This is a genomic window from Bacillus sp. PS196 (assembly GCF_037963555.1).
Taxonomy (GTDB): Bacteria; Bacillota; Bacilli; order Bacillales; family Bacillaceae; genus Bacillus; species Bacillus subtilis.
Genome location: NZ_CP150159.1, coordinates 302,449 through 360,119, shown reverse-complemented (window position 1 = coordinate 360,119; position 57,671 = coordinate 302,449). Strand labels below are relative to the sequence as shown.

The following is a 57,671-nucleotide window of genomic DNA, read 5'->3' as shown; positions in this document are numbered from 1 at the left end:
GCCCGTTCAGGAGCTTTGTTTTGCGTGACTGAGAACGAAGACAGCACTGCCGGCATGATCAAAGGACTGATCCAGTATTATCGGGAAACGGCTCATTACTTAGAAGGTGTTCATCAGTGGATAGACCGTCTCGGGATCGTTCATATCAGAGAAGTGCTATTCGAAGAAGACCTAAGGGCACAGCTGCTGGAAAGCCTCCAAACAGATCTGTCACTGATTCAAAACCCGACTGTAGAGACGGGTGCATATAAGAAAGGATGAGGCATTTTGACTGAACGACTGCTTAGATATTTCCGTGATAAACAGCAAGACGTCCAATCAGAAAAAACATATGACACTCAATGCCCGTTTTGCAGTATGCAGTGCAAAATGCAGCTCGTGGAACAAACCATCGTCACGCGTAAAAAGTACACTGCGATCGCGATTGATAATCCTACAACACAAGGTCGGCTATGCATGAAGGGCATGAACGCCCACCAGCATGCCCTGAACTCCTCCCGCATCACCCGGCCGCTGCTGAAGAAAAACGGCGAGTTTATGCCTGTTTCCTGGGAAGAAGCACTGAATTACATTAAAGACCAAGTGACAATGATCCAAGCAGAACACGGCCATGACGCCATGGCGGTATACGGAAGCGCCTCGATTACAAATGAAGAGGCGTATTTGTTAGGGAAATTCGCACGGGTGGGCTTACAGACAAAATACATCGACTATAACGGGAGGCTTTGTATGTCCGCCGCAGCAACCGCAGCCAACCAAACATTCGGCGCAGACAGAGGCTTAACGAATCCCTTATCAGACATTCCCCACACCCGTGTGATCATTCTGGCCGGCACCAATATCGCGGAATGCCAGCCCACGATTATGCCGTATTTTGAAAAAGCGAAAGAAAACGGAGCTTACATCATTGCCATTGATCCGCGTGAAACAGCGACAACGAAAATCGCCGATCTTCATTTGAAAATCAAACCCGGCACAGACGCCGCTCTTGCCAACGGTCTCGTCAAAATCATCATCGACGAACAGCTTATAAACGAGGATTTCATTCAATCACGAACAAATGGATTCGAAGAGCTGAAGCAGCATACTGACTCGTTGGACCTGAACGACATCGCCGAACAGACGAGTGTCCCGCTGGCGGATATAAGAAAAGCTGCTGTAAAGTTTGCCAAGGAAACGTCCGGCATGCTGTTTACAGCCCGCGGGATTGAACAGCAAACCGATGGAACAGCGGCTGTGAAAGGCTTCTTAAACATGGTGCTGATCACAGGAAAAATCGGCAAACCTTACTCGGGCTACGGGGCGATCACCGGACAAGGCAACGGGCAAGGCGCCAGAGAGCATGGCCAAAAAGCCGATCAGCTTCCAGGCTACCGTTCTATCGAAAACGAAGAACACCGGGCGCATATTGCGAAAGTGTGGGGAATCCATCAGGATGAACTCCCGCGAAAAGGTGTCTCAGCCTATGAAATGATGGAAAAAATCAATGACGGCGACATCAAAGGATTGTTCCTCATGTGCTCCAACCCTGCTGTTTCCAGTCCAAATGCAAATCTCGTGAAAAAGGCTTTAAGAAAACTGACATTCTTTGTCGCAATCGATTTGTTTATTTCTGAAACTGCGACATACGCAGATGTGATTTTGCCCGCCTCCTCTTACTTAGAAGATGAGGGCACCATGACAAATGTCGAAGGCCGCGTGACATTAAGAGAAGCAAGCCGGCCATGTCCCGGCGAAGCAAAGCATGATTGGCAGATCATTTGTGATCTCGCATCCGCTCTCGGCAAGGGCCGCTACTTTTCTTATACGTCAGCGGAGGATATTTTTAATGAATTGAGAGAAGCGAGCCGAGGCGGGATTGCCGATTATTCAGGCATCTCATACGACAGGCTCAGACGTGAAGGCGGCATTCATTGGCCGTGTCCGGAATCTGATCATCCCGGAACTGGGCGCTTGTTTACAGAATCATTTGCTCATCCGGATCAAAAAGCGGCATTAAGTGTGATTCCAAACGAACCATCTGTTCCAAAAGAGAAGCCAACAGCCGATTATCCGCTTTATTTAACGACAGGCAGAGTCATGTCTCACTACTTAACAGGCGTCCAAACAAGAAAAAGCGCCGCCCTTGCCGCGAGACATTTTGAATCGTTTATGGAAATCCATCCGCAAACAGCAGCGACCTACAATATCGAGGACCGTGTACTGGTAAAAATAGAATCGCCGCGGGGAAGCATCACCGTCCGCAGCAAATTATCAGAACAAATCAGAAAAGATACTGTTTTTGTTCCCATCCATTGGGCAGACGCTCAAAATGTGAATGATTTAATCGGAGAAGCCTTAGATCCAGTCTGTAAAATGCCCGGTTTTAAGGTATGCGCCGTCCGAATCAGACCTATTTAAATTTTTCATAAAATTTTTAGAACTTTTCGTATATTTTGTTACATTTTATAACATGTATCTTAAATATTCCTTTTTGCTGTGCTACGCTGGAAAAAACATTGATAAGGAGCGGATCATCTGATGGGAAAAAAACAGCTAGTTCTTGTTGGTAATGGAATGGCCGGGGTAAGGGCCATTGAAGAGATACTGAGTATTGCTAAAGACGAGTTTCAGATCACAATTTTCGGTGCCGAACCGCATCCCAATTACAACCGAATCCTTTTGTCAAAAGTGCTTCAAGGCGATACAGATATTAAAGATATTACGTTAAACGATTGGGACTGGTACGAAGAAAACAACATTCAATTGTATACAAATGAAACAGTCATCAAAGTGGACACGGAAAACAAAACAGTCATCACAGATGCAGACAGAATCCAGCCTTACGATGAATTGATCCTGGCGACAGGCTCGGTCCCTTTTATCCTTCCGATTCCGGGCGCAGACAAAAAAGGCGTCACAGCTTTCCGGGACATAAAAGATACAGACACAATGCTCGCCGCGTCAAAACAATATAAAAAAGCTGCCGTCATCGGCGGAGGACTTCTTGGTTTGGAAGCAGCTCGCGGACTGCTGAATCTTGGCATGGATGTGTCCGTCATCCACCTTGCCCCATTCCTGATGGAGCGCCAGCTTGATGCAACGGCAGGACGCCTGCTGCAAAACGAGTTAGAAAAACAAGGTATGACCTTTTTACTTGAAAAGCAAACAGAAGAAATTGTCGGTGACGACCGTGTCGAAGGCCTCCGATTCAAGGATGGCACAAGCATTGAAGCTGATTTAGTCGTCATGGCTGTCGGCATCCGCCCAAATACAACGCTCGGGGCCGAGAGCGGCATTCCGGTTAACCGCGGCATCATCGTCAACGATTATATGCAGACTGAAATCCCGCACATTTACGCGGTCGGCGAATGTGCCGAGCACCGAGGAATCGCCTACGGGCTTGTGGCGCCGCTGTATGAACAGGCAAAAGTGCTGGCAAAGCATATGTGCGGCATCGAAACAAAACCGTATGAGGGCTCCGTTCTCTCCACACAGTTAAAGGTATCAGGCGTCGAGGTCTTCTCTGCCGGTGACTTTAACGAATCAGAGGAGAAAAAAGCGATTAAAGTCTTCGATGAGCAGGACGGCATCTATAAAAAAATCGTCCTGAGAGGCAATCAAATTGTCGGTGCTGTTTTATTCGGCGACAGCAGCGAAGGCAATCGCCTGTTTTCTATGATTCAAAAAGAAGCCGATATCTCTGAAACCTCTAAAATATCAATCTTACAGCCCCTCAGCCAGGAAGCAGGCACAAGCATAACCGCAGCGATGAGCGACGATGAAATCATCTGCGGCTGTAACGGCGTGTCAAAAGGTGCGATTATTCAAGCCATACAGGAAAAGGGCTGCTCGTCAACGGACGAAATCAAAGCATGCACCGGCGCATCCCGCTCATGCGGAGGCTGTAAGCCGCTCGTAGAAGAAATCCTCCAGCATACGCTCGGATCAGACTTTGATGCGTCAGCGCAAAAAGAAGCCATTTGCGGCTGCACCACATTGTCGAGAGATGAAGTCGTAGAAGAAATCAAAGCCAAAGGGCTGTCACATACAAGAGAAGTCATGAATGTGCTCGGCTGGAAAACGCCAGAAGGCTGTTCTAAATGCCGGCCCGCTCTGAACTACTACTTAGGCATGATCAATCCAACCAAATACGAGGATGACCGGACATCCCGCTTTGTTAATGAACGAATGCACGCCAATATTCAAAAAGACGGAACATACTCAGTCGTTCCTCGGATGTACGGCGGCGTGACCAACTCCACAGATTTGCGCAAGATCGCCGATGTCGTTGACAAATATGAGATCCCGCTCGTGAAAATGACAGGCGGCCAGCGAATTGATCTTATCGGCGTGAAAAAAGAAGACCTTCCGAAGGTATGGGAAGATCTTGATATGCCATCGGGCTACGCGTACGGAAAAACGCTCCGCACAGTGAAAACATGTGTAGGCGAGCAATTCTGCCGCTTCGGCACACAAGACTCCATGGCACTGGGCATTGCGCTTGAGAAAAAATTCGAAGGGCTGAACACGCCTCACAAAGTCAAAATGGCCGTGTCTGCCTGCCCGCGAAACTGTGCGGAATCCGGCATTAAGGACCTTGGCGTTGTCGGCATCGACGGAGGCTGGGAGCTTTATGTCGGCGGAAACGGCGGAACCCATTTGCGTGCCGGCGATTTGCTGATGAAGGTGAAAACAAATGAAGAAGTCTTAGAATACGCAGGCGCTTACCTGCAATATTACAGGGAAACCGCAAACTATCTGGAGCGTACGTCCGCATGGCTTGAGCGCGTCGGTTTATCCCATGTCCAATCCGTGTTAAACGATCCGGAAAAGCGGCAGGAGCTGAACGGCCGAATGAATGAAACACTCTCTGTCCACAAGGATCCGTGGAAAGACTTTTTAGAGGATAAACAAACCTCTAAAGAATTATTTGAAAATGTCGTGACCACATCATAATGACAAAAACAATCATTGAGGAGGAATGGACATGGTAAACAAAGACGTAACAAAAGTATGTATCGGAAAAATTGAAGAATTGCCTGAACAATTAGGCAAAACAGTGTATATTGAAGATAAGGAGCTCGCGGTTTTCAAGCTTTCAGACGGAAGCATCCGCGCCATCGAAAACCGCTGTCCGCATAAGGGCGGCGTCCTGGCAGAAGGCATCGTCAGCGGTGAATATGTTTTCTGCCCGATGCATGACTGGAAAATTTCCTTAGAAGACGGAATCGTCCAAGAACCTGACCACGGATGTGTCAAAACATATGAAACGCTGATCGAAGGAGAACATGTTTATCTCGTATATTGATCAAAAGACCGGATCACTTTTCTAGTGGTCCTTCATTTTTTACAGTGACGGAAGGATGACATGATCATGAAGAACGGAATCGTATATTTCGTGGGAGCCGGACCCGGCGACCCAGGCCTGCTCACCATCAAAGGAAAACAGGCGCTCGAGGAAGCAGATGTGATTTTATATGACCGGCTCGCCAACCCGAAGCTGCTCGAATTTGCATCACCGGACTGCCAGTTTATTTATTGCGGAAAACTGCCAAACCGCCATTTTATGAAACAAAAAGAAATTAACGCCCTGCTGGTTGAAAAAGCATTAAATGGGTTAACCGTCGTTCGCTTGAAGGGCGGAGATCCGAGCGTATTCGGCAGAGTCGGCGAGGAAGCAGATGCTCTTCATGAGCACGGCATTCGCTATGAAATGGTGCCGGGAATCACCTCTGGAATTGCAGCGCCGCTATATGCGGGCATCCCCGTCACGCATCGGGATTTTGCATCGTCTTTTGCCATGATTACAGCGCATGATAAATCATTAAAAGGCACGCCGAACCTTGACTGGGAAGGGCTTGCCCGAAGCGTTCAAACCCTTGTTTTTTACATGGGTGTCAAGAACTTGTCTTATATTTGCCAGCAGCTTATTTCATACGGGAAATCGCCTTCTGTCCCTGTCATTGTCATCCAATGGGGAACGTGGGGCCGCCAGCGGAGTGTGAAAGGAACACTTGAGAACATTCAGCAAAAAGTGCAGGAACACCAGATTACAAACCCTGCGATTATCGTCATCGGAGACATCGTCAACTTTCAAACACACAGCTGGTTTGAAAGCAAACCGCTCATCGGACGGCATTTGATGGTTGTGACTCATGGCGAAGATGAAGACCCGCTTGCAGACAAGCTGCGCGATTCCGGCGCCGATGTCATCGAGTGGCCGAAATGGCGGACCGAAAACATGCCTGTCAATGAAGACATTCTTCGAAAAATTGGCACCTTTGAAGACGTTTTTTTCACATCGCGCCGGGCAGTTTGTGAATTTTTCAGAGCACTGGCTTCTCAGAAAATCGACATCCGCCAGCTGACAGCCAAACTGAGTGCAGCATCTGAGCAAGCAAAGACAGAGCTTGAGAAACGGGGCTTTCTTGTCACCGCCATTCAGCCTAATTCAGAAAAAACTCTGGTTGTTGGGAGCCGCCATGCAGTGGAATTCATGCAAAAGCATGAATCCTGTTCGTTTTATATCACTCATGAAAACGTCATAGATGACCGGTTCACCCACATGATTCAGCGTACCATCAGTGAATCCCCGCTGCACATGGTCATTTGCCCGAACAAGCTGTCCGTTCAGCAATTGATCAATGGTGGCGAACAAATTGGCATTTCGACGGATCCATCAGCAAGCCGGCCTCCTATCGTCTGTATAGGTGATGACTCAGCTGCCGAAGCTTATGGATTCACAGCCGTACAAGAACAGGATGAATTATTTGCTTTCATCCAAAATCAACAAGCGGAAAAAAAACTCCTTCACAGCTGATGGCAAACAGCCCTTTCCCCCAAGGGCTGTTTTATTTATGTACCAATTTTTTATGATGGGTTGAATACATCGCCATATTCTCAGCCTTAGGATCCAAATAAGCCTTAGCGCTGTTGACTGCTGTCGGGCCTTCGGTAAAGCCGCCGGCAATTAATCTCAGCTTGCTTTCATAAAAAGCCGCGTCGCCCGCCACAAACACGCCCGGAAGATTCGTTCGCATATGTCTGTCAGCTTTCACCCTGCCTTCTTCAATCTCCAGCCCCCACTCCATCATCGGCCCGAGATCAATTTTGAACCCATGATTAATGATCAGCTCATCAATTTCTATGTCTTCCCTCTGGCTAGACTCAGTATGACAAACGGTCACGCTTTTGATGCCCTCTTCATCTCCGTTCAACTGCTCCAGCCGATAAGGCGTAAGCACCCGCACCGATGATTGCTTCATTTTCGTCACGCTGCTTTCCATTCCGCCGAATTCCTCGCGGCGATGAACGACAGTCACAGACGCCGCAATCGGTTCCAGCTCATTGGCCCAATCGACGGCAGTATCTCCGCCGCCTGATATCACCACGCGCTTATCTTTAAACGCATCGAGCTTCTCCACTCCGTAATGAAGATTTTTGCCCGCATATCGGGCCGCATCCTCGCTGTCAAACTCATTGACCTCAAGTGTACCCATGCCGCAAGCCAAAATCACAGTTCTTGTATAGTGCTTTTCCCCTTCAGAACCCGTCAGTACAATGGTGCCGTCATTCAGGCGTTCAAACCCGGTCACACGCTGATTCAATACGATATCAGGATCAAACGTTGCCGCCTGCTCCTTCAGCTGCTCGATCAGCTGCTTTCCCGCAATCCCCGGTATGCCGCCGATATCGCGAATGATTTTCTCAGGAAAGAATAAAGACACCTTCCCTCCGAGCTTCGGCAAAAATTCGATTACCTTTGTTTTCAGCTCCCGCATCCCGCAGTAAAAAGCAGTAAACAGCCCAATCGGCCCCCCGCCTATAATCGTAACGTCATATACCTCTTGATTCTCAGCCATCCGTCCTGCCTCCCGTTCACATCTATATCAAAATTTTAATTGAGAATGAATATCAATACAAAGTATATCATATTCAAGGGCCTTTGTTTATTCATTTCTTCACCTTGTGATCAATTGCTGAAAACCCTATAATAGGCAAAAAACAAATGGGAGTAACAGATGAAAAGACGAGTCGAAACGATCACCTTCGAAGGACATACACTAGAATATTCAGTGGCTGGAAAGGGTGCCCCCATCCTTGTCATGCATGGCGGGCATTCAAATTGTTACGAGGAATTCGGATACACAGCGTTGATTGAACAAGGGTATTCCATCATTACGCCTTCAAGGCCCGGCTATGGACGAACGTCAAAAGAAATTGGAAAAAGTCTTGCCAACGCCTGCCGTTTCTATGTGAAATTATTAGATCATTTACAAATCGACAGTGTCCATGTGATCGCCATCTCAGCAGGAGGGCCGAGCGGCATATGCTTTGCCTCACATTATCCAGAAAGAGTAAATACATTGACTCTGCAATCCGCGGTCACCAAAGAGTGGCTCACCCCAAAAGACACTGAATATAAATTGGGGAGAATTCTCTTCCGCCCGCCGGTGGAAAAGTGGATATGGAAGCTGATTTCTTCTTTGAATAACGCTTTCCCGCGTTTGATGTTTCGATCTATGAGCCCCCAATTCAGCACGCTTCCGTTTCAGCGAATCAAGTCCTTGATGAATGAAAAAGACATAGAAGCATTTCGGAAAATGAACAGCCGGCAGCGCTCGGGTGAAGGATTTCTGATTGACTTGTCACAAACCGCCGCTGTCTCTTTAAAAGACCTGCAAGCCATCATATGTCCCGTGCTGATTATGCAAAGTGTTTATGATGGATTGGTTGACTTGTCACATGCACATCATGCAAAAGAGCACATTCGTGGCGCTGTTCTCTGTTTGCTTCACTCATGGGGACACCTGATTTGGCTCGGAAAAGAAGCTGCAGAAACAGACAGTATCCTATTCGGCTTTTTGGAATCCTAACCAAAGTGAAACGATCCTTTCCCTTCCTCCGTCAAACAAGCAGTGCCTTTTTTTCTGGTATCATAAGAAAGGCAGCTTAACATGAGCGGAGGTTTTATTGTGACAGCACAATCATCTTTTCTTCAGCTGAATTCTATTTTTATCAGCATTTTAATAGAAGCCATTCCGTTTATTCTGATTGGCGTCATACTTTCCGGAATCATTCAAATGTTTGTTTCTGAAGAAATGATTGCAAGAATCATGCCGAAAAACCGTTTTCTCGCCGTTTTATTCGGTGCGCTGGCCGGCGTTTTATTTCCCGCATGCGAATGCGGCATCATCCCGATTACGAGGCGGCTTCTGTTAAAGGGAGTTCCTCTGCATGCGGGCGTTGCTTTCATGCTGACCGCGCCTATCATTAATCCTATCGTTTTATTTTCTACTTATATTGCGTTCGGGAATAGATGGAGCGTTGTCTTTTACAGAGGCGGACTGGCTCTCGCCGTTTCGCTGATCATCGGGGTCATCTTATCCTATCAATTTAAGGATAACCAGCTTTTAAAGCCTGATGAACCCGGGCACCACCATCATCATCACGGCACCTTGCTCCAAAAACTGGGCGGGACCTTGCGGCATGCCATTGATGAATTTTTCTCCGTGGGGAAATATTTAATCATCGGCGCCTTTATCGCAGCCGCTATGCAGACGTATGTCAAAACATCCACTCTGCTTGCGATCGGGCAGAATGATGTATCCTCTTCCCTCGTGATGATGGGCCTGGCGTTTGTCCTGTCGCTTTGTTCAGAAGTTGATGCGTTCATCGCGTCTTCCTTCAGCAGCACATTTTCATTAGGATCGTTAATCGCCTTTCTCGTCTTTGGCGCAATGGTGGATATTAAGAATCTATTGATGATGCTTGCGGCCTTCAAAAAACGATTTGTTTTCCTGCTGATTACATACATTGTCGTGATTGTTTTAGCGGGATCACTACTGGTAAAGGGGTGATTGGATGTTTCGTTTATTGGTGCTGATGGGATTTACGTTTTTCTTTTATCATCTGCATGCCTCAGGAAATCTAACAAAATATATCAATATGAAATATGCCTATCTATCCTTTATTGCGATCTTCCTGCTGGCCATTCTGACCGCCGTCCAAGCATATCTATTTATCAAGTCGCCTGAAAAAAGCGGACATCACCATGACCATGATTGCGGGTGCGGCCATGATCACGAGCATGACCATGAACAAAACAAGCCATTTTATCAGCGTTATTTGATTTATGTTGTTTTTCTTTTTCCTTTGGTGTCAGGCATCTTCTTCCCGATTGCAACGCTTGACTCATCCATAGTCAAAAGGTTCTCGTTTAAGGCGATGGAGAGCGGAGATCACTACTCCCAAACACAGTATTTGCGGCCTGATGCCAGCCTTTATTACGCGCAAGACAGCTATGACAAACAAATGAAACAGCTGTTTAATAAGTATTCCAGCAAAAAAGAGATTTCTCTGACCGATGACGATTTCCTAAAAGGAATGGAAACCATCTATAACTATCCGGGTGAATTTCTCGGACGGACGATAGAATTTCATGGGTTTGCTTACAAAGGAAACGCAATTAACAAAAATCAGTTTTTCGTATTAAGGTTTGGCATCATTCACTGTATCGCTGATTCCGGCGTGTACGGGATGCTTGTGGAATTTCCGAAGGACATGGACATCAAGGATGATGAATGGATTCACATTAAGGGCACTCTGGCCTCAGAGTATTACCAGCCATTCAAGTCAACTCTCCCTGTCGTCAAAGTAACTGACTGGAATACCATTAAAAAACCTGATGATCCGTATGTTTACAGAGGATTTTAAGTGAAGACGAAACCAGTACAAGTACTGGTTTCTTTTTTATTTCTTTTTCATCAGCATCAAATCGAGATAGAGCTGGCACCGTGTTCTGAAATCGCTTAAATCGATCGATGTCATCTCAGTAATCTGTTTGATGCGGTAATTCAATGTATTTTGGTGAATAAACAGCTGTTCTGCCGCTGGTTTTGTTTTGCAGTTGTTGAGGAGATAGATTTCCAAGGTTTTGAGCAGCTCAGTGCTGCTTTCTTCGTCTTTTGCTTTTAATAAAGCTAAATCTTTATTCTCGTATTCTAAAAATTCATTTTTCTGTTCGATGCTTTCTAAATAGCGGTAAATGCCGAGTTTGGCATATTCATATGGAATGTTTTCCTGATTGCCGGTGATTTCTGCGGCTTTGATGACTTCAAGTGCTTCTGTGTAGCTCTTGCCAAGTTTTAATAGGTGATTATATTCGTTTCCGATACCGATATAAATAGGGGTAGGTATTTTTTGAAAGTGAAAATGTGTTAACAGCTTGTTAATAAACTCAGAAGCTGCTGAGGAGACGGAGCTTTTTTGGGAAAAACTCGCTACGACGATGACAATATTTGATTCGATCGTTAAGACATGACTGACCTTATCCCGTAAATTCAAGTACGACCTGATATTTTCCTTTAAATCCTCTACCGCTTCCCCATCCCCATTTGCGGCGTGCAGGATAACAACTGAAAACATGGAAGGCAGCACGGTGTTGATCCTTTCAGCTTCCCGTCTGAGTTCCTTCTCAGAGGTAAATTGCTGATAGATCGCCCGTTTGATGAGATCCTCTGCTTTTTCTTCCTTTTCCTGTTTCAATTTATTCGTTTTATAAATGATTTTCCCGACATGGAAGGAGGTCTCGTACAAAAAGTCGAGCTCTTCATCCGTCAGATTTTGGTCCAGCTCCTGAATCCAGATGTAGCCCATGACTTCCCCTTTGTGCTTTGCACTCACGACCACCCTCTGGTTTAACCCAATGCTTTCAATTTTATTGACGCGAAACGGCTCAGGCTCTGTTTTTAATTTTTCAATAATACCGTCCTTCAGAAACCTCTCAAAAATCTGGACCGGACACTTTTTCGAAAAAATAGTCTGCTGGTTGGCAGAATCAAAATGGTTAATATAGTAAGAATTATAGGCTAATAAAAAGAAATCCGCGCTTTCCAGTATCACTGGCTTTTGCAGTTCATAGCTAATAAAATCAATCAGCTTATCAACATCTGAAAATGAAAAAACTCTCTCTAAAAGCTCTTCCATACCTTTTTCTCCTATACTTTTTTACTTTAATCATATCCATACGGGGTCTTTTTGTATAGAAAAAAATACGTTTGTTTCCAAAAGAAAAAAATGGCCGTTTAAAAGGAGAAAAGAGGAAAAAGGGACAGCCCCTTCCTCCTCCTTTCGATCTTTATTGTGACATTGTATCTTGGTAGTCGTTGAACTGGTCTGTGACAGCTTGTGACGGAGCCTGCGTCAATATGCTGACAAAAAAGACGGATAATAGACTCGCAGCAAAACCAGGTATCATTTCATACAGAAAGTCCGAAAGACCGGCATTCGCCCAAATGATTACAGTCGCTGCTCCCACAATCATGCCGGCGAGTGCCCCCCATTTGGTCATTCGTTTCCAAAACAGACTGAGCAGTACAACCGGCCCGAATGATGCACCGAAGCCCGCCCACGCGTAGCTGACCAATCCAAGGATGGTGTTATTTTTCTCCCAAGCCAGAACCAACGCGACAATTGAAACAGCCAGAACAGCCAGACGGCCTAAAAACACCAGTTCTTTATCTGAAGCTGAGCGTCTGAACATCGACTTATACAAATCTTCTACCAGAGAGCTTGATGTCACAAGCAGCTGGGAAGAAATTGTACTCATAATCGCGGCCAAAATCGCTGAAATCAGAAAACCCGTGATAATCGGATGGAACAAGATATTCCCTAACTGAATAAAAATCGTCTCAGGGTCCTTCAGTGTCATGCCCCGCTGATGGTAATAAGCGATTCCGCCCAAACCGGTCAGCACTGCGCCTACTGCAGACAAAATCATCCAGCCCATCCCGATTCTGCGCGCTCTTTTGATCTCTTTGACAGACGTGATCGCCATAAAACGCACAATAATATGCGGCTGGCCAAAGTATCCCAGCCCCCAGGCAAACAAAGAAATAATGCCAAGGACGCTCGTTCCTTTGAAAATATTAAACATATCAGGATCTACAGAGCGGATTTCAGCAACTGTATCACCTGCTCCTCCCGTGTGGAAAAACGTAACGATCGGCACAAGAATGAGTGCGGCAAACATAATGATCCCCTGAACAAAATCTGTCCAGCTGACTGCCAAAAAGCCGCCAAACAGGGTATATGCCACAACAACACCCGTCACAATCCACAGGCCGGTGTGATAATCCATCCCCAAGATGCTGTTGAATAAGACGCCGCCGGACACCATTCCGGACGATACATAAAACGTGAAAAAGACTAAAATGACAATTCCTGAAAACAGTCTGAGAAGCTTTGTTTGATCTCCGAAGCGATTTTCCAGGAATCCGGGAATTGTAATGGAATTCCCCGCTTTTTCAGTATAGGTTCTCAGCCGCGGTGCGACGTAAAGCCAGTTCGCCCACGCTCCAAGGCAAAGTCCGATGACGATCCAAGCGCCGCTCAGACCAGTAGAAAACATGGCGCCCGGAAGCCCCATTAGCAGCCAGCCGCTCATATCGGCAGCGCCGGCACTGAGAGCAGTTACTGCCGGACCCAAAGAGCGTCCTCCCAGCATGTAATCCGTCAGATTCGACGTACGCTTGTAAGCAAAGTAGCCGATTAGCAGCATTCCCGCCATATAAATACAAATCGAAATAATCAGCTGTGTGTTTTCTATGGCACTTCCTCCTCTTTTTTATAGTATATGGATGAAATGGACACCCCCGCAGGGAGGATGCCCATTTAGTCCCGCTTAGAACATTTCACTGATTGTTTTTGCTTGCATATGCAGAGCCAAGTAATCCGGTCCGCCTGCTTTTGAATCCGTTCCCGACATTTTGAAGCCGCCAAACGGATGGTAGCCGACGATAGCACCTGTACAGTTGCGGTTGAAGTATAGGTTTCCGACATGGAATTCCTGTTTCGCACGCTCGATGTGCTTGCGGTTGTTTGTGATAACCGCGCCTGTCAAACCATATTCAGTATTGTTTGCTACTTCTAAAGCTTCATCAAAGTCTGACACTTTACAAAATGCAACGACAGGTCCGAAAATTTCTTCCTGCATGAGTCTTGCTTTCGGATCAAGGTCAGCGAAGATCGTCGGTTTGATGAAGTATCCTTTCGAATCATCACCGGTACCGCCGCTTACTAAACGCCCTTCCTGTTTTCCGATCTCAATATAGCTCATAATTTTATCATAAGAACCTTGGTCAATGACAGGTCCCATATAAACATCTGCACTGTCAGGTTTAGCTGTTACTTTTGATTCCGTAATTTCAATAACACGCTCTAATACTTGATCATACACTTTTTCATGAACTACTGCACGTGAACCTGCAGAGCATTTTTGTCCCGCAAAGCCGAATGCTGAAGTAAAGATCGATTGAGCCGCTAATTCAATGTCCGCATCCTCATCAACAACAACCGTATCTTTCCCGCCCATTTCAGCGATGACACGCTTTAAATGCTGCTGGCCCGGCTGTACTTTCGCAGCGCGTTCGAAAATTCTCGTACCAACTTCTCTTGATCCCGTAAATGTGATAAGGCTTGTTTTCGGATGGTCAACAAGATAGTCGCCTACTTCCGCTCCGCTTCCCGGAACAAAGTTGACTACGCCTTTTGGCAATCCGGACTCTTCAAGCACCTCAACAAATTTTGCTGCAATAACAGGTGTAGCACTCGCAGGTTTCAGAACCACTGTGTTTCCAGTAACGATCGGCGCCACTGTTGTGCCTGCCATGATCGCAAACAAGAAGTTCCAAGGCGGGATAACGACTGTCACTCCAGTCGGCGTGTATACATATTGGTTTTTCTCGCCTTCACGGCTGTTGACCGGTTTGCCTTTTGCCAGTTCGATCATTTGGCGTGCATAATACTCCATGAAGTCAATCGCTTCAGCCGTATCGGCATCCGCCTCGTTCCAAGGCTTTCCTGCTTCTTTCACAAGCAAAGCTGAGAATTCATGTTTTCTTCTGCGGACTTTGGCAGCAGCGCGGAACAGGACAGCCGCTCTCTCTTCAGGAGACGTATATCTCCACTCTTCAAATGCTTTTGCAGCCGCTTGAATCGCTTGCTCAGCGTGCTCTTGAGACGCTTTTGACACTCGGCCGACGACTTCTTCTTTATCAGCCGGGTTGATTGAAACGATTTTCGCTTCCGTTTCCACTCTCTCGCCGTTAATGACAAGCGGATAGTCTTTTCCTAAATATTCGCTTACTGTCGCAAGCGCTTTTTTAAACGCTTCCACGTTGTTTTGATCTTGGAAATTTGTGAATGGCTCGTGTTTGTAAGGTGTTGTCATGATAATCTCTCCTTTTTTACTTCTTTGTCATTCCTTTGAAAGCAAATGCAATGTTTGACGGACGTTCTGCAAGGCGTCTCATAAAATAGCCGTACCAATCCTCGCCGTATGGCAGGTAGACTCTCATGTTATAACCTTCTTTTACGAGGCTGAGCTGGGTTTGCGACCGCATGCCGTACAGCATCTGAAATTCAAACTTGTCATTGGCAATGCCATGTTCCTTGGCAAGCTGCTTTGTAAAGTCGATCATTTTGTCGTCATGTGTGGCAATCGCTGTATAGTGACCGTTTAAGAGCTGCTTTCGGATGATTTTTTTGTAATTTTCATCGACATCGCTTTTCTCAGGGAAAGCTACTTTTTCTGATTCTTTATAAGCTCCTTTTACAAGGCGAAGGAACGGGTTTAAAGAATCCAAATCGTCAATGTCTTTTTCCGTCCGGTACAGATAGGCTTGCAGCACTGTGCTCACATGCTCGTATTTCTTTCTGAAATCTTTGAAAATATCAAGCGTTTTCTGGCATCTGACTTCGTCCTCCATGTCAATGGTGACCATGATTTTATGTTTCTCGGCCGTCTGAAGGATTTTTGTCATATTTTCATACACCAAATCCATATCTATATCCAAACCTAAAGACGTCATTTTTAAAGAAACGTGTGAGTTCAGCTCCTGATCCGCGATGGTCGCAATGGTTTGAATGCACTCTTCCGTACGCTCCCGTGCGACCTCGGCGCTGTTCACAAACTCGCCTAAATGATCGACAGTAACTGACAAGCCTTGGCTGTTAAGCTGTCGAATGGTCGGGATTGAACTGTTAAAGTCATTCCCGCCGATAATTTTACCCGCTGCTACCCGGCTTCCCCAGTTTCTTGCCATTTTATTGAGAAAGCCGCTTTTGGATAAAAATAAGAAAAAATCTCTTGTGATCACTTCCAACCTCAACACCCCGCAATCTAAGAAGTATTTGTATGAGTTTATTGTAAATGGACAAAACCGACGTTCACAATATTCTCAAAATACAAAGATTCTGATTATTTTTGTGGGTTTGCCACAATCAGATAGTTAGAAAGTCGGGGGGGATTCTGTCGAATAAAGGAGAAAAGGAAGCGACAAAAAACATCAGCTTCCTCCATCCTTCCACACTTCTTCAACCGTATTCAAAAGCAAACGGTTCAATTCAGGTGTCATATCTTTTTTCTCTGCCTTCAGTTCTTTTGCCTCTTCCATGATTCTTTCGATTTCCGTTTCAATGAATTGGTGAATAACATTGATTCTTGCTTCGAGGTCAAGCTCTTCCCCTCTTCTTTTCCGTTCAAGCAAAGTTTCCATTTCAGCCTTCAGCTCGGGTTCAGCAACAAGTTCATTCATCAAAACAGTAAAGTCCATTGGCGGTATGGTTCCGTGCTTTTCAATCCATTGGCAGGCCAAAATAGGCCGAAGAACGTAGAAGTACTTTTTAATTTTGACCTCTTGTCCTTGTAGATAATCCTTGACGTTCCTTCTCGCCATATTGATATAGTGATACACGCTTGCTTCAGGCTTAAATGCCTCCGTGCGCAGTTTTCTTAACTGCTCTGCGGTCGTAAATGCTTCGTAATACACAATGTCTGAGGACAGCCATTCGAGGAGCGGAGGGTTTGACTTTTTGAAAAGCCGAAGCGTTTTTCTCAGCTCCCAGCCGCTGATATCCAACAAATCGTGAATCGGTTCCTCAATGACATCACGCTCCTGCTCAATTGAAAAATACCACTCCTTTTTCGGCACATAAATAAAGCGGACGTCGTAATCACTATCCTGCGACGGAAATCCCCATGCGCGGCTTCCTGACTCGACGGCATACACGATTTTGACTCCATATGACTGCTCGATCCGTTTTAATTCATCAATGATTCTTTGTTTCATATCTATTCGTCTCCAGTCTGTTCTCATTCCGGCAGTTTGCAGAAAAAAACCGCCTGATGATATGCGGCGGCTTTTCACATTTATCAGCCTTTAAGATGCTGCTTAAAGAAAGCAAGTTTTTCCGTTTGAAAAGCAGGGATATACTCATGTCCGAAGTAGCGGTACACCTTCAGCTCTTTCTCTGTTTCCAAATGATTGTAGGCGGCAAACACGGTGGACGGCGGCGTGACCTTGTCAATCAGGCCGATTGACATCAGGACAGGCACCTTCACTCGGTCAGCGAGATTCATAATATCGAAATATGAAAGTGTCTTCATCGCCTGCACTTCTGTTTCCGGGCTGCCATTTCTTCTGAAGAAGGAATTGATTTCAAGGTACGGCTGTTCAAGCGCCACATCAATGGCCCGTTCGAAGTTGCTTAAATAAGGATAATCGGCAACCGCGGCTTTTGGAATGTCTGACAGCGCTGCTGCGGCAATGGTTAAACCTCCGCCTTGGCTTCCTCCTGTCACACCGATCCTTGTTTCGTCAACCTCGTCGAAGCTGCTGATGACCTCAAGCGCGCGGACGGCGTCCAAATAAACACCGCGGTAATAGTATGTATCTTTATCAAGAATTCCTTTCGTCATCCAGCCCAAAGCGTGACCGTGCGGTGAAATACTCGTATCCTCGCTGCTCTGCTGGCCGCGGACAAGCATGCCGAATGTGGCGTAGCCATGGAGTGCCCAGTTTACCATTTCATGAATCTCACCATCATAGCTTGCATTGTAGCCATGATATTTCACGATCGCCGGATGCGGGCCTTGCTTGTCAGGCACCGCGTACCATCCGGTAATGCGGGCGTTTCCGAAGCTTTTATATGTGAGACGGTACACTTTTACTCCGTCAGCAGGATAGTCAACCGGCTGTAGATCAGGTTCTGCTTGGACTTTTGCAAGTTCCTCCAAAGACAATTTCCAAAACTCAGAAAAATCTTTCGGTGCTGTTTTTTCAGGCTTATATGTTTGCAATTGGTCGAGCGGCAGATCGAATAGTTGCATTTCCGATTATTCCCCTTTGTTTTATAAGATTTAGTTTGTATTCCTATACTACCACGTTTCGTCTTTGTTTTCTAAATATTTTCATCTTTGTTTCCCAGACAGCCTTCATCAAACGTTTGTTTAAGACTTTCCCGGCTTAGTTCCATAAAGGCCTGGGCGGTCAGACTGACATAGCGGTTCTTTAAAAAGACGAAGACGAGGGTTCGTGATGGCGCGGATTGAATCGATAAATAGATCACACCCGGATCTTTATCCCTTCTGACCATATTCGGTGCCATTGTCACACCTAATCCGTTAGCCACAAGAGATTGGGCGGTTTCAATATGGCTCGTCTTAAAGGCAGCATTCGGCTTAAAGCCGCTTTCCGCACAGAGATCGAGAACTGTCCTGCGAAAGCCGAAGCCTTCTTTTAACAGAATAAAGGGCACGTTCCTTACCATGTCAATCGGCACACACGGCTGGCGTCCCTCATCTTCTTCCAGCGCTTTCTCAATCAGCGCGACCATTTCCGGCGGCATCCACCTTTGTTTTTCCTTCGGCATCGCGAGAACAACCGGTTCCGTGAGCAAGGGTGTAATGGAGAGCCGTTCATCCTCGATGGGCAAGGATAAAACAGAAAGGTCAACTTCTCCCTTTGCCGTCATCTCCTCTAATGAAACCGGATCTTTTTCAACAAGCTGAACCTCCACATGAGGATAGCGCGCCAAAAACTGCTTCAGCAGCGGGGGAAAGAGATATCTCCCTGTTACAGCAGGAATCCCGATGGATAATTTATGACCGATTCCCTGTGATCGCTCCTGCATTTCCCGAAGCAAATCATCTCTGGAACGAATAATGTCCTCGGCTTTTTCAATGAAACGCCTGCCGTGAGGTGTCAGTGTAACAGAGCCATGGGATCTGTGAAAAAGGGTAAGCCCCAGCTCAGCCTCAAGCTTTTTGATTTGCTGGCTGAGAGACGGCTGTGCGATATGAAGATGTTCCGCCGCCTTTGTAAAGCTTTGGCGCCGGGCAATTTCCGCTGCATATTCCATCACTTTAATATCCATTTCAGCCTCCATAGGTTGAACCTATCATTTTCATCATTTTTATATCTTGGACGAATCATAACAAAAATTGCTAACATAATCCATATCATCATTTACGAAAAGAAGGAGCTGGTTCAAATGACAAATGAAACACCGTTTTCTAAAAACGCCGAGATGTATCGGGATGAAAAGGTATTTGCCGAGGGGGAAGATTTGGGGTTGATGATCAAAACAGCGGAATGCCGGGCAGAGCATCGGGTGCTGGATATCGGAGCGGGCGCCGGCCATACGGCGCTGGCATTTTCTCCTTATGTACAGGAGTGCATCGGTGTTGATGCAACGAAAGAGATGGTTGAGGTTGCGTCCTCCTTCGCGCAAGAAAAAGGAGTTGAAAACGTACGCTTTCAGCAAGGAACGGCAGAGTCACTCCCCTTCCCCGACGATTCATTTGACATCATCACCTGCCGATACGCAGCCCACCATTTTTCAGATGTCCGCAAAGCTGTCAGCGAGGTTGCACGCGTACTAAAACAGGACGGACGTTTTCTCTTAGTTGATCATTACGCGCCTGAAGATCCCATTCTTGATGAGTTTGTCAATCATTTGAACCGGCTTCGAGACCCTTCCCATGTTCGAGAAAGCTCATTATCAGAATGGCAGTCGATGTTCAGCGCCAATCAACTGGCCTATCAAGACATCCAAAAGTGGAATTTGCCGATTCAATACGATAGCTGGATCAAACGAGGCGGAACTCCCGCTGACCGGGAAAAACAAATCATTACCCACTTGAATCACGCATCAGACGAAGCACGCGACACGTTCTGTATTACATTGAACCAAAACGGACAGCCCATCTCCTTTTGTTTAAAAGCGATTTTGATACAAGGGATAAAACGATAAAAAAGCCGTGCGCTGCGCACGGCTTTTTACATCGGCTGATAAAGATCCCAGCCAATTTTTAATGTCTCAACAATGTAATCGGCAACCTCTTCCGGGGAAAGGTTGTCTGTTGCCACTTTTGAATTGTGCTTGTCATAAATGACTTTTCTTTCGTTAAACAGCTGTTCCATTTCATCCATTGAACGGTTATGCAGTACAGGGCGGCTTTCGATCAATAAATCCGCGCGCTGCTTCCAGTTCTCCCATGACAGGTCCAGATGAAGCACGAGACAGTTTTCCAGACAGCAATTCCTGATTTCTTCTTGTTTAAAAGATCCCCCGCCCAGAGATACGATTTTGAATCGTTTATGATGGCAGATGTCTAAAATATATTCCTTCTCCGTTTTCCGGAAAAAGTCTTCTCCCTTTTTCTCAAATATCTCAGGAATTGTCATATTGAAATCCTTTTCGATCTCTTGGTCAATATCAATAAAATCTCTATATAATTTTTTAGCGACCAATTGGCCGATTGTTGTTTTTCCTACACCCATGAATCCGATCAGGACGATATTTCTTTCTCTTACTGGGATGGCTCGTTTAGCGTTCATCTTCGGCGAAATCCTCCTAAGGAATGAAATTTTATATTCATTATATGCTTATTTAGCGAATATTTATATAGATACCGGCTTTACCGGTCAAGCTTATAGTGCGCTTTGTTGTTTAGCCATTTTTGCCTGAATGACATTCATTGTACAACATTTCTGCAGGTATTTTAATACTTCGACGCAAAAAAGCATTAAAACCTTCTGCCTTTATTGTTTTTCCAGCTGACTCTTCGATGGAAGGGTCTTTTTCTGTATGATAAATAGGAAGGGAGAAATGGCGATGATCATTTGGATAAACGGGGCATTCGGTTCGGGAAAAACACAAACAGCCTTCGAACTGCACAGAAGGCTGAACCCATCTTACGTGTATGATCCCGAGAAAATGGGTTTTGCGCTGCGCTCCATGGTGCCGCAGGAGATCGCAAAGGACGATTTTCAAAGCTATCCTTTATGGCGGGCGTTCAATTACAGTTTGCTAGCTTCTCTGACAGATACATACCGCGGCATCATTATTGTGCCTATGACGATTGTACATCCTGAATACTTCAATGAGATCATCGGCAGGCTCAGACAGGAAGGCAGGATCGTTCACCACTTTACACTAATGGCTTCAAAGGAAACCTTGTTAAAAAGGCTGCGCACCAGAGCAGAAGGAAAAAACTCATGGGCCGCCAAACAAATCAACCGCTGTGTTGAAGGATTATCATCACCCATTTTTGAGGACCACATTCAAACAGACAACCTGTCGATTCAGGATGTGGCAGAGAACATTGCCGCGAGAGTTGAACTCCCATTAGATCCTGATACGAGAGGCAGCCTCCGAAGGTTCACCGACAGATTAATGGTCAAGCTGAATCATATCCGCATCAAATAAAGCTCCTGTACACGACAAAAGCCCGCTCCGAGAGCGGGCTTTCTTCAACTTATTTCCACCAGTCATCAAACATAGACGCCGGAACCTGGCGTTTATGTTCAGTCATGCTGTAGCGTTTTTCCAGCGCTTCTGATACTTTCGCTGATACTTCTTTTCCTTCGAGATAATCGTCAATCTCGTCGTAGGAAATGCCAAGCTCTGTTTCATCCGACTGCTGCGGTTTTTCGTCCAGCAGATCGGCAGTCGGCTCTTTTAAGTATAAGCGTTCCGGTGCACCCAGCTCTTTCAGCAGGGTTCTTCCCTGGCGCTTCGTCAAGCCTGTCAGCGGCAGGAGGTCTGCTCCGCCGTCACCGTACTTCGTAAAGAAACCAGTCACTGCTTCAGCAGCATGGTCTGTTCCTAACACAAGCAGGCCTTCCTGGCCGCCGATCGCGTATTGCGCGATCATTCTTGTTCTTGCTTTTACGTTTCCTTTATTAAAGTCCGTCAGCTGATCGCCTGTTTCCTGCTGATACTGTTCAGAAAAAGCGCTGACTGTCGATTTAATATCAAACTTCCATGATTTATCCGGCTTAATAAACTTCAAAGCAAGCTGGGCATCGTCTTCATCCTGCTGTGTGCCATGCGGAAGACGGACAGCGATAAATTGAGCGTCTCCGCCCTCCTCGCGAATGCTCTCCACCGCAAGCTGAGCGAGTCTTCCCGCAAGTGTTGAATCCTGGCCGCCGCTGATTCCCAATACAAAGCCTTTAGCACCGGTTTTCTTTACATATTGTTTTAAAAAATTGACTCGGTCCTCAATTTCTTGCTTTGGATCAATTGAGGGCTTCACATGTAACTCACGCATAATCTTTTCCTGCATGCTCATCCCAATCATTCCTCCTGTACATTTTCCCTTGTTACTGATCATTTCCCCAAATCAATGAAAATGAATCATGACTGTTATGTATCCCTATTAAATATAGCACAGGTCTTCATTCACAGTGAACAAGAGAGATCAGCTGACTTCAACCCGTATGGATGTCACACTGTCGCCATTGCATTTCCCTTTTTCAATCGGGCAGGAAGAAAACGCGACAATTAAATCCATCTCCGCCCTGAGCCTTACATAATCTCCGGCATTCGAAAGCGGCGTTTCCACAGACAGATTCCCTTTCTCATCAAGGACAGTATTCATAAAAATCGCAAATGGGTAATGCATGTGGGGCTTCGGTACGCCAAACTGCTCAAGCGCACGGTTCATATTGTCATAGCACGTATCCTGAAACTCATCCTTTTGCTTCCCATATAAGAGCCTGTTCATATCAGGACGGCAGGCGGGCAACAGCAGATCATGCTTGCCGACCGTATCTTCAATCAGGGTTAACATCGGCTTATACAGGTTGGAGTAGAGATGGTCGTTGACCTTCACATGAATGGAGTGATTGGCGTCTATCGTCGCTCCCTGATCAAGGTGTTCATAAAAATCCTTGGCATGGTATGCGACAAAATCAGCCACCTGCTGCCCTTCTACATCAACCACCTTTAAAATCTGCCCCTTTTTCAGCTTCAGCCCAAGCCCTTTTTTCGGCTCCACAATATATTGCTGTGTCATTGGTTTGCTCCTTTTTTCATTAGTATGAGCGTCTGCTTCCTTCTCCATGTAAAAAGAGGCAAAAATCCGATGTATATAAGCTTTGGACAGATCACAATCTAACCTTAGATAAAAGGGGTTGAATAAATAATGAGCCAAACAAAAAAAGACCAGCCAAAAGGGAATCTGGCTTGGTGGCAGCTGTCACTGATCGGAGTCGGCTGCACGATTGGAACAGGCTTCTTTCTCGGTTCCAGCATCGCAATTGTAAAAAGCGGTTTTTCCGTTCTCCTTTCATTTCTGATCGCAGGGATCGGTACGTATTTTGTCTTTGAACAGCTCGCCAAGCTATCGGCGAAGCAGCCGGAAAAGGGCTCGTTTTGTGCGTATGCCCGAAAAGCATTCGGCAAATGGGCAGGCTTCAGCAACGGCTGGGTGTACTGGACATCAGAAATGCTGATTACCGGAAGCCAGCTGACAGCCATTTCGCTCTTTACGAAGCATTGGTTTCCTCAAGTGCCGCTATGGGTGTTTGCCTCAATCTACGCAGTACTTGGGCTCCTTATTATTTTCACCGGCCTGTCCGTCTTTGAAAAAACAGAAAACGTGCTGGCAGTGATTAAAACAGCTGCTATTTTTATGTTTATTGTCATTGCCATCCTGGCTTTATGCGGTATCCTGTCCGGCGGAAATCATGGCATACATGTTCCAAATAAGACGATTGAGTTTTTCCCATACGGCGCCATGGGGCTGTGGACAGGTTTAATCTACGCGTTTTACGCTTTTGGCGGAATTGAGGTCATGGGGCTGATGGTGGTTCACTTAAAAAAACCTGAGGAAGCGTCTAAATCAGGGAAACTGATGCTGGCAACGCTGGCGATTATTTATATTATTTCAATCGGGCTGGCTCTGCTTTTGGTTCCGTTACACGCGTTTACTGAACAGGACAGTCCGTTCATTACATCATTAAAAGGATATAACCTTGAGATCATCCTTGATATATTTAACGGGATTTTCATCATCGCCGGGTTCTCGACCCTTGTCGCTTCGCTTTTTGCCGTTACGACATTGCTTTGTACAATGGCTGATGACGGCGACGCGCCGAAATGCTTTACTCTAAAGGAAGGCAAAAAAATATGCTGGCCGGCACTTGGGCTGACGTTTGCGGGGCTTGTTCTCTCCATTATTCTGTCGTTAGTGCTGCCTAAAAACATTTATGAGCATATGACAACAGCTGCGGGGCTTATGCTTTTATACACTTGGCTGTTTATCCTGTTCTCCAGCAAAAAGCTGACTGATCCCGAGGGCATGGGAAAAACGCAAATTTATTTAGCGATGGTTCTGATTGCTGCGGCTGTGTCCGGTACATTGTTTGAAAAATCAAGCCGGCCCGGTTTTTTCGTCAGCATAGGTTTTCTCGTGATCATCGCCATCGTGACCATGATCTATCAAAAAAAGCAGGGTCATAAAGATCGCCCTGCCAGTCCTTGATTTATTTCATTTTGTTGAACATGTTCTTTAAATAAGAAAACGGGCACTTCGATACCTGTTTTTCGTCATCACGGAGGAAATACTGCTTCCATTCACGATTATCCTTTCCTCCGTACCAGCCTAATTGCGGGTGAATCGGAGCCTGATCATAGGCCTCTAAACGAGATCGGATCAGCCTGCTCATGTTACGGCCAAATGCAGTTGATCCATTTAGGTCATCAAACACCCACCTTGGCTGAAACGTGACCATAAAAAAAGGAAAGCTCCGGCTTCTTCTTGCCTCGTGCCCCGGTGTAGCGCACAGAATGAAATACGGCTCGCCGTCAAAACAAAACTCCCATTTATAATGCTCGGGATCGGCCGGAATGTCTTCCGGCCATTCTTTTTCGTCTTGATGACTCAGTCTATTTAAAAAGCGCCAAAACAGCTCTTCATACGCTTCAATCGAATAATGCTCCGCCAAATCTTCCGGTGTATCAAACAACACAACGAGGGATGCATATTTTCCCGTGTCCCGCGATATCTTGCCGTACTCCGCAAGCAACGGAGCCAGTTCCTCCGCTGTACAGTTTTCCCGCGGATCTCCGGCAAAAGCAATCCGAAGCTGATCAGTCAGAAACGCCTGGCGTCCGGGAATGCACGGAAACGTATCCGCGTCGTCCCCCAGAGTTTCTGCCAGCAGCTCAAAAGCGATTCTTTGCCATTCAGGAAGCTCTTCCTGAATACGTTCCAGAAAACTTTTGGTGTAAATCCCATTCACCATTGATCCACCTCCAGTATCATCTGGATACTATATTAAAACTGGAAGCGGCAGGTGACTGTCCTTCAAGAATCAGCCCAATAACTGTTTGATGCCCTGATAACCAAAGTAAAAGCCAAACACAAGGAGGGATACACCGGCGATTCCGGTCAATCCTCTCAATAGCTTTTCATGAAGCAGGTTTCTGAACGTACTGGCTGTGATAGCCATGCAGAAATCCCAGATTAAAATGCCGATCATGATGCCGGAGCTATAGATTAGAAGCTGATTCATATTGTAGGCCTCTGCTGTTTTCGCAAGAATGCTTCCGTAAATTCCAAGCCAAAAAAGGATGCTCAATGGGTTTGACAATGAAATGAGAAAACCCGATGCGAATGTTTTCCTGTATGACGGTTTCCCCCGCGAGCTTCGCACATCCATCGGTTCTCTGACGTTTTTAAGCGTTTCAATTCCGGTATAGGTCAGGACAAAAAAGCCGAAGAGCCACAAAAACGTTTTCACAAATGGAGCGGTCAAAAACTGTGACAGCCCGAAATAGATAAAAAGCATGTACAGCCCATCCGCTGTCATGGCGCCTAAACCGAAAATCCATGCATGCCAAAAACCGTTTTTAATTCCTTTGTCTATTTGCGCCGCATTCACTGGCCCCACAGGCGCAGACAAGGACAGTCCCAGCACAATATAGCTCAAAAAAATGTTCACCGGCCCGTACTCCCTTCTCTTATGTAACTTGTACAATTTATTCGGGAACGGGCCAAGCTATGCACAAATTCACTTACTGTTTCAGACGTTCAAGCTCTTCCTCCATAATATCGGCAGCTTTGCCTACAAAACTGAAAATGAGTTCCAGCTCCTCTTCCGTATATTCGCGGCACAAATCCATCGTTGACTCAGACAGAGGACGGAACAAATCCTTTATATGTTTTTTCGAAGCAGTCAAAGGGACGATTACGACTCTCCTGCGATCGTTCGGGTCCTTTTCACGAGCCACATACCCCGCTTTTTCCAGCCGGTCAACAAGCGCCGTGACGGAACCCGTGCTGAGGCCGGTTTTTTTCCCCAGCTCTCCGGCCGTCATCGGCCCTGCTTCATTTAAAATGTCAGCTGATTTCAAATCGGTGGGAAACAGACCGAGAGCTTGAGCGGCTGCCTGATGAAACAGAACCGTTCTTGTGCCCAGTTTTCGAAAAAGCTGAACAGCAGTCTTTTCCAACTCACTTCTGGAATTTCTTGTTGACAACTGACAGTCCTCCCTATAAAATCGAGTTTATCTTGATAATCGAGATATTCAACAATCAAACTATTATCATGATATCAGAACTTACATAGAAAAGTAAGAGGAGGTAGAACAAATGGACACAACAACAGCAAAACAGGCTTCCACCAAATTTGTGGTCCTCGGTCTCCTGTTGGGCATCTTGATGTCTGCAATGGACAATACGATTGTTGCCACCGCGATGGGCAATATCGTAGCCGATCTTGGAAGCTTCGATAAATTTGCCTGGGTGACGGCATCCTATATGGTGGCGGTTATGGCTGGCATGCCGATTTACGGCAAGCTTTCCGATATGTACGGCCGAAAACGTTTTTTCCTGTTTGGACTTATTTTTTTCTTAATCGGTTCGGCTTTATGCGGGATTGCCCAGACGATGAATCAGCTGATCATCTTCCGGGCCATTCAAGGGATCGGAGGCGGCGCGCTCCTGCCGATTGCCTTTACCATTATCTTTGATTTGTTTCCGCCGGAAAAACGCGGAAAAATGTCCGGCATGTTCGGTGCTGTATTTGGATTATCAAGTGTTCTTGGTCCGCTCTTAGGCGCGATCATTACAGATTCGATCAGCTGGCACTGGGTGTTTTACATCAATGTGCCGATCGGCGCATTGTCATTGTTTTTCATTATTCGCTACTACAAAGAATCTCTGGAGCACAGAAAGCAGAAAATAGACTGGGGCGGCGCGATTACCTTAGTCGTATCCATTGTATGCCTGATGTTCGCCCTTGAGCTTGGCGGCAAAACATACGATTGGAACTCCATTCAGATCATTGGGCTGTTTATTGTATTCGCCGTTTTCTTCATTGCCTTTTTTATTGTGGAGAGAAAAGCAGAAGAGCCGATTATTTCTTTCTGGATGTTTAAGAACCGCTTGTTTGCCACAGCACAGATTCTCGCTTTCCTGTATGGCGGAACATTTATTATTTTAGCGGTATTTATTCCGATTTTCGTTCAGGCGGTCTACGGCAGCTCGGCGACAAGCGCGGGCTTCATTCTGACGCCGATGATGATTGGATCAGTCATCGGAAGCATGATCGGCGGGATCTTCCAAACGAAGGCAAGCTTCCGCAATTTGATGCTGATATCTGTTATAGCTTTCTTTATCGGCATGCTGCTTCTTTCCAATATGACGCCTGACACAGCACGGGTATGGCTGACAGTCTTCATGATGATTTCAGGCTTTGGTGTAGGCTTTAACTTCTCCCTGCTACCGGCGGCATCGATGAATGATCTTGAACCTCGCTTTCGGGGAACGGCAAACTCTACAAATTCATTTTTGCGATCATTTGGCATGACCTTAGGCGTCACCATTTTCGGAACGGTGCAAACAAACGTATTCACGAACAAGCTGACCGACGCCTTCAGCGGGATGAAAGGCTCAGCGGGATCAGGTGCTGCGCAAAATATTGGCGACCCGCAGGAGATATTCCAAGCGGGAACACGTTCCCAGATTCCTGATGCGATCCTGAATCGCATTATTGACGCGATGTCATCAAGTATTACGTATGTATTTTTGCTCGCTTTGATTCCAATTGTCCTCGCGGCGGTTACCATTTTATTTATGGGGAAAGCCAGAGTGAAAACAACAGCCGAAATGAAAAAGAAAGCAAATTAACATAAAAAAGCAGTACATGCTGGGCATGTACTGCTTTTTTCTATTACACTCCTAATCTTGCAAGAATAAACGTCCATATACAAATGATCAATAACAGAATCAGGCTGTACGCCACTGTCCTTTTAAACAGTTTAGATTCCTTGCCTGTTTGGCCGACCGCTGCGGCAGCGATGGCGATAGATTGAGGAGAAACAAGTTTTGCCATGACACCGCCCGCCGTATTTGCGGCTAACAGCAAGTCTGAACCCGCACCGATCTGCGCTCCGGTGACAACCTGCAAATGGCCGAACAAAGCATTATTGCTGACAACAGAACCGGTGATGAACACGCCAATCCAGCCGAGAACAGGACTGACAAACGGGAACAGGTCTCCTGTTTTCGCCAATGCTAACCCAATTGAAGAGCTGAGCCCTGCGAAGTTGGCCAGATTGGCAAACCCCATCACGAAGCAGATCGTCATAATCGGCACCCACAGCTCTTTTCCTGTCTCCTTCAGGGAAGCAAAGGCATCCCGAGAGGAGAACTTATTGCTGAACAGCCCTGTCACAATGACCGCCGCTAAAATCGCTGTACCAGTCGCTGACAGCAGATCAACTTTAAAGACTGCATCTAACGGCATGGCAGATGGCGCAATCGGCGGCATTTTCATAATTTGCTGATGCAGAAAAGGCATTTTGAACAGGAGCGTTGATTGATATAACAGGCCGCCTTCTTGGAAAAGCGCTTTGAAGGCAGGAAGGCTCCAGATGGTGATCGCCGCAGTTAAAATGTAGAAAGGAGACCACGCTTTCGCAATGTCAGCGGCACGGTATGCCTTTTTCTCACCAGCATCGCCGGCCCCTTCCTCGCGGTAAATCTCTTTCGGCTGCCATTTGCGGAGGAAGAGGGCAAGCCCGCCCATGCTGAATAAGGCCGCCAAAATGTTTGCTAATTCCGGCCCGAGCACCGCTATTGTCAGTGTCTGAACCGCTGTATACCCACCGCTCACAACCAGAAGAGCGGGCCATGTCTGTTTGATTCCTTTCATTCGGTCTAATAAGAATACAAGCAGGAATGGTATTAAAAATGAGATCATCGGCAGTGTCCACATTAATGTCCGTGACAGCTCAAGAGCAGACAAATCACCAATCTGCGCCCCTGTGATGACAGGAATTCCGATCGCCCCAAAGGCTCCGGAGGCTGCGTTTGCAATCAAGCAGAGCGCTGCCGCTTTTAACGGTTTAAAACCAAGTTCGACGAGCAGCGCCGCACTAATCGCAATCGGAACACCAAAACCGGCCGCGCCTTCTAAAAACGCGTTAAAACAAAAACCAATTAATAATAGCTGTAATCGTTGGTCAGGCGAAATGCCGGCAATGCTGGACCGAATAATGGTAAATTTCCCGGTTTTCACTGCGATTTTATACAGCCACACCGCCATCAGGACGATGTAGCCAATAGGCCACAGCCCACTCCCGATTCCTAACAAAACAGAAGAAATCGCTTTTTCAACCGGCATATGAAATGCCAAAACGGAGACGAAGAAACTGACGGCTAGGGTAAGAAATGCCGCAAGAATGCCTTTCATTTTCAAAACAGTTAAAGCCAAAAGAAAAAAGAGAATCGGAGTGAGCGCCACAAGTGCGCTCACATACTCGTTTCCAAACGGATCATACAACTGCTCCCACATTGACAATCAGCCCTTTACTCTAAAGTTGCGGTTAGTTGACTTTTTGTTCTGCAAAATGAGGTTTTAAAATGTTTTTAAGGACGCCGGCGCTGTGAAGGAACTGTTCTTTTTCTTTCTCATTTAAGTTCAGCTCAGTGATACCTGCGATCCCTCCGCGGTTCACGACAGCCGGCACACCGATGTACACGTCATCTGCACCGTATTGCCCGTCCAAATATGTGCTGACAGTTAATATGCTGTTTTCATTATGAAGAATGGCTTTTGTAATGCGAGCAAGACTCATCGCAACCCCATAATAAGTCGCGCCTTTTTTCTCAATGATATGGTAAGCTGCGTTTTTCACATCATCTACAATTTGGTCCAGCTCCTCTTGTTTGTACGCATCGTTTTTCTCAACGAGTTCACTGACCGGCACACCGCCGACATTCGCGTGGCTCCAAACAGGAAGCTCTGTGTCGCCGTGCTCTCCGATAATATGCGCGTGCACGTTTTGAGGCGCTGCGCCAAAGTATTCGCTCAGCATGAAACGGAATCTCGCAGAATCTAGTGTTGTGCCGCTTCCGATCACCCGCTCTTTTGGCAGGCCGCTGAATTTCCATGTTGCGTAAGTCAGGATATCAACCGGATTTGTCGCGATTAAGAAAATGCCGTCAAATCCGCTCGCCATGACTTCACTAACGATGCCTTTGAAAATCTTCAAGTTCTTTTCTACTAATTCAAGGCGTGTCTCACCAGGCTTTTGGTTTGCTCCGGCGCAAATGCAGACAATATCAGCATCCTTGCAGTCTTCATATGTTCCGTAAGATGTTTTGACCGGTTGTGGCGCAAACGCCTTTCCGTGGTTTAAATCCATCACATCGCCCATTGCTTTTTCTTTATTTACATCAATGACCACAAGCTCATCTGTGATCCCTTGGTTAATTAACGCAAATGCATAACTGCTTCCAACAAAACCCGCTCCGATTAAAGCTACTTTATTTACATGTTTGTTCATCATTAATCATCCTTCCAGGGTATGTTTCTCTTTGATGTCTTTTTGTTTGTGAAGTATTTCACATTTATATTGTGCAACACTTCACAAACTTTTGCAAGAGAAAAGTTTTGTCTGATTTATGAACAAAAAAGAAACCATCATTGATGGTTTCTTTCGGTAAGTCCCGTCTAGCATTGCCCTCAATGAGGAAGAGAACCGCTTAAGCCCGAGTCATTATATAAACCATTTTGCACGTAATCAAAGCCAGGCTGATTCTGGCCGGGCACTTGGGCGCTGCCATTATTAAAAATCACTTTGGCGTTGGTTGTATCCGTGTCCGCAGGCAGCGTCAGCGTGTAAATTCCATCTGCATTTTTAGTCATTGGTTTTCCAGGCCAAGATCCGGTCAATTCAATTGCCCGGCCCCCATCATGTTTATAGATATAAGCATTTACCTGGCTCCAATGATTCGGATTTTGATAGCCGATGGTTTTGGCCGAAGCTGGATCTCTTTTAACAAAGCTGTATTCCTCGGCCCTCGTTACACCATCACTGTTCGTTCCTTTTAACATGATGGTGTATGTTTTGCCAAATGGATCTCCTTTTCCGATTGTGAATTGATCTCCATCCTTAAACGCCGTCTCTGGTCCATTATTGATTTGATAAACGGCTTTTGTTGTATTCGCATCTGCACGCAAGGTAATCGTCAGTTGATCATTGAAAGAATGTGTTACACCTGTTTTGTAATTCTCAAGGAAAACATGAGGCGCTTTTGCAATATCATCAGGATAAAGCACAGCCACAGACCTGGCATTGATCGTGCCTGTCAGTTTACCATCATTCACTTGAAATGAACCTGCCCCAGCTTTATTGTCATATCTGCCATCAGGCAATTTTGTTGGCGTATTGATAGAAACAGAGGATGAACCTGCATTTGCCAGCACAACGCCATGTGAGCCGCGCTGATTCATAAATATCTGGTTGTTTCCATTCGGATTCGAGAGCTCCTCAGGCTGTCCAGCCATCACATTGTGAAATCTATTGACCGCTGTGATAGCCTGATCTTCAAATAAAGCACTCCCGCGATCACCTATTTGGCTTTTCCCCGGGAATCTAACACCATTTCCGCCTCCCTCAGGTCTGGAAAAGAAAAGAGGCGTACTGCCTGAACGAGAAGCTATCACCGCCCAGCCTAAACGGATATCATCATCGCTCATCCATGTCGACTCTTCATCATCATTGGCATACGTATCATGCGACTCTACCCATGTCACTAGCTTGTCCGCTGACACATCAGATGCATAGTGGGAGATATTCGACACGCCCAGATTACGATTCTTTAAAGCGGACCTTATGGAATGCCCATAGTTAGACGCTGTCACATCCATATAATTCGCATATGCAGCATCTCTGGAGGCACTATCCTGCAGGATTTCTCCGTATTGGAACTCTGCAGATGTATTTGTGATATTCGGCCAAAATTGACTGCCGTAACTCCCATCATCCGGAAGCTCTATATGTTTGGCGGCATCAAATCGAAAACCGTCTGCCCCGTCATTCAAAGCCCTTTCTAAGAACCGTTTCAGATAGGACTGTACTTGTGTATTTTGTGTATTCCAGTCATACAGCCCGAGCAATGAATTCTGCGTGACATCCCATCGATCCGACCAGTTTTTAATTTGCGTGTTTCCATGTGTCCAGTTTGGAATACTCTTAATCTCATTGGAAATCGCGGCATAGTCACTGGTGGTATGATTGATGACCGCGTCAACAATGACCTTTATGCCATATTCTTCAGCGGCTGCACACATTTCTTTAAATTCTTGTTCAGTACCTAAGTAACGGTTGCCAATTTGGTACGATGTCGGCTGATACAGCCAGTACCAGTTCGACATGCTTTTATCTCCTTGGTTCCCTTCCTTTACTTGGTTAATCGGAGATGTCTGAATGGCTGTATATCCTGCATCATGAATATCCTTCATATTATGTTTTAACGTATTGAACGACCAATTCCATGCATGAAGAATGGTTCCGCTTTTGATCGACGGTGCTGTAAGCTCATTCGATTTGTTCGCCGTTTCAGCACTCGCAGCCGCCGGTCCTGCCAGAACCAAATGAAACAGCAATAAAAATCCAGCGAATAACGGCAGTAAAGAGGTTTTGAATCGTTTTGCAAACATTCTTGACACTCCTTATTTGATTTTTTGAAGACTTACTTCGGAGTCAAAAATCCCTCTTACTTCATTCTTCCGCTTCCTCCTTTCAAACCGATGTGAAGACTGGAGAATTTTGTTAACGCTTACATTTAAAATTATCACAATCACTCTATCAAAACAACTTGGCAGAGTGAATACAAATCAATGTTCCTATAAAAAAAGCTGCCCGAAACTGTGAACGCTTCCCTCGCTTTCCAAACAAAAAAAGAAACCATCTATTTTTCAAGATGATTTCTTTTTTATTTCTTCTTTTACCGCTCTTCTGTAAGCCAGCTTCACAATCACATACCGAAGCAGAAACAGAACGCCGCCGCAGACGATAAAAAGAAGAATCATTTTCAGCCAAGCGAAGAATGTATGGGGAATCCCCCTGTCGTACATCGTAAGCACCACTACCGCAAAGGCGACCGCAATTGATTCTATTCGCTGCTGCTTCACCCGTTTTTGCAGTTCTTCTTTGGTGTCTATTCTCGGCATGAGCATTCCGGATGCCGCAGCCCTGATGCAGTAATATAAGATAATGATGAACAAAAACACAAGGCTTGCAGCCCATTCTTTAAACGGAAATTCAAACATAATGCCGCGGATGATCACATCAAGCAGCGCAAATGCTCCCGCTATCATCCCAATCTCCGACCAGATTTTTTGTTCTTTTTCTTTTACTCTCTTATTTTTCCCATTCACGCCTGAAAGTCTATTACGCAGATTATTCATGACCTTCCTCCCGCACTTTTACGAATGGCTTATGGCTTACATGTTACAATAACAGCCTGCGCTTCTGCAATGAATAACTCAAAAGCCCGCCGTACAAGCCGGCGGGCAGCAATCGTTAAAACGGCCCCCAATTGATCATGACGCCGATCACGATAAAGACAAGCCCGATCAAGAACCAAATCAGAGCAAGCGGCACCATAAACCGCAGCCACTTGACATACGGAATACCGCTGGCGGCAAGCACCGCCATGAGAACGCCGGATGTCGGGTTCACACAGTTGACGACCCCTTCTCCAAGCATAACCGCTTCAACCGCAACCTGTCTCGTGATTCCCATCAAATCAGCGAGCGGCGCCAGGATTGGAATAAATACAACGGCTTCGCCAGAACCTGAAGAGATGAGAAAATGAAGCAGCGCACTGGCGATATACATGCCGATTGCCCCAGCAATCGGGCTGAATCCATCCAAAAGTGAAGCCAAAGCATTGACGACAGTATCGAGAAGCTTTCCATTTTCAAGGATAACGGAAATGCTTCGTGCCATCCCGACAATCAGCGCCCCGTATACAAGACTTTGGCAGCCCGTAATGAAGGTTTTGGCAATATCGTTCGCCGCAAGCCCGCCTATTAAACCGGCAAGGACAGAAATAAAAATAAATGTTGCAGCCATTTGGGAATCTGACCAGCCAAGCTTCAAAGCGCCGTATAAAAATCCGACAAGTGAGAGTCCCGCCACAGCCAAAATCAGCTTATGGCGAACGGTAAACGGCACTGACTGATCTTCTTCTTTACCGGCTTCGCCCATTCCTGCCGCAGGGAACCAATCTGTTCCTAACACACTGGCATCTTTTGATTTTTTTAATTTTCTCGTATACAAATAGATATAAATAATAGAAGACAGCAAAAAGCATATGTATATCACAACTCGCAGGCCGATTCCAGAAAAAAGAGGGAGCTCCGCGATTGATTGTGATAAACCGAGCGGTGACGGTGATAATATGGTGGAGTTAAATCCAGCGTAGCAGCCGATGTAAATAACAGCGGCTCCCGCGACTGCGTCCCATTTTAAGGATCGTGCCACAATGAGGCCGATGGGGATAAAACCGATAACTGAATTCACGACAATCCCGGTTGTTCCGAGAATGGAGAACAATGCGCCGACAATACAAATAAATAATAATTGCTTTGTGCGGAATTTGCTGATGACATTGTAAATCAGGCCATTGATGGCACCCGTTTTTTCTAGAATAGCAATGGTGCCGCCTGTGAATAGAATCAGAAAGATGATGGGTGCTGATCCAACCATTCCATCCTGTAGAGAAGTAAAAAAGCTGATCAAGCTGACCGGAGACTGTTCAATTGAATGATAGCTTCCCGGAACAGCGGTCGTGACATCCCCCTTTGTCACGCGGTCAAATTCACCTGCCGGCACAATATATGAAGCGATTGCGCAAATGAAAGCAATCATAAATAAGAGGACATAGGCGTCAGGCATTTTAAATGTCATTCGTTTTTTCTTAGGCTGTGTTTCGGCTGCTGGCATACTCATATTTCGATCCATCCCCTCTGTTTGAAAATATTAATTATTCTGAATAGTAGCAATATGTGCTATATTATATACAGCCTATCTTCCTGTTTCAATATAAATAAAGTAAAGAAGGTAAAAATTCATTCTGATAGAAGGAGGTATTTCTTACCATGCAAAAGCTTTCAGAAGACATGAAACAAACCATTATGGACATCTTCGAGCATCTGCACGCGAACCCTGAAGTCAGCTGGAAGGAATATGAGACAACTTCATTTTTGAAACAAAAGCTTGAGGATTTAGGGTGCCGGACGCGCACGTTTTCAGACTGCACCGGGGTTGTCGGCGAAATCGGCTCAGGCTCACCTGTTGTAGCGGTACGCGCTGATATTGACGCGCTGTGGCAGGAGGTTAACGGCACATTTCGCGCCAACCATTCCTGCGGACACGATTCACATATGACAATGGCATTGGGCACGTTAATGCTGCTCAAAAAACAACCTGAGCTTCCGAAGGGCACAATCCGTTTTATCTTTCAGCCGGCAGAAGAAAAAGGCGGCGGCGCCTTGAAAATGATAGAAGAAGGCGTGCTTGATGATATCGACTATTTGTATGGCGTTCACGTCCGTCCGATCCAGGAAACACAGAACGGCCGCTGCGCTCCGTCTATTCTGCACGGATCAAGCCAGCACATTGAGGGAACGATCATCGGGGAAGAGGCTCATGGCGCCCGTCCGCACCTCGGGAAAAACAGCATTGAAATTGCGGCATTTCTTGTACATAAGCTCGGACTCATTCATATTGACCCGCAAATCCCGCATACCGTCAAAATGACAAAACTTCAAGCCGGCGGTGAAAGCTCTAACATCATTCCAGGAAAAGCATCGTTCAGCCTTGATTTGCGCGCACAGACCAATGAAGCCATGGAGGCGTTAATCGCCGAAACAGAAAGAGCCTGTGAAGCGGCCGCCGCTGCATTCGGCGCAAAAATCGAGCTGCAAAAAGAACACAGCCTTCCTGCGGCAACACAAAACAAAGAAGCTGAAGCGATCATGGCAGAAGCCATTACAGATATCATCGGGGCTGAGCGGCTTGATGACCCGCTTGTCACTACCGGCGGAGAGGATTTCCATTTTTACGCCGTGAAGGTGCCGAATCTGAAAACAACGATGCTCGGACTAGGCTGCGGGCTCCAGCCGGGGCTCCATCATCCGCACATGACCTTTGACAGAAATGCGATATTTACCGGCATTCATATTTTGGCGAACGCCGTGCTCAAAACATTTCAGAAGGCGGAATCACTTGCTGCCGCTAACGCTTCTTAACGCAAAAAAAGCAGCCTGGCTACAGGCTGCTTTCTTCATTATTTATTCAAATCTTCAATTGAGTTGACATTTTTCATATATTGAGGAACAACAAGCCCCATCTTCACACCAGTCATACTGGTGCCAATATCATCATATTTGCCTTTATATTTAGCGGCGTATGCTTTATGGGTATTCGGCAGCCATGCGGAAAGGGATGCATCCGCACTTCCCGTCGCAATTGCAGTCCACATCGGCCCAGCCTCTACCTGAGTAAGTGTTACCTCATAGCCCAAGTCTTCTAAGACTTTGCCTATGACGTTTGTACTTGCAATCTCACTGTCCCACGCCACATAGGCAAGGTTGATTTTGTCTCCCTTCACCTTTTGAACGCCTTTTGTCCATTCGGCAATCTGATCCTTGTGTTTATTCACGTACTCAGCAGCAACTTTGGCAGGTTTCTCGCCTTCTTCCACCTTGATCATGATTTCGCCCATTTCGTCTTGCGTCCATTTAAACTGGCTCAGAAGCTTTGCGGCATTCGGCTGCTCTTTGCTGAAGCCTTTGCGTGTGATCGTATGGATTTCCTCTGCGCTGCCATAAGATTGTTTCGGATCATCGAGATATTTCAGCTTATATCTGGAGAACATCCAGTGCGGAGTCCATCCTGTAATGATAATCGGCTTCTTACGGTCGTATGACTTTTTAAGCGTAGCGGTCATCGCAGCACTTGACGCTGAAATCAATGTCCAGTCATTCAGGTCATAATCCTTCATCGCTTTGTCAGTCAGGGACATAATCCCTGAACCGGGGTCAATCCCGATGATGGTCTTATTCACCTGTTCTGCTGCGGATGCATTTTCATCGTTTTCTGAACCGCAAGCCGCAAGTGAGAGCGCCAGCATGGCGGAAACGCCGATGCCGATGATTTTTTTAAGCATCAGGCATTCCCCCTGCTTTTCTTCTTCACTTTAATATTTTGAGTAATACGGTCCAGGGTAATGGCAACGATAACGATGGCGATACCGGCCTCTACTCCGACCCCGGTTTTCAGCTGTGTAACGGCACTGTATACTTCAGAACCAAGTCCCGGTGCACCGACCATTGCGGCGATAACAACCATTGATAACGCAAGCATGATGCTCTGGTTAATTCCGGCCAAAATCGTTTTTGTCGCAAGCGGAAGCTGAACTTTAAACAAACGCTGAGCTGTTGTAGAACCGAATGCCTCAGTCGCTTCAATCAGATCCGCCGGCACTTGTTTAATACCGAGAACAGTCATGCGGATTGTCGGCGGCATCGCGAAGATAACAGATGCAACAACACCCGGCACAACACCGATGTTAAAGAAGAAAATCGCCGGCAATAGATATACGAAAGCAGGCATTGTCTGCATTAAATCAAGAATTGGCGTTACAATACGGCGAACCGTTTCCTTCTGAGACGCCCAAATTCCGATCGGTACCCCGACCACAATCGAAATAATCACAGATGTCAACACAAGCGCCAATGTTTGCAGCATTGGGTCCCAATATCCTAAATAATCGATCAGAAGGAATCCAATCAATGTAAATAACGCAATTCCCCTTGTACTGATCCACCACGCAAGTGCAGCGAAAATAATTGTTAACAAAATAGATGGAATAAATCCGAGTCCGCTGACAATTCCATTTACAAAAGCAGCCAAACCGTTAGCGATTCCGTCGAAGAATCCGCCAAACGTCATCGTAATCCAGTCAACAAAACGGTCAATGATATCTGCTAAAGGTATTCTAGGCAGTCTATCCATCTTATTTCACCTCCTGTGCAGAAGGATCTTGTGTTTGTTCGTTAGTGCCTTCAGCATTGATATACTCGTTATTGCCGGCAAGTGCGCCAATCAGCGCGCCTCTTACGACAATTCCTTTCATTCTTTGCTTCTCATCCACAACCGCAATTGGAATATTCGCATCGGACACAACGTCAAAAATCTCAGTCAGATACGTATTCTCTGGTACAGTCGTAAATTCTGTATTCAAGATGTCTTGAAGTGACAAATCAGACTCAGCCGCTTTTTTCGCATCAGACGCATAGATAACACCTAACAATTTCTTTTGTTTATCCACTGCATAAATTGAAGAAATTCCAAGGTTTTTCATCAGTGTCAATGCTACGCGAGGCCCTTTATCAATCCGCACTGTTTCAGCGCGTTTCATAATGTGGCCTGCTGTGAGGACTTTAGACAAATCAACATCTTCGACGAATTTCTCAACATATTCGTTAGATGGATTCATCAGGATTTCTTCAGGCGTGCCGATTTGAACGATGTTGCCGTCCTTCATTAGGACAATTCTGTCGCCGATCCGCAACGCTTCGTCCAAGTCATGCGTAATAAAGATAATCGTTTTTCCGACATTATCGTGAAGATCAAGAAGTTCATCCTGCATATCTTTACGAATCAATGGATCAAGCGCACTGAACGCTTCGTCCATCAGAAGGATGTCCGGATCATTTGTCAACGCGCGGGCAAGGCCGACACGCTGCTGCATCCCGCCGGAAAGCTGGTCGGGATATTGGTGTTCAAATCCTTCCAGTCCAACGAGCTTAAGAGACTCAAGCGCTTTTTGCTGCCGCTCTTGTTTGTCTACACCTTGAAGTTCCAGTCCGTATTCTGTGTTTTCAAGTATCGTTCTGTGCGGGAACAGAGCGAACTTTTGGAAGACCATGCTGATTTTCTTCCGGCGGACTTCCCGGAGCTGGTCTTTAGACATATTTGTTATCATGTCACCATCAATGTAAATATTTCCGGCAGTCGGTTCAATAAGCCGGTTTAACATCCGTACTAAAGTTGATTTACCGCTCCCTGATAGACCCATGATGACAAATATCTCACCATCATATACTTCAAAATCTGCCTGATTAACACCAACGGTTGATCCGGTTGCTTTCAGGATCTCTTTTTTTGTCTTTCCGTTGGCAAGCATTTGAACTGCCTTCTTTGTTTGTTTCCCAAAAATCTTAGAGACTTTCTCGACTTTTATCTTAATTGGTTTCTCATCTACACTCATATTTTCCCTCCATATTAAGCAATCTTTATTACCGTAACATTTATGTAACTTCCCACACAAACAGCATATTCTCTTCTATTCTGTACCATTTCTTTATAAACATCCATGTGACCACATGATCTTATTTATGCTTCTAAATGCTCTGTAATCCTCCTATATGATTGTATTTTACGGGTGATTTTTCGCCTATCTTTAGTTGAAAACGCTTTTATTGGAATTGAATTCCTCCTTCCTCTTATGACTTCCCTCTCCTTTACTGGAAAAATAAGTTGCTTTTTCAACATCAATTATGTATTATAGTTTCATGACTATGAAACAATCAGATGATCAAATCAGAGCGCAAATTTTTAAAGCACTGTCTGATGAATCAAGGCTTGCCATTATTCGTACGCTTTATGTCAGCGGAAAAGAACTCAGCTGCGGTGAAGTAGGTGAAAAGTGCAATATTGTCAAAACCACGGCATCTTATCATTTTAAAACGCTGCGTGAAGCGGGATTGACGGCAACCCGGAAAGATTCGCGGACAAAATACGTCAGTCTGCGTGAAGACACATTTCAAACATACCTGCCTGGCTTTTTGGAAACCCTCTAACAAAGGGTTTTCTCTATACATATCTGTTTCATAGTTTTAAAGTTATAAAACAATAGGAGTGATAAAATTTGAATCGCATTTGGCTTTTCTTCAGTGTCATGTTTGTCATTGGCACGGATACCTTTTTGCTTTCGCCGCTTCTCCCCCTTTTACAGGATCAGTTTCATGTCTCTACTGATTTGTCAGGCTGGATGGTCAGTGCTTATGCACTCGGTTATGCACTCTTCGCTTTCATTGCAGGCCCAATCTCAGACCGGCTGAACAGGAAAACAGTCATGCTGTGGGGACTTGCAGGCTTTATCGTATCCACATTTTTATGCGGCATCGCTCCCTCTTTTGCCGCCATGTGCCTGTTCCGTTTTGCCGCAGGCGTTAGCGCTGCGTTTGTGACGCCTCAAATTTGGGCGTCCATCCCAGTCATTGTCCAGCCTTCTCAGATCATAAAAGGCATGGGGATTGCGACAGCAGGTTTGGCCGCTTCACAAATGCTCGGACTTCCTATTGGAGGGTTTCTCGCTTCCTTTACATGGCATACGCCATTTTTCGTTTTGTCAGCGTGCTCGCTTATTCTTCTATTGATCCTGGCGGCGGTCATGCCTGGCATCCGGCCTTCTGAACCATTGGCGCGCCCATCAATTGTCAACCCCTATCGGGAGCTTTTTTCATTGCCGAAAACATCGGTCATTCTGCTTGCCTATTTTCTGTTTCAAACCGGAAACTTCGCATCGTTCAGCTTTCTGGGTACTTGGCTTTCCGCGGATTATCATTTAACCGTGTCACAAATTGGCGCAGCTATGCTTGTACTCGGACTGGGAAATATGCTCGGGAGCCTTATCGGCAGCCGGGTTTCAGAAAAGCTGGGCATGTTTAAAACACTGATCAGCGGGATGCTGCTAATGGGCGCTCTCTATTTCGCTCTTCCGTTCTTTCCAAACTTGTTTTTAGTAGAAGCCGGCTTTTTTCTCACGTTCTTTACAGCTGGCATCATCTTTCCGTTAATGATGGGTGTCTTTCAATCCATTGCACCAAATGCGCGAGGAACCATCGCTTCCCTTTCCAATGCCGCTATGTATGCCGGGACCACTGTCGGTACAAGTATTGCAGGTTTTTTATATCAAAGCACACAGCATTTCGGAGCTGTCACAGGATTTACTGCCATTTTGTTCATACTTTCTATGACGCTCTACCAGGCAATCAGTAAAACCGGGAAACGCCAATCCGCAGCCCGGGCGCAGATGTAAAAAAAAAAAAGCACCTCATTCAAGAGGTGCCTCAGATTGTTGACAAAATCCTAAAATGGTTTTCATTTTAGGATTTTGTCATCTTTTCAGCGTGATTGAAAACCCTTGAAGTCTAGGAAGGACGAGCATAGGAGCGGACATTCACAGGATGTGATGACGACGGCGTTTAGGCAGGACGCCTGAGAATTTAGCCGTTGATCCACTTCGCATTGAGCACCGAAGCGCAGTCCTGACAACGAATGCGAGAGTTTGTCGACACGCTGAAAGCACCTCTTTCAAGAGGTGCTTTTCCTATTCTAGCTCAGTTTGTTTCGTTTCTTTCCCCATAATCAAAATACAAGCAACCGCGAGTAAGATTGCAATGCAAAAGATTGAAAAGATGACCGAAAACGAAATATGACGGGCTGCCAGAGTTCCGACGAGCAAAGGCCCGAAGATGCCGCCGATTCTTCCAAACGCTGCTGTCGTTCCTGAACCTGTTGCCCGAATCGCAGTCGGGTATTGCTCCGGGGTATAAGCATACAGCACGCCCCATGCACCGAGATTGAAAAACGATAACAGCATTCCAGCCGTAAGCAGAAGACTTAAGGAATCCGCCGTTCCGAAGAAATAGGCGCTTCCTGCTGTGCCAATCAAGTAAATGACGAGTATCCACTTCCGGCCCGCTTTTTCAATCAGCCATGCGGCAGAGAAATAGCCCGGTAGCTGAGCAAGCGTCATCAGCAGGACATATTCAAAGCTTTGAATCATGCTGAAGCCTTTCAGCAGCATGACACTCGGGAGCCATAGGAACATGCCGTAATAAGAAAACACCACACAGAACCAAACGAGCGACAGCATCACGGTCGGCCGTATATACTGTCTTGCCCAGACGCTTTTTACATTCTCCCACACCGACCTCTTTTTGGCAGAAAGCGATTCATATTTCGGCGAATCAGGCAGACTCGTCCGCAGGTACAGCGCATAAAAAGCAGTCAGCGCAGTTAACAGAAGTGCAGCCTGCCAGCCGAAGCTTGGTATCACAAAGTAAGAAATCAAGGCCGCTGCGAGCCAGCCCACGGCCCAAAAGCTTTCCAAAAGCACAATCACTCTGCCCCGCTTTTCAGGCACAACCGCTTCCGAAACGAGTGTTGAAGCGACTGGAAGCTCGCCGCCAAGTCCCATACCAATCACGAAACGAAGGATTAGAAATGCCGATAAACTTGTCACAAAAGCGGAAATGCCGCTTCCGATGGAAAAGCATAAAAGGGTGATGATAAACACTTTTTTGCGGCCGATTCGATCAGCAAGCAAACCAAACAAAAACGCACCCGCAGCCATGCCGATGGAATTGACGCTTCCGATCCATTTCATTTCTTCGGGCGACAGATTCCACTCTACATGGAGCGCGGCGATAATAAACGATAATATTCCGACATCCATTGCATCAAACAGCCACCCCAAACCGGCGACGCCCAGCAGTTTACGCTGGGATATAGGCTGTTGTTTTCCCATTGCCAACACCTCTGATATGCAAAATGATTACCGTTTAAGTTTACACCTGTCTTTACACATTGTCATTAACTAAATGATGTAATTGAAAAACCCCGCTTATGTTCCACAAGCGGGGTTTTTATTATTGCTGCAATGCTGCTTTTTTAATATTATCCTGAAGCTGGGCAATTCGTCTCGCGCCGTCTTCGCGGAGGCGCTTGTTTTCTTCTTCGATTTGTTTTGTTTCCTGCATGCCGCTGACAATCGTGTTCCAAGACGATTCAATCGTTTCAATATCTATGCTCGGTCTGCCGGCCATTCTCGCAATTTCAACACTTTGGCTCGAGATGTTTTCAGCATTTCGTTTCAGCATCTCGTTTGTCCGGCGGTCAAGCTCGCTCATGGAATCAGCCACAAGCTTTTGCCGCTTTACCGTAACAGCCTGAATAATGCCGTTTTTGAAAATCGGAATGGTAATGATAAACGCGGAGTTGATTTTCCCGATCAGCTTTGCATTTCCTCGCTGCAGGAGACGGATTTGAGGTGCGGTTTGAAGCGCCACCATCCGTGCCATGTCAAGATCATACACCCGTTCCTCAAGCGCCTGAATGCCGTTGCGCAATGTATCAAGCTGCATTTGCGCCAGCTGGTTTCCGCTTGCCGCTTTTTCCTCATATGAAGGAAGGATCGACTGCATCTCTTCCAGTTTCATCTGCCCGGCAACGACGTATTTTTCAAGCTCCATATAGTATTTGATATTGTTTTCATACATTTCATCGAGCGTGTAGTTCGTCTTCGTCATCTCATCTTTGTATTTTGAAATCTCAACGTGGATTTTTTCAATCTCTCCGCCAAGTGTCTGATACTTTTTAAAGATTTTTTCAATCATGCTGCCGCCGCGTTTAAAAATTTTCGCCATTAATCCCTTTGGCTCATCAAAATCATTTTTGTCGAAACGGTCCATGATTTTCCCAAGCTGAGTCAGCATTGTGCCGGAGTCTGTCACGCTTGTTGTTTTCATCATCCCTAAGATGCGGTCAGAGAACTTGGATATTTCAACGGCCGGCTCCTTGCCGTACTCAAGCAGCTCCATTTGGTTTTTGACGTCAATTTGTTGAGCAAGCCGCTTCACTTCTGGTTCCTGACGGAGCTGAAGACGGATATCGTCAGCTTTTTGCTGGGAAATCTCTTCATTTTTATCGAGAACAAGCGGATTTTGATTTTCTGTTGTCATGCTTTTCTTCTCTCCTTATTTTTGGGTAATAGTTCTGAAGAGCCTTTTCACAAGCGAAGGCTCTTTGTAGTCCTGCTGAAACACCATGTCATCCAGCCAGTGGATATCATACTGATCCTCTTCAATAAACTGCTCAATATCTTGGTGTCCGGGCGGATTATAAATGATGATATCGATTCCGATTTCATTCAGGAACAGCAGGGCGGCAGCATCCGAACGCGTGAGTCCGCCGCTCATTTCCGTATGATATAAAACAAGTTTCGGAACGGTTTGCGCATAGTCGAACATTTGAATCAATTTCAGCAGATTAGCAGGCAGGTTTGTTGTTTGTTTAAACAAATAGATTTGAACATCCTTGACTTGTTCCTGATGCAAAGCCTTAAGCCGCGGGTGCCTGCACATTCTCGAAATCGTTTTGGCAATGGCAGTCTGAACGCCTGCCGGCAGCTGTTTGTACTGCCACACATTGCTTGCCATCAGCTTGTCCGGATCAATGTTCCCTTCTTGATCAAGTGCGTGGCTGTAGTGAAATTGATAGTTCGACTTTATTTCTTCTGTAAATGGAAAGCTTCTTACCATTTCTGTTTCCTGATAATCCGCTAGAGTATGAAGCCTGTTCCAATATTCCTTATTGTCTTTCGACACGCCCATAATTTTGGCGAATACATTCGGAATCTCAATGGAATGTTTATCAGCTTTGAAATTCGGCCGAATAAAGGCGCGTTCTTTCGTGATTAAAAACAATTCATCATAGGTCGTTTTCAGCGTAACGGACACCGGTGTGTGATCTCTGAACTGCCACGGCTTATACAGCATGGATTCCTCGTGATTCAGCACATGTTCAATTTCCTTTGTTGAGCGGTAAGCCACTGTTGATTTCCGGTCTGGTTTTTCTTTCGGAAACGGCTGAAGCTCCGAAACATCCGGGAGCTTTTCCGTAAAACCGAGCTCCTGCTTCGGGTCGACAAGCGCCAACTGATCCGTTCCCGCCGGATGGAACAGCAGTACATCACAGCCGACCAGCATCAGATAATATAAGAAATAGAGCTGGCTTTTCGTCGCATCTCCATACCAAACAACCTTCGGCATCTCCCGCTCTATATCGGTTTTTTCCAGCCAAGGGTTCAGATGGTTTAAGGAAAACTTCGAGACATCAAGCAGCACTCTGCGAAAATCAGGATGATTCAGCCCCTTTTCATGACTGTCCGCAAAGGTATGTAAAAGCGTCATCAGCGCTTTTCTTAAATGGCGGTGCATCAGGGGATTTGAGTGCTTCGCAATCAGCTTTTCCCCGTCCAGAAAGGCAACAAAGCGGCTGACTGACAGCCCTTTTTCTTTCTGATTGATGGAATGAATATGCTGAAGCTTTTGAAATGTTTCCGGTTCGATTGTTTTATCAAGCGTTTCACTCAAAATCGTTATGCGGTCGTTTACAGACAGCTCATACAGCTCGTTATAGTAATCCGTCTCATCAATAGGCGTGCCCAATATCTGACCGGCAAGACGAGAAAAAGAAAGGCCTTGTGCAGTTTCATAGTGATCCCGCTCCGGCAATGGCTGAAACAGCAGGCTTTTCCAATCGCCATCAGCCGGAAGTGCTTTATGAATGGTTAGTTCTTCTTGTCTCATCATATCCTCCTTTCCGGTTTGTCATTGAACGATATTTCGGTAACAAAAAAGGAAGGACATTGAACCTCCCTCCTTGTTTTGTTTTATTCTTCTTTTGAAGCGGCTGTTTGTTCGCGCACCTGCTTTTGTTTATTGATGTAGTGAATGATCAATGTTACCGCAAATGCAGCGATAATGATAATGAAGAATACAGAGTGCGGCATTTCGTAATGGAAAGCGCTCCCCGCCATTTTCAGCGCGATAATGCCGATTAAGACGAATGCTGTGTTTTCCAGCTCAGGAATTTTATCAATCAGCACAAGGAATACTTTTGCCACTGTACGCATCATTAAAATACCAAGCATACCGCCAATCAGAAGCACCCATACTTTTTCAGATACTGCAAACGCGGCCAGGATGCTGTCCACAGAGAAGGCAAGATCCATTAATTCTACTGAAATGACAGTCGCCCAGAAGATCCCAAACGTGCGGACCATCCAAGAGTTTTTCTTGATGCCGTCCGCTTCCTCTTCTTTTTCGCCAATCCAGAAGTGCTTAATGACGAGCCAAGCCAGGTAAAGCGCGCCAAGCACCTTGATCCACCAGAATTTAATGAGAAGCATACCGAGCCCGATGAAAATAAACCTGAAAATATAAGCTCCAAACAAACCATACGTTAACGCTTTTTTCCGCTGTTTTTCCGGCAGGTGTTTAACCATGACCGCAAGAACAAGCGCGTTATCGGCCGATAAAAGGCCTTCCAGAACAACAAGGGAACCGATCAAACCCCAGGAAACAGGATCAGTCAGAACTTCCCCCCACATTTTCCAATCGAAAAATGAAGCATACGTAGACAAAATATGATGTAAAAAGTCCAAGTTTTTTCCTCCTATTAATTTGAAACGGTGACTTCTCTATTTGTCACTCGCTTACACTTGCAAACCGTAATTCCGGCACAATGCAGCCAGCCCGCCAGAAAATCCGCTGCCGATTGCATTGAATTTCCACTCGCCGCCGTGTCTGTAAAGCTCACAAACGACAACAGCTGTTTCAATGGAGAAGTCTTCTCCCAAATCGAAGCGAAGAAGCTCATTCTGCGTTTCTTCATCCACAACGCGGACAAATGCATTGGAAACTTGTCCAAAGTTTTGGCTGCGTGCTTCAGCGTCGTGAATGGTCACTGTGATGCCGATTTTCTCAATGTGAGCAGGGATTTTTGAGAAATCAACGATAATCTGCTCATCATCTCCGTCGCCCTCACCCGTGCGGTTGTCACCCGTATGGATGACACCGCCGCTCGGATGTTCAAGGTTATTATAGAAGACGAAATCGAGATCATTTACGCAGTTATCATGCGCATCAACTAAAAAGGCCGAAGCATCCAGGTCAAAATCGTATCCGCCGGAGTACTTGTTTGTATCCCAGCCTAAGCCGATCACCGCTTTAGTCAGTCCCGGATTTGTTTTTGTTAAATCAATGCGCTGTCCTTTTGATAATTGAATGGCCATACTGCCTCTCTCCTTTCTGCTCTTCGTATTTGTCTTAACCGACTTGCAAACCGTAGTCTGTTGCAATGCGGGCAAGGCCGCCTTGGTAGCCTGAGCCGATTGCTGAGAATTTCCACTCGCCGTTATGTCTGTAAAGCTCCCCTGCAATGATTGCCGTTTCAATAGAGAAATCTTCTGCAAGATCGTAACGGATGAGCTCTTCATTTGTTTCTTCATTTACGATGCGGACAAACGCGTTTGATACTTGTCCAAAGTTTTGGCTGCGCGCTTCTGCATCGTGAATGGTAATAACAAATGAGATTTTATCAATGTTTGCCGGTACAGCGCTGAGATTTACTTTTACATTCTCATCGTCGCCTTCGCCAGCACCAGTCAGGTTGTCGCCTGAATGAACGACTGAACCGTTGCCGCCTTCAAGCTGGTTGTAGAAAATAAAGTCGTTTGGTGACGCGCATTTGCCCGCGGCGTCTAACAGAAACACACTTGAGTCAAGATCAAAGTCGTGCCCGCCGTCATACTTGTTCGTATCCCAGCCTAAACCGACAACAACCTTTGAAAGACCCGGATTTGTTTTTGTTAAATCTACTTTTTGTCCTTTTGCCAATGAAATTGTCATGTTTCATCCACTCCTTTTCTTTTATACGTATCGGCTGATAATATCTTCTAATCTCGTATCGTTTGTGCCTTCACCGACCGCCGCAAACTTCCACTCACTGCCGCTGCGGTAGATTTCTGCTGTAATCAGGCTTGTTCTGCCGGCGTAATTGTCTCTCAAATTGTACTTGAGCATTTCCTCGTGATTAGATTGATCAACTACGCGGATAAACGCATTTTGAATCATGCCGAAATCTTGTTTTCTTCTGACACAATCGTAAATGTTTACTACAAATACAAGCTTATCGATGTTTGCAGGCACTTTATCTAAATCTATCATAATTTGCTCGTCATCGCCCGCACCGTCACCCGTCAGGTTGTCGCCTGTATGCTGTACACCGCCGCAGCGGCTTTTCAGGTTGCCGAAATAAATCAGGTTTTTCTTATCGGTGAATTTTCCGTTTTCCAGCATCAGCACTGAAGCGTCACAGTCGATATTCGGACCGCCTCCGCCAAGCAGTTTGCTGAAGAATCCTCCGCCTGAGGACACTGGGTCCCAGCCGAGACCGACCATCAATTTTGACAGACCGGCTTTTCCTTTTGTTAAATCAATTCGTTGACCTTTTTCTAAAGAAATTGCCACACGATTCACTCCTACTCATCAAAATGTGAAGATAGTCACATTTATTTTTACGCTCACAAGGAAAATAAGCCGTAAATTACTAATATATACGTTTGTTATTATATCAAAGTTTCGTAAAAGTTAAGAATAATTGACGAAAAACCTCGAAAAAAAACTTCCATATTTGATATATGATTTGCAAATGCTATAAAGTGCGCTTCTTAAACAAACCATTTGACGCGGGCAAGTCATTTTGCCTATTCTTGTGTCACCATCTAAAAACAGACAGAAAGGAAGCGGCCTTTTGATTCATTTAAGCATACTTGATCAGGCACCTGTTTCTAAAGGAGAAAGCCCTGTGACAACTCTCCAGCATTCGGTTGAGCTTGCCCAATTAAGCGAACAGTGGGGCTATAAGCGTTATTGGTTTGCCGAGCATCACAGCACGAAAGGACTGGCAAGCACAGCGCCTGAAATCATGATCGCCCGCATCGCAGCACAGACAAACACCATTCGTGTCGGATCAGGCGGCGTGCTTCTGCCCCAATACAGCCCATTTAAAGTGGCTGAAACCTTTCGCCAGCTTGAGGCCCTGTATCCAAACCGGATTGACCTCGGCGTCGGTCGCTCCCCCGGCGGCACGACAAAAACCAGACTTGCATTAACGGACGGAGTGAAAAAAAGCTTAACCGAATTTAACAGACAGCTGCAAGATGTCTCTTATTTTCTAACAGATTCCCTTCCTCCCGACCATCCGTATGCCGGAATCAAAGCGGCGCCCCTTATTGGTACGGCACCCGAGCTATGGGTGCTCGGTCTTGGTGAAAACAGCGCAAGACGCGCGGCGCACCAGGGGATTGGATATGTATTTGGGCATTTCATTAATCCCGAGCGAGGAGAAAATGCATTCCGCATCTACCGGGAAAGCTTTCGGCCCTCAGCCCATTTTTCGAATCCATCCGCACTGTTTACGATTTTTGTCATTTGCGCAAAAACAGATGAAGAGGCAGAAGAACTCGCATTAAGCCAGGATCTGTGGCTTCTTCGCGTCGGAAAAGGCTTGGACAGCCGCGTGCCAAGCATCGAGGAAGCGAAAGCTCATCCCTATACAGCGTCCGATAAAAAACTCATAGAAGAAAACAGAAAGCGGATGGTGATCGGTTCTCCCACCACTGTCAAACAACAGCTGTTAGACCTCACAGGCTGCTACGAAACAAATGAAATCATGGTTCTGTGCAATGTGTTTGATTTTGAGGCGAAAAAAGAATCTTATGAGCGCCTTGCCGAATTGTTTCTATAAAAAAAGCAGTTTTCCCTAGGGAAAACTGCTTTTCATGTTATCGGCTTCTTTTTTTGCGCTGAGCTTCTTTTTTGATAAACGTCCAAACTCCCTGAACTGCAAATCCGATTAATAGCAAAACGATCAATAGCAGGGTAATAGACGGACCTGGCGGCGTCCCGAGCTGATAGGATGATGTCAGTCCCGTAAATACGCTGAATAATGAAATGAGTATGGCTGTAATGAAAACCATGTTAAAGCCTTTTGCAATTCTGATGGCGAAGGCTGCCGGCAATACGAGCAGGGCCGATACAAGAAGGACCCCGATGATCGGAATAATGACTGAAATCGCAAGGCCTGTGACAATACTGAATGACAACGAGAGAACGTTTGTATTGATTCCCGATGTTTTGGCTGTAGCTTCATCAAACGTCAGCAGGTAGAGCGGCCTTCTCAGTACAATAAAATAAAGCAGGATCAGCAGTGTGATAATACTGATAATATAGACCTGCTGCTGGTTTACTGTCACAAGCGATCCAAATAGGTATTGATCGATGCTCATATTGGCTGTGCCTTTGGAAAGGCTGATTAAAAACATCGCGAAGGACAAACCAGCTGCCATTAAGATGGCAATGGACACTTCTGAATAAGTCCGATACGCCCGCCGCATGTATTCAATTCCGATCGCGCCGATGGTCACGACGACTATGCTTGCTGCGGTTATATTGGTGCTGAGAAAAAAGCCGATGGCAACACCTGACAATGAGATATGTGAAAGTGTGTCAGCCATTAAGGCCTGTCTTCTGAGAACGAGATACACTCCTAGTATCGGAGCCATGACGGCGATCATGCCGCCTGCTAGAAAAGCTCGTCGCATGAATTCCAAGTCAAACATTTCCATCCGCCTTTTTCTCCTCTCTCTAATCGAATCACTTTATCTAAAAATTGCTGTACTTCGTTTTGTTCGTGAGTAACCATCACAACTGTGCGGTTGTGATTTTTCACGAGATGATGCATAAATTCGTAAAATCCTTTTCTGCTGTCGTAATCAACAGCTGTCGTCGGTTCGTCCAGCATCAGCAGATCCGGGTTGCTGGCGAGCATTCTGGCGATACAGATTTTCTGTTTCTGTCCGCCTGATAAATCACCGATTTTACGATGGCGGAGGTCCCACATTTCCACCATTTTCAATGCTTTTTCTACTTCAAGATGATCTTCTTCATTTAAACGTTTAAACCATTTCCCTTTTGTATAGCGGCCTGACTGAACAAGCTCCAGCACCGTGCTCGGAAATCCGGCATTAAATGAAGAAATTTGCTGCGGGACGTACCCTATGGTCAGGCGTTTCCCTTCTGTATTCCTTTTACTGATCGTCACTGTGCCTTCCCACGGTTTCAGCATGCCGAGCATTACCTTTATGAGCGTCGATTTAGATGCGCCGTTTGGTCCAGTGATGCCGACGAACTCACCGCTTTCAATATCAAGTGATACTTTATCTAAAACAGGCGTATGGGAATAGCCGAAAACGATATCTTTCAATGAGACGAGATTCATGTTAATCTTCCTTTCTCACAAAGAAATAGTGTGCACCCTCCGGCGCACACTATCTTATGATTTAACCAATAGTGAATCTTTCAGGGCATCGAGGTTTTGTTTCATAATGTCGATATACCCTAAACCTTTATCCTGTTCTTCTTTGCTCAAGCCTTCCAGTGTATTCAGCACTTCTGTCTTCGCGCCGATTTCACTGGCGAGCGTATCTGCGACCTTTGAGGATGCAATTTCTTCAAAGTAAATGACTTTTACATTATGTTCTTTGGCATATGTTTTCAGCTTTGCCAAGCTGGCTGCGCTCGGTTCTTGGTCAGGTGAAAGCCCTGCAATCGGAACCTGCTTCAAGCCGTATTCTTTTGCCAGATAGCCAAAAGCTGTATGCTGCGTGATAAATTCTTTTTTCTCCGCTTTTTTTGCGGTTGTACGATATAGTTTATCAAGATCCTGCAGTTTTGCAATATATTCTTTACTATTTTTCTCATAGTATTCTTTGTTATCCGGGTCCTGCTTCACGATTTGCGCCGTAATATTTTTAACTTCCTTCTGTGCCAGAACAGGGCTGAGCCATACGTGAGGGTCCATTGCATGACTGTGCTCATGCTCCCCATGATCATGCTCTTCGTGTTCTTCTTCAGAGCCTTCCATTAAATCAATGCCTTTGCTTGCATTAACGAAAACGGCATGGCCTTGGCCCATGCTTTTTTCAGCTGACGGAACCCATGTCTCCATGTATTCACTATTATAAACGAACAAATCAGCATCCTGAATGTTGGCAATGTCTTTCGGCGTCGGTTCCCAATCATGCGGTTCAACGGAAGATGGGATTAACAGATCCACATCGCCTTTGTCTTTTACAATTTGTTTTGTGAATTCATACATCGGGTAGAACGTTGTGACAACGTGCAGTTTATCACCCTTTGAATCCGCCGACCCTTTTGTTGATGAGTTGCCGCATGCTGCAACCAATAAAAAGCACGCTGCAATCACAAACAAACCGCTCCATTTTTTAAACATATCGTATATCCCCTCTTTTTCAGAAACTTTAAATCAAAATGATAACGATTTTGTAATCCTATATCATAATAAACCGAAGTCATTACGTTTTGCAAGAATAAATTTCATTTTCATTTATTCTTCCCGCCTGCAGAGCGAATATATGTACTAAAAAAACCCGGCTAAAAATGCCGGGCTACTTCAATCATTAGTTTGTTTTGTCCAGAAGATAGACCCTGCTCTCATAAGGCCGGAACACCATTTCGTCAGCAAGATCATCGTTGTTATAATTGCTGAGAAGCAGAGAGGCCTGAGCTTTGCCGCAGTTCTTGGGCCACTGAAAAACAGCCTGCTCTTTTGAAAAATTATTGACCGACAAAAGCTGCTGTTTACTGTTTTCTCTCATGTATACAAACAACTGCGGATCATCCGGAAGCAAAAGATCAAAGCTCCCTTTCATGAGGTCAGCGTACTGCTTTCTCAGGCTGATCAGCTTTTTGTAATAGATTAAGACCGAATCAGGATCTCCCTGCGCTTCCTCCACATTGATTGCGGTGAAGTTCGGATTGACCTTCAGCCAAGGCGTGCCGTCAGTAAATCCGGCATTTTTGCCGCTGTTCCACTGCATCGGGGTCCGGGCGTGATCCCGGCTTTTGGCTAAGATCGATCTCATCACATCATTTGGATCATAGCCTTTTTCAAACACCCGTTTATGATACATATTGATCGTTTGGATATCTTTGTAGTCTTCAATCCGGGTAAACGGCGCGTTTGTCATCCCGATTTCTTCTCCCTGATAAATATACGGCGTGCCCTTCATAAAATAAAGTACGGTTGCCAGCATTTTCGCTGATGCTTTGCGGTATTCCCCATCGTCTCCGAATCTGGACACAATCCGGGGCTGGTCGTGGTTGCACCAAAACAATGTATTCCAGCCTTGATGTTCAAGCTTCTTTTGCCATTTTGTCAAAACCGATTTTAAATCAGAAAGCTCAAGGGGCTTCAAATCCCAATATTCTTTTCCGGGCTGCTGATCAAGCTCCATATGCTGAAAGTGAAAAATCATATTCAGCTCATGCTTATCTGTTCCCGTATATTTCAGGCCTTCTTCCGGTGTGACACTGCCGACCTCTCCGACAGACATGACATCATATTGGGAAAACACTTCATCTGTCATTTCTTTTAAATAGTCATGGATTCGTTCGCCATTTGGCTGAAAGGGCTTCGGCTTTGCCTGCTGATTGATATAGTCCTCATACGAAGGAAGATATTCTTTCTTAGAAATGAGATGGAGCTGATCAATTCGCAAACCGTCGACCCCTTTATCGAGCCAAAATTTCATCATGTCATACACCGCCTGGCGAACTTCGGGATTTTCCCAGTTTAAATCAGCTTGTTTGACGGCATTCATATGGAGATAGTATTCTCCGGTGTGCTCCTCGTATTGCCAGACCGGGCACCCATAGTTTGAGAGCCAGTCCGTCGGCGGGCCGTTCTTTGTGCCGGGACGCCAATAATAATAGCTGCGGTATTTGCTGTTTTTGTCCAGCTCCGCTTCTTTAAACCACGGATGCTCGACCGAGGTGTGATTTAACACAAAGTCCATCACCAGCTTTAATCCCCGCTGATGCACCTGGTCCAGCAGCTCGTGAAAATCGTCCATTGTTCCGTAAGAATCCATAATCGCCTTATGGTTTGTCACATCATAGCCGTAATCAACATTCGGAGAAGGATAGATCGGGCAAATCCAAATCACATCTGCCCCGAGCTCCTTTATGTAGTCAAGACGGGAAATAATCCCCCGCAAGTCCCCAATTCCGTCTCCATTGCTGTCCTGAAAGCTTCTCGGGTAAATTTGGTACACCACTGCATTCTTCCACCAGTCCGTTTTCATCCCGCAATCCCCCTGTTTTGTCTTCTATTCAAGCTGAGATGGATAAAGTGTCATTCCGCCGTCGACGAAAAGTGTTGTGCCGGTCACATAGCTTGCTTCCTCAGATACGAGCCAAGCCGCTGCTGCCGCCACTTCTTCAGGCTTTCCGAAGGCTTTCATCGGGATTTTTTTCAATTGTTTTTGCCTGCTCTCTTCCTTTTTCGTATCAACATTTGATTCTGTGGCAATGGTGCCGGGCGCTATCGCATTGACGCGGATTCCCTTATCCGCATAATTGAGCGCCAGCGTTTCCGTCATCATCTTGATGCCGCCTTTGGATGTGGAATACTGAACGTTGACAGGGCGCGGAATCTGCTGATGAACACTTGAGATATTCAGCACATTGCCCTTGATATTGTTTTTCATCATGTGGTTAAGTGCTGCTTTCGCTCCCAGAAAGGTTCCGGTAACATTGACATCAATCACTCTCTGCCAATCTTCAAGACTCATCTCATGCGGCATCGCCTCAACACCGTTAAAACCGGAGTTGTTTACCATCACATCGAGCGTGCCGAAATGCTCTAAGGCTGTGTCCAAGAGCGCCTGAATCCCCTCTTCTTTTGACACGTCCGCCTCAACTGCGACGGCTTTCCCTCCGTTCTGCTTAATGATTTCCAGAGTTTCATCGGCTCCAGACGGGTCGCTGTGGTAATTTACAACAACATTCATTTTCTCCTGTCCGAACCGTTCCGCAATGGCTTTCCCGATTCCTTTTGAAGACCCTGTCACAATCGCTGTTTTTCCGGTTAAATCTTTGTACATACTTGATATCCTCCTCTGATTTCTCACTATGCAGTGGAAAATACCCTGTTTTTCCGAGTTGAAAACAGCACAAAAAAAGCAGAGAACCTGTAGTTCTCTGCCATTTCCTATTGAAAACGCTGCTCGGCAAGCTTCTTTTTAATATTCATCAGCCTGCGGTAAAAGAAAGCGGCGGACTCGTAATGTTCCAGCTGATTGAAACGTTCCGCTGTATCATGCAGCAGATCTTCGGCGTCGGCAAGAAGCTGCCTGGATTCCAGCAGGTCAAAGCATTCTGTAAGCACGTTCAGGTCGCCGCTTCCAAGATACAGCTCATGAATGAGGCGGAATTTCGTCAAGTACATGTCATCCTCCCATTCAGCCGCGCTCTTTATCCCGCGGTCATACGCCTCTACTGCCTTGTCGTATTTTCCCTCTTTACAGTAGATATGGGTCAGTGAAAATACAGCTTGAACAGCTTGCTGAAAGTTGTGCTCCTCAAAAATGGCGGCGGCTGTTTTGAAATAGCCCTCCGCTTCTTTGTAATCACCCAGACTGTACTTACAGTGTCCGACATTATAATAGGCAGCGGCGATCATGTATGCTTCTTCAAGCTGCCTGGCATGATCTAAAGCGCTGCACAAGTGGGTCAGTGCTTTTTCATGATGATACACATCAGTCAAATTTCCGGCGATGATAAATTCACACTGAACCCGGCGGCGACCGTACAGTTCATATTTCGTATAGATATCAAGCGCCTGGCTCGCATAATTCATGGAAAAATACGTTTGTTTGATGTGATAATACACTTCTGCGACTTTAAATAGAAACTCAGCTTTTTCGATCTCATCCTCGACATACTCGAGCTTTTCCTCGGCATGTTTATAATGGTCGATCGCTAATATGAAATTTTTCTGCTTGAATTCGTACATTCCTCTGAAATAATAAAAGTAGTATTCCAATAAGCCCGTGAGTTTTTGCTGATTGCTTTCAATTTCGTTCAGCATATCAGAGAACGGAGGCTTGGTGTCGCTGTCTTTCACCGGCATCAGCTTATCAAGCATGATTCGATGCCGGAATTCCATCAAAGAAAAATATAAAAGCAAGTCCTGGTTCTCTTCCATATCTTCTAAATCGTATTCAATCTCCTGCTTTAACGCTTCTGCTTGATCTGCTTCAAATGCGCGAATGAGCTTGTACCATTCATTCAGCTTTACTGCTACTTCTTCTGATGGAATCTTTGCTCTCATCGGTCTGCCTCCTTCCTCCTGCTACTATTTATGTTATATTTTATCATAACTGTTCGCTTTTAGAGAGAGTCAATCACTTAAAAGCGTTAACATTCAGCACATCTTGAGAAAGTGAGACCGATATGAAGTTACCCGCAAAAACATTTGTTATCTTATGTATTCTATTTCTTCTAGATCTTTGTTTTAGTTATATTCGGCATGAATGGCATTCTCAAAACGCCCTGCAGGACATGCCTGTCCCCTCGGATCTTCATCCGATTGTGAAGCAGAATGCCGATGCACTCAAAGCCGCTGCAGCGAATAAAGGCATTACCGTCGTCATTACTGAAGGATTCAGGTCCTTTAAGGAACAAGATGAATTATATAAACAGGGACGTACAAAAAAAGGGAATATTGTCACCTATGCAAGAGGAGGGGAATCGTATCATAACTATGGTTTAGCGATTGATTTCGCCCTTCAAAAAAAGGATGGAAGCATCATATGGGATATGGAATATGACGGCAATCAAAACGGAAAATCAGATTGGCTGGAGGTTGTCGAGATCGCTAAGACACTCGGTTTTGAATGGGGCGGGGATTGGAAACGATTCAAGGACTACCCCCACTTGGAGATGATTCCTAACTAGACACCCCTCACAGCCTTTTCTTTTTCCTTATGTGCGCATCAATATAGGAAGGGTAAACCGGCTTATAGACAAGTTTGTAGTGCTGGTCACTGCCTGCAGTAAAGTCAGGCTGCCATTCCAGCTTCACATCAAAAGCGGCTAAAAACGCTTCTCTCGCTTCTTCAGCGGAAACATCCGGCCTGTGATTTATCGCTTCCAATTGTTCAGGTTCAATATCAGGCGCCATAAAAGCGTCAATCAACCCAGTTTCCGGATTGACAATGATGCGGGCAGCGCCGAACCGCAGCGGCACTCCTTTATACCAGACAGAAAAATGGTTGCGGACTCTCCCTCTTTCATCAATTCGGACGGGATTCACCCTGAAAAACTCCGCCGCTCTCGGATAGAGGGCATACAAAAATTGAAGCGCTATCTCTTGGCATTCTTCCGTGGAGCATTGGCGGTTGTTCGGCCGCTCCATAAAAGAAAGCGCTGCTTTTAATTTTCCTGTTCTTTTATCCGTCTTCATTTTGATTGTGTTTTTATTTCTCGTTTCAAAATAGCTTCCTATGCTTAAATCCTTACGCTCCGGCGCAGCGCCCCTGCGCCACGTGCTTCCAATTTGTTCTCCAAAGTCTCTTTCACTGACTTTCTGCATATCAGAGGTAAAACCCAGCAAGGCAAATATATCAACTTCTTCCTTGTACTGAAGCGGCGGCAGTGGCGCCGTGTTTTCTATTCTTT

Annotated in this window: 52 protein-coding genes and 1 pseudogene (2 of these 53 only partly in view); 17 read left to right on the top strand and 36 right to left on the bottom strand. The window is 45.7% G+C overall.

Going from position 1 to position 57,671, the window contains the following annotated elements; all coding sequences use genetic code 11:
• The 5 genes from nasB to cobA all read left to right on the top strand — a co-directional run.
• Positions 1-261, top strand: partial view of an assimilatory nitrate reductase electron transfer subunit NasB gene (gene nasB / locus NST79_RS01960; RefSeq protein WP_003234634.1) — the 3' portion only. Its footprint begins 2,055 nt before the window's first position; the window shows 261 of its 2,316 coding nt (coding positions 2,056-2,316); the start codon falls outside the window, past its left edge; its stop codon occupies positions 259-261.
• A 6-nt stretch (positions 262-267) separates the two neighbouring features.
• Positions 268-2,400 (top strand): assimilatory nitrate reductase catalytic subunit, encoded by a 2,133-nt coding sequence (nasC, locus tag NST79_RS01955; RefSeq protein ID WP_032677547.1) that lies wholly within the window; start codon positions 268-270, stop codon positions 2,398-2,400.
• A 120-nt stretch (positions 2,401-2,520) separates the two neighbouring features.
• A complete protein-coding gene (gene nasD / locus NST79_RS01950) occupies positions 2,521-4,938 on the top strand; it encodes an NADPH-nitrite reductase (RefSeq protein WP_181216772.1) in 2,418 nt (805 codons plus the stop codon).
• A gap of 31 nt (positions 4,939-4,969) precedes the next feature.
• Complete coding sequence (gene nirD / locus NST79_RS01945) at positions 4,970-5,290, top strand: nitrite reductase small subunit NirD (protein ID WP_014475751.1); 321 nt, start codon at positions 4,970-4,972, stop codon at positions 5,288-5,290.
• Positions 5,291-5,350: 60 nt separating this feature from the next.
• Positions 5,351-6,802 (top strand): uroporphyrinogen-III C-methyltransferase, encoded by a 1,452-nt coding sequence (cobA, locus tag NST79_RS01940; protein WP_080479505.1) that lies wholly within the window; start codon positions 5,351-5,353, stop codon positions 6,800-6,802.
• A gap of 31 nt (positions 6,803-6,833) precedes the next feature.
• On the opposite strand, the gene ffoR is transcribed toward cobA, so the two are convergent.
• Entirely contained in the window at positions 6,834-7,844 is a 1,011-nt protein-coding gene (gene ffoR, locus NST79_RS01935) for a ferredoxin--NADP(+) reductase (protein WP_069322353.1), read from the bottom strand.
• Between the two features lie 159 nt (positions 7,845-8,003).
• Here ffoR and NST79_RS01930 point away from each other — a divergent pair, with 159 nt between their 5' ends.
• The 3 genes from NST79_RS01930 to NST79_RS01920 all read left to right on the top strand — a co-directional run bounded on the left by NST79_RS01930 (position 8,004) and on the right by NST79_RS01920 (position 10,698).
• Positions 8,004-8,858 (top strand): alpha/beta hydrolase, encoded by an 855-nt coding sequence (locus tag NST79_RS01930; protein ID WP_212060615.1) that lies wholly within the window; start codon positions 8,004-8,006, stop codon positions 8,856-8,858.
• Between the two features lie 99 nt (positions 8,859-8,957).
• A complete protein-coding gene (locus NST79_RS01925) occupies positions 8,958-9,842 on the top strand; it encodes a permease (protein ID WP_010886400.1) in 885 nt (294 codons plus the stop codon).
• 4 nt (positions 9,843-9,846) lie between these two features.
• Positions 9,847-10,698: a TIGR03943 family protein gene (locus NST79_RS01920; RefSeq protein WP_212060613.1), complete on the top strand. Its 852-nt coding sequence runs from the start codon at positions 9,847-9,849 to the stop codon at positions 10,696-10,698.
• 36 nt (positions 10,699-10,734) lie between these two features.
• Here the strand turns inward: NST79_RS01920 and putR are convergent, their stop codons facing one another.
• The 7 genes from putR to NST79_RS01885 form a co-directional block, all read right to left on the bottom strand.
• Positions 10,735-11,970, bottom strand: a complete 1,236-nt coding sequence (putR, locus tag NST79_RS01915; protein ID WP_003234651.1) for a proline utilization transcriptional regulator PutR — start codon at positions 11,968-11,970, stop codon at positions 10,735-10,737.
• Positions 11,971-12,121: 151 nt separating this feature from the next.
• On the bottom strand, positions 12,122-13,543 hold the full coding sequence (putP, locus tag NST79_RS01910; protein ID WP_010886399.1) for a sodium/proline symporter PutP: 1,422 nt from the start codon (positions 13,541-13,543) through the stop codon (positions 12,122-12,124).
• A 123-nt stretch (positions 13,544-13,666) separates the two neighbouring features.
• Positions 13,667-15,214 carry an L-glutamate gamma-semialdehyde dehydrogenase gene (pruA, locus tag NST79_RS01905; RefSeq protein ID WP_003234655.1) on the bottom strand — a complete coding sequence of 516 codons (1,548 nt, stop codon included), beginning with the start codon at positions 15,212-15,214 and terminating at the stop codon, positions 13,667-13,669.
• 16 nt (positions 15,215-15,230) lie between these two features.
• A complete protein-coding gene (gene putB / locus NST79_RS01900) occupies positions 15,231-16,142 on the bottom strand; it encodes a proline dehydrogenase PutB (protein ID WP_003246421.1) in 912 nt (303 codons plus the stop codon).
• 189 nt (positions 16,143-16,331) lie between these two features.
• Positions 16,332-17,114: a nucleotidyltransferase domain-containing protein gene (locus NST79_RS01895; protein WP_129092922.1), complete on the bottom strand. Its 783-nt coding sequence runs from the start codon at positions 17,112-17,114 to the stop codon at positions 16,332-16,334.
• 83 nt (positions 17,115-17,197) lie between these two features.
• Positions 17,198-18,154, bottom strand: a complete 957-nt coding sequence (cah, locus tag NST79_RS01890) for a cephalosporin C deacetylase (RefSeq protein ID WP_049140234.1) — start codon at positions 18,152-18,154, stop codon at positions 17,198-17,200.
• A gap of 71 nt (positions 18,155-18,225) precedes the next feature.
• On the bottom strand, positions 18,226-19,200 hold the full coding sequence (locus NST79_RS01885; RefSeq protein WP_212060611.1) for a LysR family transcriptional regulator: 975 nt from the start codon (positions 19,198-19,200) through the stop codon (positions 18,226-18,228).
• Positions 19,201-19,275: 75 nt separating this feature from the next.
• Between NST79_RS01885 and NST79_RS01880 the strand changes: the two genes are divergently transcribed.
• Complete coding sequence (locus tag NST79_RS01880; protein ID WP_284690828.1) at positions 19,276-20,079, top strand: class I SAM-dependent methyltransferase; 804 nt, start codon at positions 19,276-19,278, stop codon at positions 20,077-20,079.
• Between the two features lie 26 nt (positions 20,080-20,105).
• Here NST79_RS01880 and NST79_RS01875 read toward each other — a convergent pair whose 3' ends face one another.
• The gene (locus NST79_RS01875) at positions 20,106-20,666 is read right to left on the bottom strand and encodes a shikimate kinase (protein ID WP_019712415.1); all 561 of its coding nucleotides are present in this window, start codon (positions 20,664-20,666) and stop codon (positions 20,106-20,108) included.
• 277 nt (positions 20,667-20,943) lie between these two features.
• Here NST79_RS01875 and tmrB point away from each other — a divergent pair, with 277 nt between their 5' ends.
• Complete coding sequence (gene tmrB / locus NST79_RS01870; protein ID WP_212060626.1) at positions 20,944-21,537, top strand: AAA family ATPase; 594 nt, start codon at positions 20,944-20,946, stop codon at positions 21,535-21,537.
• A 49-nt stretch (positions 21,538-21,586) separates the two neighbouring features.
• Here tmrB and nadE read toward each other — a convergent pair whose 3' ends face one another.
• Complete coding sequence (nadE, locus tag NST79_RS01865; RefSeq protein ID WP_019712417.1) at positions 21,587-22,405, bottom strand: ammonia-dependent NAD(+) synthetase; 819 nt, start codon at positions 22,403-22,405, stop codon at positions 21,587-21,589.
• Positions 22,406-22,534: 129 nt separating this feature from the next.
• Positions 22,535-23,131: a DUF1989 domain-containing protein gene (locus NST79_RS01860; protein WP_003246345.1), complete on the bottom strand. Its 597-nt coding sequence runs from the start codon at positions 23,129-23,131 to the stop codon at positions 22,535-22,537.
• Between the two features lie 129 nt (positions 23,132-23,260).
• Between NST79_RS01860 and NST79_RS01855 the strand changes: the two genes are divergently transcribed.
• On the top strand, positions 23,261-24,601 hold the full coding sequence (locus tag NST79_RS01855) for an amino acid permease (RefSeq protein WP_212060609.1): 1,341 nt from the start codon (positions 23,261-23,263) through the stop codon (positions 24,599-24,601).
• A gap of 1 nt (position 24,602) precedes the next feature.
• Here the strand turns inward: NST79_RS01855 and NST79_RS01850 are convergent, their stop codons facing one another.
• From NST79_RS01850 to NST79_RS01840, 3 genes are all read right to left on the bottom strand, one after another.
• The gene (locus tag NST79_RS01850) at positions 24,603-25,364 is read right to left on the bottom strand and encodes a YqcI/YcgG family protein (RefSeq protein WP_044052645.1); all 762 of its coding nucleotides are present in this window, start codon (positions 25,362-25,364) and stop codon (positions 24,603-24,605) included.
• Between the two features lie 69 nt (positions 25,365-25,433).
• The gene (locus tag NST79_RS01845) at positions 25,434-26,063 is read right to left on the bottom strand and encodes a LysE family translocator (RefSeq protein WP_003246469.1); all 630 of its coding nucleotides are present in this window, start codon (positions 26,061-26,063) and stop codon (positions 25,434-25,436) included.
• A gap of 73 nt (positions 26,064-26,136) precedes the next feature.
• Positions 26,137-26,601, bottom strand: coding sequence for a MarR family transcriptional regulator (locus NST79_RS01840; RefSeq protein WP_003246360.1), 465 nt, complete (start codon positions 26,599-26,601; stop codon positions 26,137-26,139).
• 112 nt (positions 26,602-26,713) lie between these two features.
• On the opposite strand from NST79_RS01840, the gene bmr3 reads away from it, so the two are divergent.
• Positions 26,714-28,252, top strand: coding sequence for a multidrug efflux MFS transporter Bmr3 (gene bmr3, locus NST79_RS01835; protein WP_015252872.1), 1,539 nt, complete (start codon positions 26,714-26,716; stop codon positions 28,250-28,252).
• Positions 28,253-28,295: 43 nt separating this feature from the next.
• On the opposite strand, the gene NST79_RS01830 is transcribed toward bmr3, so the two are convergent.
• The 5 genes and pseudogenes from NST79_RS01830 to NST79_RS01810 all read right to left on the bottom strand — a co-directional run bounded on the left by NST79_RS01830 (position 28,296) and on the right by NST79_RS01810 (position 35,373).
• The gene (locus NST79_RS01830) at positions 28,296-29,921 is read right to left on the bottom strand and encodes an L-lactate permease (protein WP_044052646.1); all 1,626 of its coding nucleotides are present in this window, start codon (positions 29,919-29,921) and stop codon (positions 28,296-28,298) included.
• 31 nt (positions 29,922-29,952) lie between these two features.
• On the bottom strand, positions 29,953-30,918 hold the full coding sequence (locus NST79_RS01825) for an L-lactate dehydrogenase (RefSeq protein ID WP_014478761.1): 966 nt from the start codon (positions 30,916-30,918) through the stop codon (positions 29,953-29,955).
• A 176-nt stretch (positions 30,919-31,094) separates the two neighbouring features.
• Positions 31,095-33,074, bottom strand: a complete 1,980-nt coding sequence (gene amyE / locus NST79_RS01820) for an alpha-amylase (RefSeq protein WP_069322347.1) — start codon at positions 33,072-33,074, stop codon at positions 31,095-31,097.
• 148 nt (positions 33,075-33,222) lie between these two features.
• Positions 33,223-33,824 (bottom strand): annotated as a pseudogene (locus NST79_RS01815) (DUF6773 family protein).
• Between the two features lie 115 nt (positions 33,825-33,939).
• Positions 33,940-35,373 carry a YfcC family protein gene (locus NST79_RS01810; RefSeq protein WP_003246402.1) on the bottom strand — a complete coding sequence of 478 codons (1,434 nt, stop codon included), beginning with the start codon at positions 35,371-35,373 and terminating at the stop codon, positions 33,940-33,942.
• A gap of 149 nt (positions 35,374-35,522) precedes the next feature.
• Between NST79_RS01810 and NST79_RS01805 the strand changes: the two genes are divergently transcribed.
• A complete protein-coding gene (locus tag NST79_RS01805; protein ID WP_114523688.1) occupies positions 35,523-36,674 on the top strand; it encodes a M20 peptidase aminoacylase family protein in 1,152 nt (383 codons plus the stop codon).
• Between the two features lie 38 nt (positions 36,675-36,712).
• On the opposite strand, the gene opuAC is transcribed toward NST79_RS01805, so the two are convergent.
• The 3 genes from opuAC to opuAA are packed head-to-tail and all read right to left on the bottom strand — an operon-like array spanning position 36,713 to position 39,700.
• Positions 36,713-37,594 carry a glycine/proline betaine ABC transporter substrate-binding protein OpuAC gene (opuAC, locus tag NST79_RS01800; protein WP_003234700.1) on the bottom strand — a complete coding sequence of 294 codons (882 nt, stop codon included), beginning with the start codon at positions 37,592-37,594 and terminating at the stop codon, positions 36,713-36,715.
• Positions 37,594-38,442 (bottom strand): glycine/proline betaine ABC transporter permease subunit OpuAB, encoded by an 849-nt coding sequence (opuAB, locus tag NST79_RS01795; RefSeq protein WP_003241221.1) that lies wholly within the window; start codon positions 38,440-38,442, stop codon positions 37,594-37,596. The genes opuAC and opuAB overlap by 1 nt, the downstream gene beginning before the upstream one ends.
• Position 38,443: 1 nt before the next feature.
• Positions 38,444-39,700 carry a glycine/proline betaine ABC transporter ATP-binding protein OpuAA gene (gene opuAA, locus NST79_RS01790; protein WP_003246301.1) on the bottom strand — a complete coding sequence of 419 codons (1,257 nt, stop codon included), beginning with the start codon at positions 39,698-39,700 and terminating at the stop codon, positions 38,444-38,446.
• Between the two features lie 289 nt (positions 39,701-39,989).
• Here opuAA and NST79_RS01785 point away from each other — a divergent pair, with 289 nt between their 5' ends.
• Entirely contained in the window at positions 39,990-40,292 is a 303-nt protein-coding gene (locus NST79_RS01785; RefSeq protein WP_010886398.1) for a metalloregulator ArsR/SmtB family transcription factor, read from the top strand.
• Positions 40,293-40,360: 68 nt separating this feature from the next.
• Complete coding sequence (locus tag NST79_RS01780; protein WP_061891263.1) at positions 40,361-41,533, top strand: MFS transporter; 1,173 nt, start codon at positions 40,361-40,363, stop codon at positions 41,531-41,533.
• Positions 41,534-41,824: 291 nt separating this feature from the next.
• On the opposite strand, the gene niaP is transcribed toward NST79_RS01780, so the two are convergent.
• The 7 genes from niaP to NST79_RS01745 all read right to left on the bottom strand — a co-directional run bounded on the left by niaP (position 41,825) and on the right by NST79_RS01745 (position 48,593).
• A complete protein-coding gene (niaP, locus tag NST79_RS01775; RefSeq protein WP_029317214.1) occupies positions 41,825-43,027 on the bottom strand; it encodes a niacin permease NiaP in 1,203 nt (400 codons plus the stop codon).
• 121 nt (positions 43,028-43,148) lie between these two features.
• Positions 43,149-44,240 carry a toxic anion resistance protein gene (locus NST79_RS01770; RefSeq protein ID WP_003234715.1) on the bottom strand — a complete coding sequence of 364 codons (1,092 nt, stop codon included), beginning with the start codon at positions 44,238-44,240 and terminating at the stop codon, positions 43,149-43,151.
• Positions 44,241-44,255: 15 nt separating this feature from the next.
• Positions 44,256-45,869, bottom strand: a complete 1,614-nt coding sequence (locus tag NST79_RS01765; protein WP_032724865.1) for a YceG family protein — start codon at positions 45,867-45,869, stop codon at positions 44,256-44,258.
• 83 nt (positions 45,870-45,952) lie between these two features.
• Positions 45,953-46,726 carry a TerC family protein gene (locus tag NST79_RS01760; RefSeq protein ID WP_003234719.1) on the bottom strand — a complete coding sequence of 258 codons (774 nt, stop codon included), beginning with the start codon at positions 46,724-46,726 and terminating at the stop codon, positions 45,953-45,955.
• A 51-nt stretch (positions 46,727-46,777) separates the two neighbouring features.
• Positions 46,778-47,356 (bottom strand): TerD family protein, encoded by a 579-nt coding sequence (locus NST79_RS01755; RefSeq protein WP_212060608.1) that lies wholly within the window; start codon positions 47,354-47,356, stop codon positions 46,778-46,780.
• 34 nt (positions 47,357-47,390) lie between these two features.
• Positions 47,391-47,972, bottom strand: a complete 582-nt coding sequence (locus NST79_RS01750; RefSeq protein WP_003234723.1) for a TerD family protein — start codon at positions 47,970-47,972, stop codon at positions 47,391-47,393.
• Between the two features lie 21 nt (positions 47,973-47,993).
• Complete coding sequence (locus NST79_RS01745; protein ID WP_029317217.1) at positions 47,994-48,593, bottom strand: TerD family protein; 600 nt, start codon at positions 48,591-48,593, stop codon at positions 47,994-47,996.
• A gap of 283 nt (positions 48,594-48,876) precedes the next feature.
• Between NST79_RS01745 and NST79_RS01740 the strand changes: the two genes are divergently transcribed.
• Positions 48,877-49,872: an LLM class flavin-dependent oxidoreductase gene (locus NST79_RS01740; protein ID WP_003246351.1), complete on the top strand. Its 996-nt coding sequence runs from the start codon at positions 48,877-48,879 to the stop codon at positions 49,870-49,872.
• 37 nt (positions 49,873-49,909) lie between these two features.
• On the opposite strand, the gene znuB is transcribed toward NST79_RS01740, so the two are convergent.
• The 6 genes from znuB to rapJ all read right to left on the bottom strand — a co-directional run bounded on the left by znuB (position 49,910) and on the right by rapJ (position 56,322).
• Positions 49,910-50,752, bottom strand: coding sequence for a zinc ABC transporter permease ZnuB (znuB, locus tag NST79_RS01735; protein ID WP_003246340.1), 843 nt, complete (start codon positions 50,750-50,752; stop codon positions 49,910-49,912).
• The gene (gene znuC, locus NST79_RS01730) at positions 50,710-51,405 is read right to left on the bottom strand and encodes a zinc ABC transporter ATP-binding protein ZnuC (protein WP_003234730.1); all 696 of its coding nucleotides are present in this window, start codon (positions 51,403-51,405) and stop codon (positions 50,710-50,712) included. Before znuC ends, znuB begins: the two co-directional genes overlap by 43 nt.
• A gap of 54 nt (positions 51,406-51,459) precedes the next feature.
• A complete protein-coding gene (locus NST79_RS01725) occupies positions 51,460-52,419 on the bottom strand; it encodes a metal ABC transporter substrate-binding protein (protein ID WP_003234733.1) in 960 nt (319 codons plus the stop codon).
• Between the two features lie 187 nt (positions 52,420-52,606).
• Entirely contained in the window at positions 52,607-54,292 is a 1,686-nt protein-coding gene (locus NST79_RS01720) for an alpha-glucosidase (RefSeq protein ID WP_212060606.1), read from the bottom strand.
• Positions 54,293-54,316: 24 nt separating this feature from the next.
• A complete protein-coding gene (locus NST79_RS01715) occupies positions 54,317-55,093 on the bottom strand; it encodes an SDR family oxidoreductase (protein WP_015382686.1) in 777 nt (258 codons plus the stop codon).
• Positions 55,094-55,200: 107 nt separating this feature from the next.
• On the bottom strand, positions 55,201-56,322 hold the full coding sequence (rapJ, locus tag NST79_RS01710) for a response regulator aspartate phosphatase RapJ (protein ID WP_015715201.1): 1,122 nt from the start codon (positions 56,320-56,322) through the stop codon (positions 55,201-55,203).
• A gap of 122 nt (positions 56,323-56,444) precedes the next feature.
• Between rapJ and cwlK the strand changes: the two genes are divergently transcribed.
• Positions 56,445-56,948, top strand: coding sequence for a peptidoglycan L-alanyl-D-glutamate endopeptidase CwlK (cwlK, locus tag NST79_RS01705; protein WP_017695036.1), 504 nt, complete (start codon positions 56,445-56,447; stop codon positions 56,946-56,948).
• A 7-nt stretch (positions 56,949-56,955) separates the two neighbouring features.
• On the opposite strand, the gene NST79_RS01700 is transcribed toward cwlK, so the two are convergent.
• Positions 56,956-57,671, bottom strand: the 3' portion of a protein-coding gene (locus tag NST79_RS01700) for a YcdB/YcdC domain-containing protein (protein ID WP_212060604.1). It continues 646 nt past the right edge of the window; the window shows 716 of its 1,362 coding nt (coding positions 647-1,362); the start codon falls outside the window, past its right edge — the gene reads right to left on this strand; the stop codon is at positions 56,956-56,958.

Excerpts from the sequence above, each read along its gene's own strand:
- nasD (WP_181216772.1), top strand. The coding sequence starts at position 2,521 with ATGGGAAAAAAACAGCTAGTTCTTGTTGGTAATGGAATGGCCGGGGTA.
- nirD (WP_014475751.1), top strand. The coding sequence starts at position 4,970 with ATGGTAAACAAAGACGTAACAAAAGTATGTATCGGAAAAATTGAAGAA.
- cobA (WP_080479505.1), top strand. The coding sequence starts at position 5,351 with ATGATCATGAAGAACGGAATCGTATATTTCGTGGGAGCCGGACCCGGC.
- ffoR (WP_069322353.1), bottom strand. The coding sequence starts at position 7,844 with ATGGCTGAGAATCAAGAGGTATATGACGTTACGATTATAGGCGGGGGG.
- NST79_RS01930 (WP_212060615.1), top strand. The coding sequence starts at position 8,004 with ATGAAAAGACGAGTCGAAACGATCACCTTCGAAGGACATACACTAGAA.
- NST79_RS01920 (WP_212060613.1), top strand. The coding sequence starts at position 9,847 with ATGTTTCGTTTATTGGTGCTGATGGGATTTACGTTTTTCTTTTATCAT.
- putR (WP_003234651.1), bottom strand. The coding sequence starts at position 11,970 with ATGGAAGAGCTTTTAGAGAGAGTTTTTTCATTTTCAGATGTTGATAAG.
- putP (WP_010886399.1), bottom strand. The coding sequence starts at position 13,543 with ATGCTGCTAATCGGCTACTTTGCTTACAAGCGTACGTCGAATCTGACG.
- pruA (WP_003234655.1), bottom strand. The coding sequence starts at position 15,214 with ATGACAACACCTTACAAACACGAGCCATTCACAAATTTCCAAGATCAA.
- NST79_RS01895 (WP_129092922.1), bottom strand. The coding sequence starts at position 17,114 with ATGAAACAAAGAATCATTGATGAATTAAAACGGATCGAGCAGTCATAT.
- cah (WP_049140234.1), bottom strand. The coding sequence starts at position 18,154 with ATGCAACTATTCGATCTGCCGCTCGACCAATTGCAAACATATAAGCCT.
- NST79_RS01885 (WP_212060611.1), bottom strand. The coding sequence starts at position 19,200 with ATGGATATTAAAGTGATGGAATATGCAGCGGAAATTGCCCGGCGCCAA.
- NST79_RS01875 (WP_019712415.1), bottom strand. The coding sequence starts at position 20,666 with ATGAACGCTAAACGAGCCATCCCAGTAAGAGAAAGAAATATCGTCCTG.
- tmrB (WP_212060626.1), top strand. The coding sequence starts at position 20,944 with ATGATCATTTGGATAAACGGGGCATTCGGTTCGGGAAAAACACAAACA.
- nadE (WP_019712417.1), bottom strand. The coding sequence starts at position 22,405 with ATGAGCATGCAGGAAAAGATTATGCGTGAGTTACATGTGAAGCCCTCA.
- NST79_RS01860 (WP_003246345.1), bottom strand. The coding sequence starts at position 23,131 with ATGACACAGCAATATATTGTGGAGCCGAAAAAAGGGCTTGGGCTGAAG.
- NST79_RS01855 (WP_212060609.1), top strand. The coding sequence starts at position 23,261 with ATGAGCCAAACAAAAAAAGACCAGCCAAAAGGGAATCTGGCTTGGTGG.
- NST79_RS01850 (WP_044052645.1), bottom strand. The coding sequence starts at position 25,364 with ATGGTGAATGGGATTTACACCAAAAGTTTTCTGGAACGTATTCAGGAA.
- bmr3 (WP_015252872.1), top strand. The coding sequence starts at position 26,714 with ATGGACACAACAACAGCAAAACAGGCTTCCACCAAATTTGTGGTCCTC.
- NST79_RS01830 (WP_044052646.1), bottom strand. The coding sequence starts at position 29,921 with ATGTGGGAGCAGTTGTATGATCCGTTTGGAAACGAGTATGTGAGCGCA.
- NST79_RS01825 (WP_014478761.1), bottom strand. The coding sequence starts at position 30,918 with ATGATGAACAAACATGTAAATAAAGTAGCTTTAATCGGAGCGGGTTTT.
- amyE (WP_069322347.1), bottom strand. The coding sequence starts at position 33,074 with ATGTTTGCAAAACGATTCAAAACCTCTTTACTGCCGTTATTCGCTGGA.
- NST79_RS01810 (WP_003246402.1), bottom strand. The coding sequence starts at position 35,373 with ATGAGTATGCCAGCAGCCGAAACACAGCCTAAGAAAAAACGAATGACA.
- NST79_RS01805 (WP_114523688.1), top strand. The coding sequence starts at position 35,523 with ATGCAAAAGCTTTCAGAAGACATGAAACAAACCATTATGGACATCTTC.
- opuAC (WP_003234700.1), bottom strand. The coding sequence starts at position 37,594 with ATGCTTAAAAAAATCATCGGCATCGGCGTTTCCGCCATGCTGGCGCTC.
- opuAB (WP_003241221.1), bottom strand. The coding sequence starts at position 38,442 with ATGGATAGACTGCCTAGAATACCTTTAGCAGATATCATTGACCGTTTT.
- opuAA (WP_003246301.1), bottom strand. The coding sequence starts at position 39,700 with ATGAGTGTAGATGAGAAACCAATTAAGATAAAAGTCGAGAAAGTCTCT.
- NST79_RS01785 (WP_010886398.1), top strand. The coding sequence starts at position 39,990 with ATGTATTATAGTTTCATGACTATGAAACAATCAGATGATCAAATCAGA.
- niaP (WP_029317214.1), bottom strand. The coding sequence starts at position 43,027 with ATGGGAAAACAACAGCCTATATCCCAGCGTAAACTGCTGGGCGTCGCC.
- NST79_RS01770 (WP_003234715.1), bottom strand. The coding sequence starts at position 44,240 with ATGACAACAGAAAATCAAAATCCGCTTGTTCTCGATAAAAATGAAGAG.
- NST79_RS01765 (WP_032724865.1), bottom strand. The coding sequence starts at position 45,869 with ATGAGACAAGAAGAACTAACCATTCATAAAGCACTTCCGGCTGATGGC.
- NST79_RS01755 (WP_212060608.1), bottom strand. The coding sequence starts at position 47,356 with ATGGCCATTCAATTATCAAAAGGACAGCGCATTGATTTAACAAAAACA.
- NST79_RS01750 (WP_003234723.1), bottom strand. The coding sequence starts at position 47,972 with ATGACAATTTCATTGGCAAAAGGACAAAAAGTAGATTTAACAAAAACA.
- znuB (WP_003246340.1), bottom strand. The coding sequence starts at position 50,752 with ATGGAAATGTTTGACTTGGAATTCATGCGACGAGCTTTTCTAGCAGGC.
- znuC (WP_003234730.1), bottom strand. The coding sequence starts at position 51,405 with ATGAATCTCGTCTCATTGAAAGATATCGTTTTCGGCTATTCCCATACG.
- NST79_RS01725 (WP_003234733.1), bottom strand. The coding sequence starts at position 52,419 with ATGTTTAAAAAATGGAGCGGTTTGTTTGTGATTGCAGCGTGCTTTTTA.
- NST79_RS01720 (WP_212060606.1), bottom strand. The coding sequence starts at position 54,292 with ATGAAAACGGACTGGTGGAAGAATGCAGTGGTGTACCAAATTTACCCG.
- NST79_RS01715 (WP_015382686.1), bottom strand. The coding sequence starts at position 55,093 with ATGTACAAAGATTTAACCGGAAAAACAGCGATTGTGACAGGGTCTTCA.
- rapJ (WP_015715201.1), bottom strand. The coding sequence starts at position 56,322 with ATGAGAGCAAAGATTCCATCAGAAGAAGTAGCAGTAAAGCTGAATGAA.
- cwlK (WP_017695036.1), top strand. The coding sequence starts at position 56,445 with ATGAAGTTACCCGCAAAAACATTTGTTATCTTATGTATTCTATTTCTT.